At 59.7% G+C, this 56560-nt stretch carries 55 protein-coding genes, 1 tRNA gene, 1 pseudogene and 1 other annotated feature (1 of these 58 cut by a window edge); of the genes and pseudogenes, 29 read left to right on the forward strand and 28 right to left on the reverse strand.

Annotation, left to right across the window (positions count from 1 at the left end; translation table 11 throughout):
• The 5 genes and pseudogenes from WA367_RS15390 to WA367_RS15410 all read right to left on the reverse strand — a co-directional run.
• The coding region (locus WA367_RS15390; RefSeq protein WP_336057663.1) for a PAS domain-containing protein at positions 1 to 448 on the reverse strand (448 nt) is incomplete at its 3' end.
• A 392-nt stretch (positions 449 to 840) separates the two neighbouring features.
• The gene (locus WA367_RS15395; RefSeq protein WP_336057664.1) at positions 841 to 1008 is read right to left on the reverse strand and encodes a hypothetical protein; all 168 of its coding nucleotides are present in this window, start codon (positions 1006 to 1008) and stop codon (positions 841 to 843) included.
• Between the two features lie 77 nt (positions 1009 to 1085).
• Positions 1086 to 2313, reverse strand: a pseudogene (locus WA367_RS15400) (IS3 family transposase).
• Positions 1916 to 2032 (reverse strand) — a sequence feature (AL1L pseudoknot). (Overlaps the previous pseudogene by 117 nt.)
• A gap of 501 nt (positions 2314 to 2814) precedes the next feature.
• Positions 2815 to 3111, reverse strand: a complete 297-nt coding sequence (locus WA367_RS15405; RefSeq protein WP_336057665.1) for a Fis family transcriptional regulator — start codon at positions 3109 to 3111, stop codon at positions 2815 to 2817.
• Between the two features lie 8 nt (positions 3112 to 3119).
• Positions 3120 to 3494: a type II toxin-antitoxin system RelE/ParE family toxin gene (locus WA367_RS15410; protein ID WP_336057666.1), complete on the reverse strand. Its 375-nt coding sequence runs from the start codon at positions 3492 to 3494 to the stop codon at positions 3120 to 3122.
• Positions 3495 to 3995: 501 nt separating this feature from the next.
• Here WA367_RS15410 and WA367_RS15415 point away from each other — a divergent pair.
• The gene (locus WA367_RS15415; RefSeq protein ID WP_336057667.1) at positions 3996 to 5030 is read left to right on the forward strand and encodes an IS1595 family transposase; all 1035 of its coding nucleotides are present in this window, start codon (positions 3996 to 3998) and stop codon (positions 5028 to 5030) included.
• A 21-nt stretch (positions 5031 to 5051) separates the two neighbouring features.
• On the opposite strand, the gene WA367_RS15420 is transcribed toward WA367_RS15415, so the two are convergent.
• The 3 genes from WA367_RS15420 to WA367_RS15430 all read right to left on the reverse strand — a co-directional run bounded on the left by WA367_RS15420 (position 5052) and on the right by WA367_RS15430 (position 8681).
• Complete coding sequence (locus WA367_RS15420) at positions 5052 to 5480, reverse strand: hypothetical protein (RefSeq protein WP_336057668.1); 429 nt, start codon at positions 5478 to 5480, stop codon at positions 5052 to 5054.
• A 740-nt stretch (positions 5481 to 6220) separates the two neighbouring features.
• Positions 6221 to 8491: a DUF6538 domain-containing protein gene (locus tag WA367_RS15425; RefSeq protein ID WP_336057669.1), complete on the reverse strand. Its 2271-nt coding sequence runs from the start codon at positions 8489 to 8491 to the stop codon at positions 6221 to 6223.
• Positions 8492 to 8607: 116 nt separating this feature from the next.
• Positions 8608 to 8681, reverse strand: a tRNA-Gln gene (locus tag WA367_RS15430).
• Positions 8682 to 8949: 268 nt separating this feature from the next.
• Here WA367_RS15430 and WA367_RS15435 point away from each other — a divergent pair.
• Positions 8950 to 10242, forward strand: a complete 1293-nt coding sequence (locus tag WA367_RS15435) for a Ppx/GppA phosphatase family protein (RefSeq protein WP_336057894.1) — start codon at positions 8950 to 8952, stop codon at positions 10240 to 10242.
• Entirely contained in the window at positions 10239 to 10970 is a 732-nt protein-coding gene (locus tag WA367_RS15440) for an RlmE family RNA methyltransferase (RefSeq protein ID WP_336057670.1), read from the forward strand. Before WA367_RS15435 ends, WA367_RS15440 begins: the two co-directional genes overlap by 4 nt.
• Before the next feature lie 199 nt (positions 10971 to 11169).
• Here WA367_RS15440 and WA367_RS15445 read toward each other — a convergent pair whose 3' ends face one another.
• A complete protein-coding gene (locus tag WA367_RS15445; RefSeq protein WP_336057671.1) occupies positions 11170 to 12585 on the reverse strand; it encodes a DHA2 family efflux MFS transporter permease subunit in 1416 nt (471 codons plus the stop codon).
• Positions 12586 to 12831: 246 nt separating this feature from the next.
• On the opposite strand from WA367_RS15445, the gene guaB reads away from it, so the two are divergent.
• Both guaB and WA367_RS15455 read left to right on the forward strand, forming a co-directional pair.
• Entirely contained in the window at positions 12832 to 14334 is a 1503-nt protein-coding gene (gene guaB, locus WA367_RS15450) for an IMP dehydrogenase (RefSeq protein WP_336057672.1), read from the forward strand.
• 65 nt (positions 14335 to 14399) lie between these two features.
• Positions 14400 to 14813 (forward strand): MAPEG family protein, encoded by a 414-nt coding sequence (locus WA367_RS15455; protein ID WP_336057673.1) that lies wholly within the window; start codon positions 14400 to 14402, stop codon positions 14811 to 14813.
• On the opposite strand, the gene WA367_RS15460 is transcribed toward WA367_RS15455, so the two are convergent.
• Complete coding sequence (locus WA367_RS15460) at positions 14814 to 15689, reverse strand: hydrogen peroxide-inducible genes activator (protein WP_336057674.1); 876 nt, start codon at positions 15687 to 15689, stop codon at positions 14814 to 14816.
• Positions 15690 to 15852: 163 nt separating this feature from the next.
• Here WA367_RS15460 and katA point away from each other — a divergent pair, with 163 nt between their 5' ends.
• From katA to guaA, 6 genes are all read left to right on the forward strand, one after another.
• A complete protein-coding gene (katA, locus tag WA367_RS15465; RefSeq protein WP_336057675.1) occupies positions 15853 to 17355 on the forward strand; it encodes a catalase KatA in 1503 nt (500 codons plus the stop codon).
• A 148-nt stretch (positions 17356 to 17503) separates the two neighbouring features.
• Positions 17504 to 18784: an RsmB/NOP family class I SAM-dependent RNA methyltransferase gene (locus WA367_RS15470; RefSeq protein WP_336057676.1), complete on the forward strand. Its 1281-nt coding sequence runs from the start codon at positions 17504 to 17506 to the stop codon at positions 18782 to 18784.
• A gap of 149 nt (positions 18785 to 18933) precedes the next feature.
• A complete protein-coding gene (locus WA367_RS15475; protein ID WP_336057677.1) occupies positions 18934 to 19398 on the forward strand; it encodes a TspO/MBR family protein in 465 nt (154 codons plus the stop codon).
• Positions 19399 to 19465: 67 nt separating this feature from the next.
• Positions 19466 to 19924, forward strand: coding sequence for a PaaI family thioesterase (locus WA367_RS15480; RefSeq protein ID WP_336057678.1), 459 nt, complete (start codon positions 19466 to 19468; stop codon positions 19922 to 19924).
• Positions 19925 to 19928: 4 nt separating this feature from the next.
• Positions 19929 to 20585, forward strand: a complete 657-nt coding sequence (locus WA367_RS15485) for a 5'-methylthioadenosine/S-adenosylhomocysteine nucleosidase (protein WP_336057679.1) — start codon at positions 19929 to 19931, stop codon at positions 20583 to 20585.
• Positions 20586 to 20625: 40 nt separating this feature from the next.
• On the forward strand, positions 20626 to 22188 hold the full coding sequence (guaA, locus tag WA367_RS15490; protein ID WP_336057680.1) for a glutamine-hydrolyzing GMP synthase: 1563 nt from the start codon (positions 20626 to 20628) through the stop codon (positions 22186 to 22188).
• A 159-nt stretch (positions 22189 to 22347) separates the two neighbouring features.
• Here the strand turns inward: guaA and WA367_RS15495 are convergent, their stop codons facing one another.
• The 6 genes from WA367_RS15495 to WA367_RS15520 form a co-directional block, all read right to left on the reverse strand.
• Positions 22348 to 23397, reverse strand: coding sequence for a Gfo/Idh/MocA family protein (locus WA367_RS15495; protein WP_336057895.1), 1050 nt, complete (start codon positions 23395 to 23397; stop codon positions 22348 to 22350).
• A gap of 11 nt (positions 23398 to 23408) precedes the next feature.
• Positions 23409 to 24191, reverse strand: coding sequence for a ThuA domain-containing protein (locus WA367_RS15500; RefSeq protein ID WP_336057681.1), 783 nt, complete (start codon positions 24189 to 24191; stop codon positions 23409 to 23411).
• Between the two features lie 41 nt (positions 24192 to 24232).
• A complete protein-coding gene (locus tag WA367_RS15505; RefSeq protein ID WP_336057682.1) occupies positions 24233 to 25234 on the reverse strand; it encodes an ABC transporter ATP-binding protein in 1002 nt (333 codons plus the stop codon).
• 6 nt (positions 25235 to 25240) lie between these two features.
• Positions 25241 to 26065 (reverse strand): carbohydrate ABC transporter permease, encoded by an 825-nt coding sequence (locus tag WA367_RS15510; RefSeq protein ID WP_336057683.1) that lies wholly within the window; start codon positions 26063 to 26065, stop codon positions 25241 to 25243.
• A complete protein-coding gene (locus WA367_RS15515) occupies positions 26062 to 27039 on the reverse strand; it encodes a carbohydrate ABC transporter permease (protein WP_336057684.1) in 978 nt (325 codons plus the stop codon). Before WA367_RS15515 ends, WA367_RS15510 begins: the two co-directional genes overlap by 4 nt.
• Positions 27040 to 27123: 84 nt before the next feature.
• Positions 27124 to 28380, reverse strand: a complete 1257-nt coding sequence (locus WA367_RS15520) for an ABC transporter substrate-binding protein (protein WP_336057685.1) — start codon at positions 28378 to 28380, stop codon at positions 27124 to 27126.
• Between the two features lie 346 nt (positions 28381 to 28726).
• Here WA367_RS15520 and WA367_RS15525 point away from each other — a divergent pair, with 346 nt between their 5' ends.
• From WA367_RS15525 to WA367_RS15535, 3 genes are all read left to right on the forward strand, one after another.
• Positions 28727 to 29746, forward strand: coding sequence for a LacI family DNA-binding transcriptional regulator (locus WA367_RS15525; protein ID WP_336057686.1), 1020 nt, complete (start codon positions 28727 to 28729; stop codon positions 29744 to 29746).
• A gap of 166 nt (positions 29747 to 29912) precedes the next feature.
• Positions 29913 to 30692, forward strand: a complete 780-nt coding sequence (locus WA367_RS15530) for a crotonase/enoyl-CoA hydratase family protein (RefSeq protein WP_336057687.1) — start codon at positions 29913 to 29915, stop codon at positions 30690 to 30692.
• A 148-nt stretch (positions 30693 to 30840) separates the two neighbouring features.
• Positions 30841 to 31977, forward strand: a complete 1137-nt coding sequence (locus WA367_RS15535) for a PQQ-dependent sugar dehydrogenase (RefSeq protein WP_336057688.1) — start codon at positions 30841 to 30843, stop codon at positions 31975 to 31977.
• Positions 31978 to 31991: 14 nt separating this feature from the next.
• Here WA367_RS15535 and WA367_RS15540 read toward each other — a convergent pair whose 3' ends face one another.
• Both WA367_RS15540 and WA367_RS15545 read right to left on the reverse strand, forming a co-directional pair.
• Entirely contained in the window at positions 31992 to 32363 is a 372-nt protein-coding gene (locus tag WA367_RS15540) for a hypothetical protein (RefSeq protein WP_336057689.1), read from the reverse strand.
• Between the two features lie 72 nt (positions 32364 to 32435).
• Entirely contained in the window at positions 32436 to 33119 is a 684-nt protein-coding gene (locus WA367_RS15545; RefSeq protein WP_336057690.1) for a GntR family transcriptional regulator, read from the reverse strand.
• 259 nt (positions 33120 to 33378) lie between these two features.
• On the opposite strand from WA367_RS15545, the gene WA367_RS15550 reads away from it, so the two are divergent.
• The 4 genes from WA367_RS15550 to WA367_RS15565 all read left to right on the forward strand — a co-directional run bounded on the left by WA367_RS15550 (position 33379) and on the right by WA367_RS15565 (position 37839).
• Positions 33379 to 34359: a sialic acid TRAP transporter substrate-binding protein SiaP gene (locus WA367_RS15550; RefSeq protein WP_442935598.1), complete on the forward strand. Its 981-nt coding sequence runs from the start codon at positions 33379 to 33381 to the stop codon at positions 34357 to 34359.
• 64 nt (positions 34360 to 34423) lie between these two features.
• Positions 34424 to 34972, forward strand: coding sequence for a TRAP transporter small permease (locus WA367_RS15555; protein ID WP_336057691.1), 549 nt, complete (start codon positions 34424 to 34426; stop codon positions 34970 to 34972).
• A gap of 9 nt (positions 34973 to 34981) precedes the next feature.
• Positions 34982 to 36262: a TRAP transporter large permease gene (locus tag WA367_RS15560; protein ID WP_336057692.1), complete on the forward strand. Its 1281-nt coding sequence runs from the start codon at positions 34982 to 34984 to the stop codon at positions 36260 to 36262.
• 44 nt (positions 36263 to 36306) lie between these two features.
• On the forward strand, positions 36307 to 37839 hold the full coding sequence (locus WA367_RS15565) for a UxaA family hydrolase (protein WP_336057693.1): 1533 nt from the start codon (positions 36307 to 36309) through the stop codon (positions 37837 to 37839).
• An 85-nt stretch (positions 37840 to 37924) separates the two neighbouring features.
• Here the strand turns inward: WA367_RS15565 and WA367_RS15570 are convergent, their stop codons facing one another.
• Positions 37925 to 38191 carry a YMGG-like glycine zipper-containing protein gene (locus WA367_RS15570; RefSeq protein WP_336057694.1) on the reverse strand — a complete coding sequence of 89 codons (267 nt, stop codon included), beginning with the start codon at positions 38189 to 38191 and terminating at the stop codon, positions 37925 to 37927.
• Between the two features lie 419 nt (positions 38192 to 38610).
• Between WA367_RS15570 and WA367_RS15575 the strand changes: the two genes are divergently transcribed.
• Positions 38611 to 40191, forward strand: coding sequence for a BCCT family transporter (locus tag WA367_RS15575; protein WP_336057695.1), 1581 nt, complete (start codon positions 38611 to 38613; stop codon positions 40189 to 40191).
• A 171-nt stretch (positions 40192 to 40362) separates the two neighbouring features.
• On the forward strand, positions 40363 to 41634 hold the full coding sequence (bacA, locus tag WA367_RS15580) for a bacteroid development protein BacA (RefSeq protein ID WP_336057897.1): 1272 nt from the start codon (positions 40363 to 40365) through the stop codon (positions 41632 to 41634).
• 13 nt (positions 41635 to 41647) lie between these two features.
• On the opposite strand, the gene WA367_RS15585 is transcribed toward bacA, so the two are convergent.
• Positions 41648 to 42640 carry a polysaccharide deacetylase gene (locus tag WA367_RS15585; protein WP_336057696.1) on the reverse strand — a complete coding sequence of 331 codons (993 nt, stop codon included), beginning with the start codon at positions 42638 to 42640 and terminating at the stop codon, positions 41648 to 41650.
• Between the two features lie 255 nt (positions 42641 to 42895).
• Between WA367_RS15585 and WA367_RS15590 the strand changes: the two genes are divergently transcribed.
• The 8 genes from WA367_RS15590 (at position 42896) to WA367_RS15625 (ending at position 49229) form a co-directional block, all read left to right on the forward strand.
• Complete coding sequence (locus WA367_RS15590; protein WP_336057697.1) at positions 42896 to 43564, forward strand: tetratricopeptide repeat protein; 669 nt, start codon at positions 42896 to 42898, stop codon at positions 43562 to 43564.
• A 1-nt stretch (position 43565) separates the two neighbouring features.
• A complete protein-coding gene (gene der, locus WA367_RS15595) occupies positions 43566 to 44999 on the forward strand; it encodes a ribosome biogenesis GTPase Der (RefSeq protein ID WP_336057698.1) in 1434 nt (477 codons plus the stop codon).
• Positions 45000 to 45171: 172 nt separating this feature from the next.
• Positions 45172 to 46347, forward strand: coding sequence for a cell wall hydrolase (locus WA367_RS15600; RefSeq protein ID WP_336057699.1), 1176 nt, complete (start codon positions 45172 to 45174; stop codon positions 46345 to 46347).
• A gap of 203 nt (positions 46348 to 46550) precedes the next feature.
• Entirely contained in the window at positions 46551 to 46901 is a 351-nt protein-coding gene (locus WA367_RS15605) for an AtpZ/AtpI family protein (protein WP_336057700.1), read from the forward strand.
• 38 nt (positions 46902 to 46939) lie between these two features.
• The gene (locus tag WA367_RS15610) at positions 46940 to 47692 is read left to right on the forward strand and encodes a F0F1 ATP synthase subunit A (protein WP_036482067.1); all 753 of its coding nucleotides are present in this window, start codon (positions 46940 to 46942) and stop codon (positions 47690 to 47692) included.
• Positions 47693 to 47758: 66 nt separating this feature from the next.
• Positions 47759 to 47983, forward strand: a complete 225-nt coding sequence (locus tag WA367_RS15615) for a F0F1 ATP synthase subunit C (protein WP_036482065.1) — start codon at positions 47759 to 47761, stop codon at positions 47981 to 47983.
• Between the two features lie 178 nt (positions 47984 to 48161).
• Entirely contained in the window at positions 48162 to 48740 is a 579-nt protein-coding gene (locus WA367_RS15620) for a F0F1 ATP synthase subunit B (RefSeq protein ID WP_336057701.1), read from the forward strand.
• A 9-nt stretch (positions 48741 to 48749) separates the two neighbouring features.
• Entirely contained in the window at positions 48750 to 49229 is a 480-nt protein-coding gene (locus WA367_RS15625; RefSeq protein ID WP_336057702.1) for a F0F1 ATP synthase subunit B, read from the forward strand.
• A gap of 624 nt (positions 49230 to 49853) precedes the next feature.
• Here WA367_RS15625 and WA367_RS15630 read toward each other — a convergent pair.
• The 8 genes from WA367_RS15630 to WA367_RS15665 form a co-directional block, all read right to left on the reverse strand.
• The gene (locus WA367_RS15630; RefSeq protein WP_336057703.1) at positions 49854 to 50522 is read right to left on the reverse strand and encodes a ribonuclease HII; all 669 of its coding nucleotides are present in this window, start codon (positions 50520 to 50522) and stop codon (positions 49854 to 49856) included.
• A 138-nt stretch (positions 50523 to 50660) separates the two neighbouring features.
• A complete protein-coding gene (locus WA367_RS15635; RefSeq protein ID WP_336057898.1) occupies positions 50661 to 51815 on the reverse strand; it encodes a PA0069 family radical SAM protein in 1155 nt (384 codons plus the stop codon).
• A gap of 117 nt (positions 51816 to 51932) precedes the next feature.
• Entirely contained in the window at positions 51933 to 52472 is a 540-nt protein-coding gene (gene moaB / locus WA367_RS15640) for a molybdenum cofactor biosynthesis protein B (RefSeq protein ID WP_336057704.1), read from the reverse strand.
• Entirely contained in the window at positions 52465 to 53349 is an 885-nt protein-coding gene (locus tag WA367_RS15645; protein WP_336057705.1) for a 4-(cytidine 5'-diphospho)-2-C-methyl-D-erythritol kinase, read from the reverse strand. The genes moaB and WA367_RS15645 overlap by 8 nt, the downstream gene beginning before the upstream one ends.
• 3 nt (positions 53350 to 53352) lie before the next feature.
• Positions 53353 to 53538, reverse strand: a complete 186-nt coding sequence (locus WA367_RS15650) for a hypothetical protein (protein ID WP_336057706.1) — start codon at positions 53536 to 53538, stop codon at positions 53353 to 53355.
• 57 nt (positions 53539 to 53595) lie between these two features.
• A complete protein-coding gene (locus WA367_RS15655) occupies positions 53596 to 54420 on the reverse strand; it encodes a S49 family peptidase (protein WP_336057899.1) in 825 nt (274 codons plus the stop codon).
• Between the two features lie 121 nt (positions 54421 to 54541).
• Positions 54542 to 55324: a tRNA1(Val) (adenine(37)-N6)-methyltransferase gene (locus tag WA367_RS15660; protein ID WP_336057707.1), complete on the reverse strand. Its 783-nt coding sequence runs from the start codon at positions 55322 to 55324 to the stop codon at positions 54542 to 54544.
• 13 nt (positions 55325 to 55337) lie between these two features.
• Positions 55338 to 55556, reverse strand: coding sequence for a putative signal transducing protein (locus WA367_RS15665; protein WP_336057708.1), 219 nt, complete (start codon positions 55554 to 55556; stop codon positions 55338 to 55340).
• Positions 55557 to 55706: 150 nt separating this feature from the next.
• On the opposite strand from WA367_RS15665, the gene WA367_RS15670 reads away from it, so the two are divergent.
• Positions 55707 to 56560, forward strand: the 5' portion of a protein-coding gene (locus WA367_RS15670; RefSeq protein WP_336057709.1) for a polyprenyl synthetase family protein. The gene runs 163 nt beyond the window's last position; only the first 854 of its 1017 coding nucleotides appear in the window; the start codon lies at positions 55707 to 55709; the stop codon falls past the right edge of the window.

The following is a 56560-nucleotide window of genomic DNA, read 5'->3' on the forward strand; positions in this document are numbered from 1 at the left end:
TGGATACAGCGAAGCAGTTGCTTACGCGATGTCGCATTTCCGAAAGAAGCATTTGCTGCTGTTCGGCAAGCTGCCGCTGCACTGTGATGTCCCGAGCGATTTTGGATGCACCTACCACCTCTCCCTGCTCGTTCTTCACGGGCGAGATCGTTAGCGAAACCGGAACCAGCGTGCCGTCCTTCTTCTGGCGTACAGTCTCAAAGTTCTCGATGCGCTCACCCCGGCGCATACGCGAGATAATGTGAAGCTCTTCGTGATGACGGTCTTCTGGTATCAGCAGGTAAATTGATTTGCCGATTGCTTCTTCTGCTCTATAGCCAAAAAGCTGCTCGGCACCGGGATTCCAGCTCGAGATGATACTATTGAGATTCTTAGAAATGATCGCATCGTCGGATCCCTCTACCACCGCCGCCAGGTGGCGGTAATATCTCTCGTCTCGCTGATCCAACGCGCATCTCCATGACAACAACGAATCCAACAAAATTTTTAATGGAGGTTTTGTGTGGCGGAAGCAACCCTAGCGGTCGTAGACTGGCTTGTGAAAAAGCGTTTCGCTCAGCATGCGGCGGCGCTACTCGCTTCCTTCTTCTTCTCATCAACCGATAGCTATTCCCACTTCCTGCGTGGGAACAGATCCGAGAGCAACCTGCCACGCTGACTCTTCATCAAATGGATCGCTCATCCCTCAGACCACTCTGCGTAGTATCTCGGGCGCAACCTTACCGCGTAGCCGTCGCGAAGCAATACCTCTCCGACAGTCTCGCCCTCGGCATCTTGATCTTCACCGATGATCTGCCTCAGCGATCCCTGACGCCCCTGTATTCGATGTGACATTCTACCTCAGCAGCTCCTTCGGGCACTTTGCATGGTTTCCGGTGTGTCGATCCCCTCGACGTTCGGCGCTCCTAGCCCGAGCAGGCGCATGTTCTGGCCATCGCACTTCATTGTGTCGCCATCGACGGCAAGCAGAGCTGCACGGGTGATCGGGGTATAGGTGAGGGCGGTCATGTGCCAAAGGTTCGCTATTGTTCAATGTACAGAAGGTGTGAACCGCGCCGGATTTGCCGGAGGCTGATTTCAGTTAGTTACGCGGCTCGTGCCTCAGTTTCCAGAGCGGCGTAGAAATTGGCCTCTGCTTCTGTCGGCGGAATATTCCCGATAGGCTCGAGCAGACGGCGGTTGTTGAACCAGTCCACCCATTCGAGTGTTGCGTATTCCACCGCTTCGAAGTTTCGCCAAGGACCGCGGCGGTGAATGACCTCGGCCTTGAAGAGACCGTTGATCGTTTCGGCCAGTGCGTTGTCATAGCTGTCCCCAACGCTGCCGACAGAAGGCTCGATACCAGCTTCTCCCAACCGCTCTGTGTACTTGATCGACAGGTATTGGCTGCCGCGGTCGGAGTGGTGAATAAGCCCCATCGCCTTTGTCGGCCGCCGCTCGTGAACAGCCTGCTCCAGCGCATCGAGAACGAACCCGGCATGAGCCGAGGTGCTGACACGCCAACCGACGATCTTGCGGGCATAGGCATCAATAACGAAGGCGACATAGGCAAACCCTTTCCAGGTGGCGACAAAGGTGAAATCGCTCACCCAGAGCATATTTGGAGCAGGCACCCGGATTGCCGGTTCACTTTATCCAGCGGGCATGGGGCCTTCTTGTCGGGCACAGTCGTCCTGTGCGGCTTGCCCCGGATGATACCTTGAATACCCATGCACCTCATCAGCCGGGCGACCGTGCAGCGGGCGACGTCGAAACCTTCCCTTTGCAATTGCCGCCAGACCTTCCGCACGCCATAGACCCGCCAGTTCTCTTCGAAAACACGCAGGATCTCAGGCCGCAATGCCGCGTCACGCCGGGCACGGTCCGACCACCGGGCCGGATCAGCCCGCTTCGCCAGGTGGTCGTAATACGTGGAAGGGGCAATCGGCAGGACAGTGCAGATCGGCTCGACCCCATACTCCGCGCGATGCATGTCGATGAAAGACACCATCACTTCGACCGGCGGTCGAGCTCCGCCATCGCAAAATACGCTGATGCCTTGCGGAGGATCTCGTTCGCCTGGCGCAACTCGCGGTTCTCCCGCTCCAGCGCCTTCAGTTTGTCGGCGACATCGGTTGGAACGCCCGCCCGCTTGCCGCTGTCCACCTCTGCCTTCTTCACCCACTCATTCAGAGTGTGCGCCGAACAGCCGATCTTCGCGGAGATCGACATGATCGCCTGCCAGCGGGAACTGTGCTGGCCCTGGTTGTCCAGCACCAGGCGCACCGCACGCTCGCGAACCTCAGAAGAATACTTGTTTGTTGTCTTGCTCATTGTGGCTTCATCCTACTCAGGAGTTGAAGCCTCCGGCAAACCCGGCGCGGTTCACTGCATCTACCGGTGCGCGTTCGCTAGTATCGGTACAGCACGGGAGGTGAGAACTGCCGGCAAGAACGACATCGTCGGCTTTCGCATAGATTGCTTCCCGACCTCGTTCTGAAGCAGCTTCAACAACTTCAGACCTCATCGAAACATCGCATGGTCCACGGAGCTGTCGCACGCCAACTTGAAGCGTTTCCCACTTCTTCTCGTGGATAATAGGGAAATAAATTGAGATCTTCGGATTCTGAACCACGGACAAGCGATTCAAATCTCCGGCATTAGGTAGCAAAGACCACCAGATCCTATTCAAGCGACTGTTTTCCTTCCTTCTTTTCGCCGTCCAAAATGGTTGGACGCAAGCTATTTGCGTCCGGTAAAATCGCCTGGCAAGCAATTAGCTGAAAAGTCCAGGTGGATTAGAACCTGGACTTGGAGGAAGCGCTAGATCAGTGATTATACGTCGACCAGTTCGATCTTCAATTTCTTCCCTACTGAACGAGCAGCCCTGTCTAGCGTATCCAAAGACACGGCAACGTTGCGAGGATCAAGAACCCTCTTGATCTGAGTCCGGCTTGTCCTCATTCGGGTCGCCATTTCACTTTTGCTCACGGCACGTTGCTTGCGGGCATTCTCGATTTCCCACGCAAGCACTCTTTTTATGGCTGCACCATAGACTTCTTCACGTTCGCCCTGCTCCTCAAGGAAGTCCTCGAGAGTGCCGCCGACAGAAGGATGAATTGTGCTGGTCATGACATCCTCTACTCAGTTTTCTTCTTCTTCCTGTTGCTTTCCCTTTGCCGCCTCTTGTGGTCACGTAGGCGATCAATGGCTAATTTGATCGCATCCTGCTGTCCCTTCTTTCCTTCGTGACCATGGAGAAGTAGCATTGTCTGCCCTTCAATGGAAAAGTATGTTCTCGCTTCGACCTTGCCTCGTTTGATCGTTGAGCGGACTTCCCGCACGCCGTCGCGCAAGTCTCTGCAGGTGGGCATGCCAATCGGCCAACCGAATTCGACGGTGGCTATGTCCTCTCCCACGATCTTCCTGTCTTCTTTGGCCAGTTCCTGAAGCCAATCACGTACGGGTTCGTTTCCAGCTTCTGTAGCGTAAAACGCTGCAATGATCCGCTTCATAGAAACTTCCTGTACCTTATAAGGTTCAATTCCGCTAAAATCAAGACCCAATCACATGCTGACAAGGCGCAAAACGGCACGGAGGATCATCGGCGCATGCACCAAACGCAACCTTTCGATGGCACGCCAATAACGGAGCCACAAGCCGAAGGGGATTGATCCGCTCCGACCAAGCAACTCTGTTGCAGGGACGCAACAGAGGCCCCCGAGCAGCATCTGTTGCCCCTCTTCCCGATCGACTCCCGCATGCACTCCGGCTATGAGCCCGTCCCATGTTCAGGACGATATGCATACAACGCTGACTTCTCGGCGGCCCCCTCGGTCCGCCATTGCCGATGTATGCCTGTGAACGAACCTGGAGCCTGAACATGCTTTCCACTTCCATCGCCATCACCCTCATTGCCGCGCACCTCGCTGTCGCGGCCCTGCACGTCCCAGTCCCGTCCGGAGGTTCGGAAATACCCGGCTCAGTCGCCGTCCGAACCGAGGAGGGGCTGAGCGTTGGCAAAGTCCGTACACGAACAGAAGGGGCAGCATTTCCTGCTGTCGCCAGAGTGCCGTACGCTTACGGTCATGGACCTCGCCAGGACGCGAGAGACAACAGCCTCTGGCTGGTTCAGGAAGCTGCGCTGGCCTGAAACCGACGGCGAGCCGTATTGTCCGAAGTGCGGGACGCTGCGCTGCCACACAATGAGCCGCAGCCGCTTCAAGTGCTCCGAGAAGACCTGCAAGGCCGTTTTTACATGCACCTCAGGCACAGTCTTTCACGCGCGGAAGCTGAGCTTCAAAAAGATGCTTATGGCCATCTGGTTTTCGGTGAACAGCGTCAAGGGCAAGGCTGCGCTGCAGCTCTCCCGCGAGATCGGGGTGCAGTACAAGACGGCTTGGGTGCTGCTAATGAAGCTGCGCGAGGCGATTGCCTGGCGCAGGGAGGACATGGTCCTCAAGGGCGAGGTCGAGATTGACGGCAAGTATGCAGGCGGTCACATCCGTCCCGAGAACAAGGCCGAAGACCGCATTGATCGCCGCCTCAAGAAGTACCAGAACCACAAGAGACTGTGTGCCCTCGCAATTCGGGAACGCGGCCTCGGCCGCGGCGGGAGAACCTTCACCCGCATCATCCGCGACGAGGACGGCGATGCCGCCTGGGCGGCCGTCCGCGACCATGTCTCGCGGTACGCGACGGTGATCGCCGACGAACACGGAAGCTACAACGACCTTGCGGGGCTGAATAAGCTGAAGCGGGTGAACCACTCGAAGGCCTGCCAGAGTGAGGACGGCACCAACACCAACCAGGTCGAGAGCTTCTTCTCGCGCGTCCAGCGCGCCTACGTCGGCATTCACCACCGCTTCTCGCTGAAGTATTTCGACTGGTATGTGGCCGAGCTCGCCTGGCGGGAGGACAGCAGGGACTGGGGCAACCGCCGCCAAACCTTCAACGTGCTGCGGGTCGCCCTAGCGCGGCCCACGTCGCGCTACCTCTGCGGCTACTGGCAGGGCAACAAGCCTCCGGATCTCATCTGGTCCAAGACCTGACTCGCCTCAAGCGTCGATCATCTATGCGTGCCTGTTCCTTCCCGCCGATCCCGCGTGGCGGACACGGCCCAGCTTGACGAGGCCGTTCAATGAAGCCGATACGCGAGTGGTAAAGACCGACAACGCTGCCTCGTCGAGCGAGACCCCCGCTCGCTCCAGGATCAACATGGTGCATTCGGCAGTGGTCTTGGGCGTGCCGGCGTCTCGCAGGATCTCCAAGAGAGCCTCCGTCTTGTTCATCTGTGCCAAACGCTTCGGCATCTGCACGTGCTCCCTGCGCCGGGAGGCTTTCTTCGCCGCATCGGGCACATAGGAGGGGTCATAGACGCGGATCACTCTCTCGATCGCCGCGATATCTGCCGCCAAAACCTTGATGCGGGCTTCAGCATCGTTCACGTCAAGAAGCAGTGCTTCCCGCTTCAACTTCAACTCATCGGCAACTGAACTCAAAATTCCCTCTCCTGACTGGATTGGGAACCTTGCATTTGCTTAGGGCGAGAACTGGTGGTTTTTGCTACCGAATGCCGCAAATCTCTGGGTAGTCGATTCCGAGAAGGTTGCAACCGTTACTCCGGCAAACGGGGTGCGTTCGCAAAAGGGCGGAGATGCTGTCGCTGTTGGTGCAGCAGTCGCCGCCTTGTCCTCCTTCCGCCGGCTTTTGTTCCTTGCATGGGTGTCCGGCATCCTGGTCTCGTAGTGACGGGATAGAGGAGAAAGAGCATGCCCCGAGCAGTGAAGTCAGATGATGCATCTCACAGGAAGCGCCAGCAGCGCTACCGAGAGCGGCTGGCAGCCGCAAGGCGGCCGGAGCCTCGGCGATCGATGTCGCTGTTGCTGCGGCCGTAGCTGCCTTCGCCAGTGCTGTGGCACGTGATCGCGCCCTTCATTCAAAAACGCTGCAGTGGATCCTCTGGTACGCCAGGCGACGGTTGATCGACGATGGCTATGACAGGGAGCAGGTCACGCGGGTGCTTCGCCGCCGGATGGGCCGCTGCGGCTAGTTCTGGCCTTTAGCGGATCACATGGTGATGCACTGCTTTGAACTTATTGCCCCCATTACTCCGTGATTTGGAATCGAAATAACAGAAACTCACATCGTGACGCCATTCCGTCCAAACCGATGCTCCTATGCTACTGAAGTGGCAACGATCTTGTTCATTTCAGCAGCCAACCGGAGAGGAGATAGGAGTTTATGGTCTTCGCTCGCGGCTCTTCACCTTTTTCCTACGTGCGTCTCGAGCCATCTTCAGCTTCTCATTCTCCGTCCGCCCCTCCCAAGGTGCTGCCTCTCGCGCCTCCACCCATGGCAGCAGCCTGGTCGGCTGCGGTTCCAGATGGCTGGTAACGCTCGGATACTTCTCCAGCGCATCCTTGATTACGTTCAGCCCTGCGCGGTTCGTGTAGCGCATGCTGGTTTCATCGCTGCCCAGGCGGCCCGCGATGTCGCTGATGATGCTTGGGTGGACGAGCGCCTGTTTCAGCGTGTCTGCAAATCCGTGCCGCAAAGCGTGCAGCACGCGGTTCCAGCGTTCGGCATCACCGAGATGCTGGTGCAGCTTGGGGACAAAGTCCTTGTAGAAGCGATCGCCGGGATCGGTCTTGCGGCTTTTGGCAAAGAGCTCCGGGAACAGCGCGTCGTAACGCAGCGCCTTGATCGCTTCGACATAGTCGATGAAGTTCAGCCGCAGAACTTCATCGGGCACTGGCAGCATACGCGCCGAGCTTGCGTTCTTGAGGCTGCGAAACTGGTTCGGGCGGATGTCGATCGCCCAGCCTTGGCCCGTCTTCACGATGTCTCTGACGGCTAGCCCGGCGACCTCAGCGCGCCGAGGCCCGAGATAGACCATCAGCATCGGCAAAAAGTAATTCGCCGAGTGAAAGATGTGCGGCCCCGCAAGTTCCTGTTCCGTGGCACTCTTGCAGCCCGTGAAGAGCGGCATGTCGAACATCGGCCGCAGCTGTTCAGGCCCCGGCTTGTCCGTAATGCGCCGCGCATCGCTCAGTTTCGGCTTCCTGGGTCGCAACCCGTCCATGGTCAGGTTCGGCACGTGATAGCCGCGGCCTTTGATGTAGGTGAGGAAGGTACTGATATTCGCCAGGTGCTTGCGAATGGTCGAGGGGCCCAAACCCAGTTTTGGTGGCTCCTTGCCTGCCTCTTTATGCGATCTGACGGCTTCTGCTGAGGCGGCGCGTAGGGCTGCCGTACCGAGTGAACGCAGCCTCGGACTGCGGCCGTAGTTGGTCAGGATGTGATCGAAGTGTTCCCTCAGCTTGCCCAGATGAATCTGCCGCATCTGGCTTGAATGGGTAATGCCCTGTTCCTCCAGCACGCCCACCAGCATCGTGACCGCGACCTTCACATCTTTGGCCGTGGCATCCTCCCAGTGATGCTGGTTGCTCTTCATCAGCGCGTCGCATTCCGTGATGAACTGCGCCAGTGGCAGATCTACGCCTTTCTCGTCGTCGATGAGAGGAGCGGGCGGAGATTGGACAGCGGGCGCGATAACTTCCGGCGCTGGCGCAGGCGCTGGCGCAGGCTGCTGCGGGATGGCGAGGTCCGGCGTGGGTGAGGCAGGCGCGTTGGCGGAAGGCGCGGATAAGGTTGCCTGCGTCTGCGGCGCATGCGTCTGTTCCAGCGGGGGGAGGGTCCTTGCGGGTGCTTCCTGGGTTGGGCTGGCAGGCGCAGGCGCTGGCGATGGAGCGGCTTCCGGGGCAGGTGTTTGCGGCTGCGTCTGTTCGCCAAACAGCGCCGCCACATCACTGCCCGTGCTCTGCGGTCCATAACGATCGGTCGCGCCCAGCAGAACGTCCGCCTTGGCGCGCATGATCTGCTGGGTGGCCCTTTCGCGGTTCAACGGCGTGTCTTTGAGGCCATGTGCGTCTATTTCAGACTTGAGGAAGCCTTCGAAATAGGCCGTGCGGCATTCTTTGCGCTCCTGCTCGAAGGTCGCGGCAATCTCGCGGGTCTGTCCTTCCGCGAATCCCGTCTGTTCGAGAACCCGGCGGGCCGGGCAGCTTGCGTCGAAGCGCATGGGGCGACCCGTGCCGAACAGCTCGATCAGGCGATACGCCCAGCCGACCAGAATATCAGCGCGCAAATTCTCTTCCGCCGCCGAGCCCGTGCGGCGTGCGGCGAAAGCGAGATCCTCCATGCTCTCATTCATGCGCTCGATCTCGGCGCGAAAAATCTCTTCCAGCTGTTCGCGGCTTGTCATGCGCGCCCTGTCACCTTCCGCCAGTTCCGCCAGCAGCGTGTTGAGCCGTCGGACCATGCTTTTGGCCTTTGTATGATCCCCGTGGCGCAGAGACAATGCGAGGTGGCTGCGTTGGTCGATTGAGAGCGCTGAAGGGATCCTTGCGCGCCAGTAAAAAACATTGCCGCGGCGGGTGAGATTGGCGATGCGATGCCTTGCTGCCATGACCGAATCCTTGTGCACTTGGCGCAGGACGTGCACAGCCATGTGCAGCAGTCCTGTGCGACAGTTTTGGGCACAGAGGCAAAATCGGCAAAAACACTGCTTTGGAGGATTCGCACAGAACGAATTCTTCAATGAATCCAAACTGCGGACGTGCGAAATGGCTGGGGAACCTGGATTCGAACCAGGACTAACGGAGTCAGAGTCCGCGGGTCTACCGTTAACCTATTCCCCAGCAGGGCCGGCGGCGCCGGATATGTCCGCCTATTTATTCATCCTCGTGGCTGAGTCAACCCCGGCATGGGGCTTTCGATGAAGAAAGCATTTTCGGGCAGGGGAAATGCAGTGCCTGCACTTGGTGAAAGTGGCTGTGGCTGCTAATCTTCCAACCAACGAAAGAGAAATTGCGCCAGCAGCGGAGCCTGAAGAGTGGCACGCGCGGCGCGGAAGGACAATCGGTGGACAAGCGCGCAGACAGCGATGCGCCACCGGTCGCGAATCCGATTCGCGATCACGCCTTGGCCGGGGGCGGCGTGGCCGACAAGAAGGTGCGGAAGCCGGCCAGAGCTTCCGCTCCGGGGAGTGCATCATGCGCGCCAGACGGCGCTGATGCGCAAAAAACCCCGGGAAAACGAAAACGCAAGCGGCGTCGCAAGCATGGGCGCCGCGTTTTCGTTCGTGGCGATAGATCAACTCCTCAGGCGGAAGTTTTGGTGCCGGCTTCGAACCAAGCGGAGCCAGCGCAACCTGCTTCCGCTCCTGCCGTGCGCGAGGCGCGTCACCGCGACGATCAGCGCCTCTATGCGGCTCTGGATCTCGGCACCAACAATTGCCGTCTGCTGGTTGCCACACCGACGAAACCGGGCCGCTTCCGCGTTGTAGATGCATTTTCGCGCATCGTGCGGCTGGGGGAGGGCTTAAGCTTGGCCGGAGAGCTTTCCGATGCAGCCATGGACCGTGCGATAGAGGCGCTGGGCGTCTGTGCCCAGAAGCTTGAGGGCCGGAAGCTTGCAGGCCTCCGGCTAATCGCGACCGAGGCATGTCGCTCCGCGGGCAATGGAGACACCTTCATCAAGCGGGTCTTGTCCGAGACCGGGTTGAAGCTGGAGGTCATCTCGCGGGAAACCGAAGCACGGCTTGCCGTGTCTGGCTGTTCCTCGCTGGTGACACGTGAGACCGAGGGCGTAGTGCTCTTCGATATCGGCGGCGGCTCCTCGGAAATCGCTCTCATCGACACGTCACGTCGGCGTAGCCCGCGCCTGGCAGAACACATCGTCTCCTGGACATCACTGCCTGTCGGTGTGGTTTCGCTTGCGGAGAAATTCGGTGGTCACGTCGTGACACCTGAAAGCTTCGAAGAGATGGTGGCCCATGTCGCGGCAATGCTGGACAAGTTTGAAGGCCGCGACCGGTTGAGCCATCTGGGCGACCCGTCCCGCTTTCACCTGCTGGGTACATCGGGAACGGTAACCACGCTTGCGGGCGTGCATCTGGATCTGCCGCGCTATGATCGCAGGCGCGTGGACGGTTTGTGGATGGACCGTGAGAGTGTGGACCGCATGATCGTGCGCCTGCTGTCATGGGATTTCGACGCGCGCAAGGCAAACCCCTGCATCGGAGCGGAGCGGGCCGATCTGGTTCTCGCAGGCTGTGCGATTCTGGAGGCGATCCGTCGGCAGTGGCCAAGCGAGCGGCTTCGTGTCGCCGATCGTGGCCTACGCGAAGGCATGCTCAATGAAATGATGGCGCGCGACGGCGTGTGGCGCAGGACGAAACGAAACAGGTCTGCAGCATGAGCGGCACCAAGAAAACCGGAACGGGAGCGCGCGCGCTCAAGACGCGGGTCAAGAAAAAGCGCGGGCTGAAAAACTCCTCCCGCCGTTGGCTGGAGCGTCATCTCAACGACCCCTATGTGCATCGGGCACAAGCCGAAGGCATGCGCTCGCGCGCTGCCTACAAGCTGTCCGAGATCGACGACAAGCACAAGCTCCTAAAGCCGGGGCTGCGGGTTATCGATCTTGGCGCAGCCCCGGGCGGCTGGTGCCAGGTGGCGGCAGAGCGTGTCGGCTCCGATCCGGAAAAGCCGTCCGTTGTGGGTATCGATTATCTGGAGATGGACCCGGTACCAGGTGCAGTCATCCTTCAGATGGATTTTCTAGATGATGAAGCGCCCGCGCGCCTGATGGAGGCATTGGGTGGAGAGCCGGATCTGGTGATCTCCGACATGGCGGCACCCACAACGGGACATCGGCGTACAGACCATATCCGCACCATGCATTTGTGCGAAACGGCCGCCGATTTCGCCATTTCGGTGCTGCGCGAAGGCGGACATTTCCTGGCCAAGACCTTCCAGGGCGGTGCGGAGAACAGCCTGCTCGACCAGCTCAAACGGAACTTCAAGAGCGTGCACCACGTGAAGCCCCAGGCCTCACGCAGTGAATCGGTAGAGCTTTATCTTCTGGCCAAGGGGTTCAAGGGCCGGCGGCAAGATGAAAACGCAGATGAGGCTGACGAAAGCAGCTGAACCTTCAGCGGGGCAGGGGGTGAATATATCCCGACGCTGCGAAAGAGATTGTCGCCAACGCTCAGGAATATGTCTCCCGCTTCTATGGCCATCGGCGCGAGACGCTGATCTCGCTTCTGGTTTTGCAGAAATATTTCGAGTGCACTGGCCAGGTGGAGCCGGCTTCATTCTTGGCAGAATTGTTCGGCTGAGGTATCTGCTACTCTGCAGGCTGCGCCGCTTCTTGCGAGCCTCTTACACCCCGGCGATGGCCGGAGATCGTGCTTCCGGCTTCCGGCGGCAGCGCGAGAAACGGCACTGCCGCAAAGGCGGTGATGAGGCCGACCACGATAAAGGCGTTGGTAAAGGCGTTGGCGCCGATTGTGCCGTCGCCAAGCCATGCGGTTGCCTCCAGCACGGCTCCACCGACTGCAACACCAAGTGCAATGGAAATTTGCTGTGATGCGGCTGCAATGGCGGTGGCTTGTCCTGCTTCCCGGTCGCCGATTTCTGCAAATACGAGGGCATTTGTAGAGGTGAAGAACAGCGAGCGAAGGAAGCCGCCGGCAATGAGGACACCGATGATGACTGCGTGAGGCGTCTCCGCCGTGAAAGCCGCGTTGACCGTGATGAAGACGCTGCCAAGTAGAGCGGAGATAATCAGCACCTGTCTGAACCCGCCCAGCCGCAGAATACGGCTTGCGCCGAACTTCATGGCCAATGCGCCAATGGCACTGGCGAAGGTCAGCATACCCGATTGGAAAGGGTTGAGGCCAAAGACGAGCTGGAACATCAACGGCAACAGAAATGGAGTGGCTCCGACGCCGACGCGGAAGATGAAGCCGCCGAAAATCGCCGAGCGGAATGCGCGGTCGCGGAAGAGCGTCAGGTCCAGTACCGGGCTTTCCATCCCCGCTGCATGCTGGCGGTAGAAGAGGGCGGCAAGCACGCCGATCAATACGGTGATGATGCCAACCATTGGTGGAAGGGCTGGCAGGCTTATGACCGAGAGGCCGAAAACGATCCCTGATGCGGCAATGCCTGAAAGCACAAAGCCGCGCGTGTCCAGCCGCTTCATCTGCTCAGCCTCGATTTCCGGCAATACGCGCCCGGCCATTGCGATGCCCGCAAGACCGATGGGTACATTGATCAGAAAGATCCAGTGCCAGGAAAAATAGGTGGTGATGAAGCCGCCGAGTGGCGGGCCTGCTATCGGGCCGATGAGAGCGGGCACCGCAAGCCAGGCCATGGCATTGACGAGCTGGTGACGTGGGGTTGCACGCACGAGCACCAGGCGTCCCACCGGTGTCATCATCGCGCCGCCCATACCCTGTACGAAACGCGCCAGGACGAAGGCGAGGAGAGAATTGGCGAAGGCGCAGGCGATGGAGCCGAGCACGAACACTGCGATTGCAAGCCGAAAAACTTTCTTCGCGCCGAAGCGATCGGCCATCCAGCCGCTGATGGGAATGAAGATTGCGAGTGCAACAAGATATGTGGTGAGCGCAAGTTTGAGCGTTACCGGGCTCGTGCCGATATCCGCGGCAATGGCCGGCAAGGATGTGGCGATGACGGTCGAATCCATCTGCTCCATAAAGAGCGCGACGGCTAGAACGAGTGGTAATGCGCGGTTCAATCTCAGGCTCCAAGGCGTCCATGACCGCTACCGGCGGTTACGGATGTGCAGGAGTTACGCCTCCTGCAATCTGTGGGCAAGGGCGCACTCGGCTCATAGAGTTGCGCCAGCATGTCAGCCAATGCCTTTTCAACGCGGCTGCAACGTGGTACCAGCCAGCGCCAATCCTGAAAGGGAATCATCTACCGGACAGCCGGTTCCGTTTGTGGAACAGGTGCGTCTGCGTTCATCTGCAAGGGGTCGGCAATGGCACGAATAATCGAGACTGCAACAGGCGCGGAAGCGCTGACTTTCGACGACGTTCTGCTGCAGCCCGGTCATTCCGAGGTCATGCCCGGACAGACCGATGTGCGCACACGCATCGCCGGCGATATCGAGCTGAACATTCCGATCCTTTCAGCCGCGATGGACACCGTCACCGAAGCCCGGCTCGCAATAGCCATGGCGCAGGCCGGCGGCATGGGGGTCATTCACCGCAATCTTTCGCCCGCCGAGCAGGCCGAGGAAGTTCGCCAGGTCAAGAAATTCGAATCCGGCATGGTCGTCAATCCGGTGACAATCGGGCCCGACGCGACCCTGGCCGATGCCCATGCATTGATGAACGCGCACAAGATTTCCGGCATCCCGGTCGTGGAGAATGGCGGAAAAGGCGGACATCTTACTGGTCGCCTGATTGGCATTCTGACCAATCGTGATGTCCGGTTCGCATCTGATCCGAAACAGCCCGTCAAGGAACTGATGACGCATGACAACCTCATCACGGTGCGTGATGGGGTGAGCCAGGAGGAAGCCAAGCGTCTTCTCCATCAGCACCGCATCGAAAAATTGCTTGTGGTCGATGATCAGAACAACTGCGTCGGTCTGATCACCGTAAAAGACATCGAGAAATCCCAGCTCAACCCCAATGCCTGCAAGGATGCAAAGGGGCGCCTTCGCGTGGCAGCGGCAACCAGCGTTGGTGAAGACGGCTTCGAGCGTGCAGAGCGTCTGATCGATGCCGGCGTTGACCTTCTCGTCATCGATACCGCCCACGGCCACTCCCAGCGCGTTCTTGATGCAGTGGCCCGCGCGAAGAAACTGTCCAACTCGGTGCGCATCCTGGCCGGCAATGTAGCGACGGCTGACGGCACAAAGGCGCTGATCGATGCAGGCGCGGATTCGGTAAAGATTGGTATTGGTCCTGGCTCCATCTGCACCACCCGGGTGGTTGCGGGCGTTGGCATGCCGCAGCTTGCCGCAGTCATGACGGCTGCTGAAGTCGCGCAGAAGGAAGGCATCTCCATTATTGCCGATGGTGGCATCAAATATTCCGGCGATCTCGCCAAGGCACTTGCTGCAGGTGCGGCTGCGGCCATGGTCGGTTCGCTTCTGGCTGGTACGGATGAAAGCCCGGGCGAGGTCTATCTATACCAGGGCCGCTCTTTCAAAGCCTATCGCGGCATGGGCTCTGTCGGCGCAATGGCGCGCGGTTCGGCAGATCGTTATTTCCAGGCAGAGGTGCGCGATACGCTGAAGCTGGTGCCAGAGGGCATCGAGGGGCAGGTTCCCTACAAGGGCCCGACAGGAAACGTGCTGCATCAGCTCACCGGCGGCTTGAAGGCTGCGATGGGCTATGTCGGCGCTCCGACGCTGGAGGAATTCCAGAAGCGGGCGACCTTCGTTCGCATCTCCGGCGCTGGCCTGCGCGAAAGCCATCCGCATGATGTGACAATTACCCGCGAAAGTCCGAACTATCCGGGCGCTTCCTGAACTGGCATTGCAAGAAGGGGCTTATCGAAGCCCCTTTTTCTTTATGTGATTGACGGAGATCGAAAATGTCGCAGACCGCAATTATCTGGCCCATGATCGCTCATGTTCTGCTTGTCTACATTGTCTATGTTCTGATGCTTGTTCGACGAGCCGCGGCGGTGAAGGCAGGCAATGCAAAGGTTTCGCAGTTTCGCGAAAACAAGGATGAGCCGTCAGAGAGCATCTTTGTGCGCAACAACCTGGCCAATCAGTTCGAATTGCCGGTGCTCTTTCACGCTGTCTGCCTGGCGCTGGCTGTCACCGGTGCTGCCGGTTCTCTCGCCGTTACCTTGGCGTGGATATTCATCACCACCCGCTATGCGCACGCCTATGTGCATATCACTGGCGGGCGCATTGGCCATCGTCAGAAGCTTTTCGGGCTCGGCTTTCTTGTCTTGGCCATCATGTGGATCACCCTCGCAATCCACATCGCGGCCTGATCAATTCTCGGGCGCGAAATTCTTCATAAGCTCCACAAGAGCGGCATAGTCGCCTTGCCTGCCGCTCGATTTGCGCCAGGCGAGGCTCAGCATGCGGTAGGGTGTAGGCGGGGCGAAGGGCAGAACCGCGATGCCCGCCATCGCCTCCGCTGCGGGCCGGGCAATCGCCGGTATCAGGGTCACGCCCAAGCCGTTGCTGACAAGCTGAAGTAGCGTGGCGAGGCTCGTCGCTCCGAAATCCGTGCTCACGGTGGTCTTCATTCGTCGGCAGATATCGAGAGCCTGGCTGCGCAGGCAATGTCCTTCCTCGAGAAGCATCAGGCGCTCCAGCGCCATCTCCTCTTCCATGATCGGAGGGGACAGGCGTTTGGCCTCACTTTCCGGCACGGCCAACAGAAAGGTGTCTCGAAAGAGATCGGCCTGCACGAGTGACGCCAAAGCCAGGGGTTCGGCAATCACGACAGCATCAAGACTGCCGGCATTCAGTTCTTCGACAAGGGTTTGAGTTACCGCCTCGCGCACTTCCAGATTGAGATGCGGGTACCCGTCCTTCAAGCGCGGCAGGAGGAGGGGGAGGAGATAGGGTGCCACGGTGGGGATCAATCCCAGCCGGAGCCGACCTTCCAGAACGGCCTGTCCCCGCAATGCACTCTGCTCAAGCTCGCGCGCTTCATTCAATATGAGTTCAATGCGCGGGCGGATGCGCTTGGCCTCCTCGGTCAGGATGACGCGTCCCGAACCGCGCTCGAACAGGCGCACGCCGAGCTGCTGTTCCATTTCCGCGATTTGGGCCGAAAGTGCGGGTTGTGTCACGCCTGCGGTTTCCGCGGCGCGACCAAAATGCAGTGTTTCCGCAAGGGCGGCAAAATACTGCATCTGGCGAAGGGTTATTCTCAACATAAGAACAAATTATCGCCACAAGCAGGAAAGACAATTAGAAATTATCGTTGAGTTTCGTATTTTGGAGTTGTTCCGAATTTCAGGACACGAGTTTCACCTCGCGCCTCATGCGTGAGCCATTTTTCACGAGGAAGGTATCATGGCTGATAGACCCACCTTAACCACCACAGCGGGCGCACCGATCCCCGACAATCAGAACTCCATCACGGCTGGTGAGCGCGGTCCTGTCCTGCTGCAGGACTATCAGCTCATCGAAAAGCTGGCGCACCAGAACCGCGAGCGCATTCCCGAGCGCGTGGTTCACGCGAAGGGCTGGGGTGCCTATGGCACGCTGAAGATCACCGGCGACATCTCGAAATACACCAAGGCCAAGGCACTGCAGCCGGGCGCCGAAACCCCGCTTCTCCTGCGCTTTTCCACCGTTGCAGGTGAGCAGGGTGCAGCAGACGCCGAGCGCGACGTTCGCGGTTTCGCGATCAAGTTCTACACGCCGGAAGGCAACTGGGATCTGGTCGGCAACAACACGCCGGTCTTCTTCGTGCGTGATCCCTACAAGTTCCCCGACTTCATCCACACGCAGAAGCGTCATCCAAAGACGAATCTCCGCTCGCCCACCGCAATGTGGGACTTCTGGTCGCTTTCGCCGGAAAGTCTGCATCAGGTGACGATCCTCATGTCGGATCGTGGTCTGCCGGTCGCGCCGATGTTCATGAATGGCTACGGTTCGCACACCTATTCCTTCTGGAATGATGCGGGCGAGCGCTTCTGGGTGAAGTTCCACTTCAAGACCATGCAGGGCCACAAGACCCTGACCAATGAAGAAGCAGAACAGGTCGTGGGCAAGACCCGCGAAAGCTACCAGGAAGCGCTCTTCAACACGATCGAGAATGGCGAATTCCCGAAGTGGAAGGTCCAGGTCCAGATCATGCCCGAGTTGGATGCGGAAAAGACGCCGTACAACCCCTTCGATCTCACCAAGGTCTGGCCGCATTGCGATTACCCGCCGATCGACATTGGCGAGCTTGAGCTGAACCGCAATCCCGAAAACTACTTCGCCGAGATCGAACAGGCAGCCTTCTCGCCGTCCAATGTGGTTCCGGGAATCGGCTTTTCGCCCGACAAGATGCTGCAGGCGCGCGTGTTCTCCTATGCGGACGCACATCGCTACCGCCTTGGTACGCATTATGAGGCCCTGCCGGTCAATGCGCCGCGCTGCCCGTATCACCACTACCACAAGGACGGCCAGATGAACTTCTTCGGCCAGAAGACCGGTAATGTGGACGCCTATTACGAGCCGAATTCCTTTGGCGGTGCCGTCGAGCAGCCGGCTGCAAAGGAGCCGCCGCTGAAGATCTCGGGTGACGCGGATCGCTACAATCACCGTGTCGGCAATGACGATTATTCGCAGCCGCGCGCGCTCTTCAACCTGTTCGACGACGGCCAGAAGAACCGCCTGTTCAACAATATCGCAGCCGCGATGGCAGGTGTTCCGGGCGAAATCATCGAGCGCCAGCTCGCCCATTTCGACAAGGTGCATGAGGACTATGGCGCAGGTGTCCGTCAGGCTCTGAAGGAACAGCATGGCTATGAAGCCAATGCCATTCCTGTCACGGGCAAGACGCCGCAGGAAGCTGCCGAGTAGAAGCAGCGTAACTGCCGGGAAACCAACGGGCGCGGGGCAATCCGCGCCCTTTTTGCATGCGCGTTCACATCCCGCTGCCCCCTTGCGTTGGCCCTCCATGGAGTCTAGGCAGTGCGCCGAGACGGGTTAACCGAAGTAAGGGCTTATCATGCGCCTTGGTGGCAGGCTGTCCGCAGCCATGGAAATCATCCAGGATATCGACACACGCCATCGCCCCGCCGCTGATGCGATGCGGGACTGGGGTCTCTCTCATCGCTTCGCAGGATCCGGCGACAGGGCCGCGATAGGCAATTTCGTCTATGACGCATTGCGTCGCAGGCGTTCGGCAGCCTGGCTGTTCGACAGCGATACACCGCGTGCCCTCGTGCTTGGCGCCTATTTCCTCGAAACCGGTGCTGCGCCGCAAGCGCTCGCGGCGGATCTGGAAGGTGACCACTTCGCTCCCGAACCGATGAGCGATGCCGAGCTCCAGATGGTTGGCGAGCGGTTGGCGCAAGACATGCCCGATACGGAGCAGGCCAATCTGCCTTCCTGGTGCGAAGAGAGCCTGAAATTGGCATTCGGTGAAGCCTGGGTCAGAGAAGGGGCAGCCCTTGCCGCGCGCCCGCCGCTCGACATGAGGGTGAACACGCTGAAGGCACACCGTGAAAAGGTGTTGAAGGCGCTGTCTCAGACAGGTGCGACAGCCTCGCCCCTGGCACCGCATGGCGTGCGTATCGCCCCCATCGAAGCCAATGGCCGTCATCCGAATGTTCAAGCCGAGCCTGCTTATCGCAAGGGTTGGTTCGAGGTGCAGGATGAAGGTTCGCAGATTGTGGCGGAGCTTGCGGGTGCGGCTGCCGGTCAACAGGTTCTGGACTTTTGTGCAGGTGCTGGTGGCAAGACGCTGGCGCTTTCCGCCAGGATGGAAAACAAGGGACAGGTTTTCGCCTTCGACGCCGACAAGCAGCGTCTGGCGCCGATCTTCGACCGCCTGAAACGAGCAGGCAGCCGTAATGTGCAGGTTGTCTCCCGGCTGGAGGGACTGGAGCAGCAGCGCGGGCAGATGGATCTTGTGCTGGTTGATGCTCCATGTACGGGTTCCGGCACCTGGCGCCGCCGCCCCGACGCCAAATGGCGACTGACCCGCCAGCAGCTTGAGGCGCGTATGGCAGAGCAGGCCGCCATCCTCGACGATGCAGCCACATTCGTGCGCCCTGGCGGGCGGCTCGTTTACATCACCTGCTCGGTGTTTCGAGAGGAAAACCAGAATCAGGCAGAAGCCTTCATCAACCGCAATCCTGCGTTCAGGCGGCAGGACCATATCGCGCTCTGGCAGCAGTGTTTTGAGGCGGAAATGCCTGCCCATCTGCACCAGGACGGACTGGTGCTGACACCGGCCAGCACAGGCACTGACGGTTTCCACCTTACCTCATTTCTGCGTGATTAGACGGAACAGCAGTGGCCGGGGCGAGTTCGAAGCAGACTGGGTCAATTTGAGTATAACGCAGGGCCCGAGATTGAAAGGCAGGTCAGGCCAGAATGGTTCGCAGGTCGTGGCGGGCAGAAAACACAACCGGATAATGGGAGTAGGCGCACATGAAGGGACGTTGGGCCACACTCGCACTGTTTATACTAGCTGTGATGGTGGCCGGCCTCTCGATTGGCTATCTCACGCAGCCGGGCGAGTGGTATGCCTCGCTCGACAAGCCGCCATTCACGCCGCCCAACTGGCTTTTTGCGCCCGTTTGGACCCTTCTCTACATCCTGATCGGAGCTGCGGGCTGGTATGTTAGGTTCGTTGAGCCAGATGCCTATGCTTTCAGGCTCTGGATGTTTCAGTTGCTTCTCAACTTCATCTGGTCGCCGCTGTTCTTCTCCGCGCATATGGTGGGCGCTGCCTTGATTGTCATCCTCGCTCTTGTGGCGGCCGTGGCAACCTTCGTCTCGCGGACCTGGAACACTGCACGTCCCGCAGCGCTGCTGTTCATACCCTATCTGCTATGGGTGGCCTACGCCTTGGCTTTGAACACGGGGATCTGGGCGCTCAATCCTTTCGCTTGAGCCAGACCGCCTGATTGTCAGCCAGTCGTGCATCTGCAATAAAACTCGGCAAAACCGGAGGGGTTAAATGTCGGGCCAACCGATTGCGGATGCAGATTTCGAAGCACGGGTTCGCGCCAGCTTCGAGCGTCAAAAAGCGATGAAGACGCTGGGTGCGGAGCTGACGAGCGTCACGCCTGGTACCGTCGAAATCGAGATGCCCCACAACGGGGACTTTACGCAGCAACACGGCTTTCTGCATGCCGGTGCCATCTCCATGGCGTTGGATTCTGCTTGCGGTTATGCGGCCTATTCCCTCATGCCTGCCGATGCAGGTGTTCTCACCATCGAGTTCAAGGTCAATCTTCTCGCGCCGGGGCGCGGGGAACGTTTTCTTTTCCGTGGTAGCGTGACCAAGCCGGGCCGCACGATCATCGTGGCAGACGGTCAAGCCTATGCCTATGACGCCGAAGATAATGCCCGACTGATTGCGACAATGACCGGCACCATGATGACCATCGTGGGACGCCAGGGGATTGAGGGTTAGGGCGATGGATGTGCCGCTGACGCAACTTGCCGGTCACGATGTTCTGTTCGTCATGGCCGCCGAAGCGGAATATGGCCCGAAGCTGCGTGAACGCTTCAGCCCTCTGATGACGGGCGTCGGCCCGGTGGAGGCCGGAATCGTAATGGGGGCGGCGCTTGCGCAATTGAGAAGCGTTGGGCGCCTTCCGCATCTCGTCGTATCGCTGGGATCGGCGGGAAGTCGCGTTCTGGAGCAGACGGAAGTCTATCAGGCCTCCACGGTTTCCTATCGCGACATGGACGCGACAGCGCTTGGTTTCACAAAGGGGATCACACCGTTTCTTGATCTTCCTGCAACGCTCAAGCTGCCAGTCCAGCTTCCCGGAATTCCCACGGCAACGCTCTCAACGGGCGCAAATATCGTGAGCGGAACTGCATATGACGCAGTGGATGCGCAGATGGTGGATATGGAGACTTTTGCGGTTCTGCGGGCCTGTCAGCAGTTTGATGTTCCCCTGATTGCCTTGCGCGGCATCTCCGATGGTGCGGCCGAGTTGCAGCATGTCAGCGACTGGACGGAGTACCTCGACATCATCGATAGCAGGCTTGCAGATTGCGTTGATAGACTTGCAGTACATCTCAAATCCCACAAACTTCGTGAAGAATGCGATTCTGAAGCCTAAGCCCGTTGCGCTTTTGGCCATAAGTTTCTAAAGCCTCGCCATGACGACGCTCAGCCATCCAGATACAGTTCTCATCATCGACTTCGGCAGCCAGGTCACGCAGCTGATCGCGCGCCGCGTGCGTGAAGCCGGGGTCTATTCCGAAATCGCTCCCTTCCAAAATGCGGAAGAAGCCTTCCATAGGCTCAAGCCGAAGGCGGTCATCCTGTCGGGCAGCCCGGCCTCCACGGTGGATATCGGCAGCCCACGAGCGCCCCAGGCAATCTTCGATTCCGGTCTGCCCGTGCTCGGCATCTGCTATGGCGAGCAGACCATGTGCGCCCAGCTCGGCGGCAAGGTGGAAAGCAGCGACCATCGCGAATATGGCCGCGCCTTCCTCGATGTGCAGGAAGATTGCGCATTGTTTGATGGCGTCTGGGCGGCGGGCACACGTCATCAGGTATGGATGAGCCACGGCGACCGTGTCACGGCACTGCCGCCCGGCTTCAAGGTGGTGGCAACCTCGTCCGGCGCGCCATTTGCCGCGATTGCCGACGAGAGCCGCAAATATTACGCCGTGCAGTTCCATCCCGAAGTCGTGCACACGCCAGATGGCGGCAAGCTGCTTGCCAATTTCGTGCACAAGATTGCCGGTCTCAAGGGCGACTGGACCATGGCCGCCTATCGCGATCAGGCGGTGCAGGCGATCCGCGATCAGGTGGGTGACGGGAAGGTCATCTGCGCGCTGTCCGGTGGCGTTGATTCATCCGTTGCCGCACTTCTGACTCATGAAGCCGTTGGCGACCAGTTGACCTGCATCCTCGTCGATCACGGCCTGATGCGCAAAAACGAGGCGGCGGAAGTCGTCCAGATGTTCCGCGAGCACTACAATCTGCCGCTCATCCTTGTTGATGCCTCCGACAAGTTCATCGGTCAGCTTGAGGGCGAGGCGGACCCGGAAAAGAAGCGCAAGACCATTGGCCGTCTTTTCATCGAAGTGTTCGAGGAAGAAGCCAGAAAACTTGGCGGCGCGGATTTCCTCGTTCAGGGCACGCTTTATCCCGACGTGATCGAAAGCGTCTCCTTCACCGGCGGACCATCGGTCACGATCAAGTCGCACCACAATGTGGGCGGTTTGCCGGAGCGCATGAACATGAAGCTTGTCGAGCCGCTACGTGAGCTCTTCAAGGACGAAGTGCGCGTGCTCGGCAAGGAACTGGGCCTTCCCGACAGCTTTGTCGGTCGCCATCCGTTCCCGGGTCCCGGCCTCGCCATCCGCTGCCCGGGTGGTGTGACGCGCGAGAAGCTCGATATCCTGCGCGCTGCCGACGCGATCTATCTCGACGAGATCCGCAAGGCCGGCCTCTATGATGCGATCTGGCAAGCCTTCGCAGTCCTGCTGCCGGTGCAGACGGTTGGCGTCATGGGTGATGGCCGCACCTACGAATTCGTCTGCGCGCTGCGCGCCGTTACCTCGGTCGACGGAATGACCGCGGACTTCTATCATTACGACATGGAATTTCTCGGCCGCGCGGCGACCCGCATCATCAACGAGGTCAAGGGCATCAACCGCGTTGTCTATGACGTGACATCCAAGCCGCCGGGTACCATCGAGTGGGAATAGTCGGATCGCCGTGACGGCATCCGTGCGGCATCTGATCACGTCTCCGGCCCTCCATCGAAGGCTGCGCGATTTGAAACAGCTTCCGATGGCGCGTCGGACTTGCGAAGATGCTTGAATGGCAGGAGCAGCGTGCGCTGGCGCGGCTGCTCCTGCCCTTTCTCAGGCGCTTTGCGCCAGACGCTCAGGCTCCTGCGACAGGAACTTCTGAAGATGGGCAGCATGCCCGAATGACGGCTCGATCGTTCGTCCTTCCCGAATGGCCTGGACAAAGAGCTCGTAATTCGTCGGCACCGGCCCAAGCGGCACTTCGCGCCACTGATGTGTCAGAAGATTGTCTCCTGTGCAGGCGCGCAGACGCGCGATGCGCTGCCCATTGATATCCTTGCCGCCATAGGAGACTTCCAGACCACCCTTGCTGCCAAAGATGCGCAGACTCAAATCGTCGGAATAGCCGCTGGCCCAGCGGCTCGCATGAATGGTGCCCAGCGCGCCGTTTTCGAAGGTCACCGCCATGACGAAGCTGTCATTGGCGTCCAGGTTATATTCACCAATGCGGTCATTCTCCGCCTTCGCAAATGCCTTCATGCGGCAATCCGCATCCGCAATCTCGGAGCCGACGCCGAAGGATGCAAAGTCGAGAATGTGAATGCCAACATCGCCAAGCACTCCATTTGAGCCATGGCGCGTCGAAAGGCGCCAGAGCCAGCGGTCTTCGGTGCGCCAGTCGCCCCAATAGGCGCTGGAAAGCCAGCTCTGCAGATATGACGCTTCCACATGGCGCACTGCGCCAATCTCTCCGCCAAGCACCATTTCACGAGCTTTCTGGACCGCATTCACATTGCGATAGCTCAAATTGACCATGCCAATAAGGCCTGCCTTTTCGGCAGCTGCTGCCATTTCCAGTGCGTCGGCGTGGTTGGTTGCAAGCGGCTTTTCGCAGAAGACATGTTTGCCAGCTGCAAGTGCCTTCAATGTCGTCGAATGGTGCGCCTGATCGGGGGTAACATTCGCGATTGCGTCGAACTGCACCCAGGCAAGCGCTTCGCCAAGGTCGCTGAAGGCCTTGTCGATATTATGCGTCTTGCAGAAGGCGTTCAGCCGGTCTGCATGCAGGTCGATCCCCGCAACCACTTCCACGCCCTCGATACCTTGGAAGGCTCTCGCATGAGCTGCTGCCATGGAGCCGGTGCCAAGAATGGCGATGCGGATCGTATCAGCACTCATCGGGAACCCTCCTCTCCGGCGGCATGCAATCTGGGACCACGCTCCTCGATAGGCTCAAGGGCCTTCTCGACAGGAACGTTCGGTGCCTTTGTCATGTCATGATCGGTGATATTCGGGTTGAAGGCCCACTGAGTGGCGTTGGCAATTACCTTGCGGATATTGGCATCGTAATAGGTCGGATAGGTCTCGTGCCCCGGCCGAAAATAGAACACCCGACCGTTGCCGCGCTGATAGGTCATGCCGGAGCGGAAAACCTCGCCGCCCTGAAACCAGGAAATGAAGACGGTCTCCAGCGGCTCGGGCACGGCGAAGGCCTCGCCATACATCTCCTCGTTTTCAAGTTCGAAATGCGCAGGCAGCCCTCTGGCGATCGGGTGGGCGGGATTAACCGTCCAGAGACGTTCCCGCTCGCCCGCCTCCCGCCAGCTCAAGGCACATGAAGTACCCATCAGGCGCTTGAACGGCTTTGCGAAATGCGAGGAGTGTAGCGCGATGAAACCCATGCCCTGCCAGACCCGCTGCACGACGCGATCGACGATCGCATCATCGACATCGCCATGCGCGGCATGTCCCCACCAGAGCAGCACGTCCGTATTTTCCAGTGCTTCCTTGGTGAGGCCGTGCTCAGGCTCCTGAAGCGTGGCGGTGCGCGCATCAATGCCACCGCTCTCGCGCAGGCCGCGCGCGATGGTTTCATGCATGCCGTCAGGATAGATCTCCCGCACGACCCTGTTTTTCTGTTCGTGGACGTTTTCGCCCCACACGAGCGCGCGTATCATGAAATGCCTCGTTTTCAGTTTGAAGTGTAATGGCCGCTGGATCAGCGCAGGCGCAGGCCGCTTTCATCAAAGCGGTGCAGATGCGCTTCCATCGGCGAAAAGCGGATTGCGGTGTCCGGCGCGACCGGTCGGTTCCCCTGCTGGCGGATGACCACTGGTTCTTCCGCCCCTGCATCGGCATAGACATAGGTGTCGGAGCCCAGATTCTCCGAATGAATCACCCGGCCCTCCCAGCGGCCACTTTCGTCGATCTCCAGATGCTCCGAGCGGATGCCGAGCGTGTGACAGGAATATGCACCTGCCTTCTCGCCGTTGAGCAGGTTCATCTTGGGCGAGCCGATGAAGCCCGCGACGAAAGTGGAGTTGGGCTGCTCATAGAGCTCGAGCGGAGTGCCGATTTGCTCGACCTTCCCGTCGCGCAGAACGCAGATACGATCGGCGAGCGTCATTGCCTCCACCTGGTCATGCGTCACATAGACCATGGTTGTGTCGTTCATCTTCTTGTGCAGGCGGGCAATCTCGATGCGCGTGGACACCCGAAGCGCCGCATCGAGGTTCGACAGCGGTTCGTCAAACAGGAATACCCGCGGATTGCGCGTAATGGCACGGCCGATGGCCACGCGCTGTCTTTGGCCGCCGGAAAGCTGGCGCGGTAGGCGTTCCAGAAGGTGGTCGATCTGCAGCATGCGCGCAGCCTCTGTCACCCGCGCCTTGAGCTGCCCGGCATCAGCGCCTGAGAGCTTCAGGCCAAATGCCATGTTCTCGAACACGGTCATATGCGGATAGAGCGCGTAGGACTGGAAAACCATGGCGATGCCCCGCTTGGAGGGAACGAGGTCGTTGACGCGCTCACCATCAAACAGGAGATCGCCGCCCGTCGCGTCTTCCAGGCCCGAAATCAGCCGAAGAAGCGTGGACTTGCCGCAGCCCGAAGGTCCGACAAAGACCATGAATTCTCCGGGGCGTATTTCCATGTCCACGCCCTTGATGACTTCGAACGCACCGAAGGACTTGCGGATATTTTCAAGCTTGATGTGGGCCATGGTGCCTTAGCCTTTCACACTGCCGGCGGTGAGGCCGGATACGATTTTTCTCTGGAAGATCAGGACAAGCGCGACGATCGGCACTGTCACGATGACGGAAGCGGCCATGATCGTGCCCCACGGGATCTCGAACTCGCTTGCGCCTGAAAGAAGTGCGATGGCCACCGGCACCGTGCGGGTCGTCTCCGAAGCCGTGAAGGTCAGCGCGAAGAGGAACTCGTTCCAGGCGCCGATGAATGCCAGGAGCCCCGTCGTCACGATGGCCGGCCACAGAAGCGGCAGGAAGACCTGCGTGATGATGACCCATGGGCTCGCACCATCGACAATGGCCGCTTCTTCCAGCTCGACTGGAAGTTCGCGCATGAATGTGGTCAGCACCCACACTGTGAAGGGCAGGGTGAAGATCGTGTAGCTCATGATCATCGCCCAAGGTGTGTTGAAGATGCCGAGAAACCGGACCAGCTCGAAAAGACCGGAGAGCACCGCGATCTGCGGAAACATGGAAACGGCCAGGATTCCAAGCAGCACCGCGCCTCTGCCCTTGAAGCGCACCCGCGAGAGGGCGTAGGCGGCAGTTACCGCTAGAACAAGAGCGAACGCTACCGTCAGTGTCGCGATGAAGACCGAGTTCAGGATCGAACGCGGGAAATTGCGTGCGCCCAGAACGCTCCAGTAGTTGGCGAAGTCAAACGATACCGGCAGATAGTTGACCTGGAAGATGGCCGTCCCGGTCTCGAAGCTGGTGAGGACGGCATAGTAGAACGGGAAGACCGAGATCAGGACAATGACGCCGACCAGAAGATAGAACGCGATATTTGAAAGCAGTTTCATCGTCTTGCCTCCCCGCTGAGATCGAGCCGGCCAAGCTTGAGATAGGCGACGACAAAGATCGCGATGATCAGGAACAGCAAGGTTGATTGCGCCGAGCCGTAGCCGAACTTGTCGAAGTCGATGAGATTTTCCCGTGCCAGCGTGGACATGGTGCGCGTCGCGGCGGAATTTGGCGTCAGCACATAGACCAGGTCGAACATGCGTAGCGCATCAAGCGTGCGGAAGATGACCGCAACCAGAATGGCCGGCCGGATCAGGGGCAGTGTCACCCGAAAGAAAACCTTGATCGGATTGATGCCATCAATACGCGTGGCTTCGTAAACCTCGCGGGGCACGGTCTGCAGGGCGGCAAGCGTGAGGAGGGCCACGAAGGGTGTGGTTTTCCAGACATCCACCATGATGACGGCTGCCATTGCAGTGTCCGGATTCGCCGTCCAGGCGATCTTTTGCGAGATCAGGCCAAGTGACAGCGCCATGTCGTTAATGATGCCGAACTGGTCGTTTAGCATCCAGCCCCACATCTTTGCCGACACGATTGTAGGAATGGCCCAGGGAATGAGAACGGCTGCGCGGACCAGCGCGCGGCCCCGGAATTCCGCATTCAGAACCAGTGCGACCACGACACCGAACACTGTCTCGAGCGAGACCGAGATGACGGTGAAGCAGACCGTGTTCCAGACTGCGTTCCACCATTGCGGGTCCGCCAGGACGCCGCGATAGATGACGCGACCGGAGGACAAGGTGCGCCAGTTGAGATAGTTGCCCAGCCCAACCCACTCGCCACCATCGAGGTTGGATAGCGTCGTGTTGGTGAACGAGAAATAGATGGTACGCATGAGCGGCCAGGCGGCCACCACGAGGAGTGCGACGATCATCGGAAGCAGGAAGCGCATGGCGGCGCGTTGCCTCTGCCTGCGAAGTTCCGAGATGCCACGTTCCGGCGCTGCCATCAGGCTTTCAGCCGCAATAGCCATGAAGTCCTCCCTGGTCGGGTTGTTCAGCCCATCAAACCCGCACCGCCCGGCCGAAGCCGAAGCGGTGCGGTACCCCTGGGAGGGTTACCAGCCCGAACCCTTCATCTCTTCGAGATCGAGTTCGAGGATTTCTAGATTTTCCTCGGCCGTGGCCTTGCCGGACAGCGTGTTGTGCACAGCGTTCCAGAACTTGGACGAAACTTCGTTGTAGGCCGACTTGGTTGGAGCCGACGGGCGTGGCACCGCCTGCATGAAGACTTCCTTCCACTGCGGGATGATCGGCTGCTGCTCGGCGATTTCAGCGTCGTCATAGAGCGCCTCCAGCGTCGGAAGATTTGAGGCAAGCAGAGCGCGGCGCTTCTGCGCCTCGGGTCCTGCGAGATAGGTCGCAAGCGAGATCGCGGCTTCCTGACGCTCGCTGTATTTGGAAACAGCCACGTTCCAACCGCCGAGTGTGGCAGCCGATGATCCGCCTTTTTCGCCGCTTGGAAGTGGAGCCACAGAGAACTTGCCAGCAACTTCGCTGTCTTCGCCATTGCCCAGGTGATAGGCATAGGGCCAGTTGCGCATGAAGACGGCCTTGCCTGTCTGCCAGACGCCGCGTGCTTCTTCTTCCTTGTAGGCAAGAACACCTTCGGGCGAGATGTTGCCGGGCCAGGTGGCCGCGAGGTTCAATGCTGCTGCAGCCTTCTCATTGTTGACCGAAATGCTGCCATCCGGTTCCACGATCTGCCCGCCACCATAGGATTTGATGAGTTCCAAGGCGTTGCAGGTCAGGCCTTCATAGGCATTGGCCTGCCAGACATAGCCCCAGAGCTCCTTGTTGCCTTCGGCACGTTCGGCGTCCTGAATGCGCTTGGCGGTCTCCGTCAGCTCTTCCCAGGTCTCGGGAACGTCTTCGCCATGCTTCTCCAACAGGTCCTTGCGGTAGAAGAGGGCAGGCGCATCGGTAAAGAGCGGCAGCGCGACGAGTTTGCCGTCAACAGTCTGCGATTCGATGATCGAGGGGAAATTCTGTTCGGCGATATCGGTTGCAACCTCGCTGAGATCCACGAAGTGGTCTGCGAGCTGGGGCGCCCAGATGACGTCGGTCTGATAAAGGTCGATATCCTTGTTGCCAGCAGCCAGCCACAGCCGGTACTGGCCGAACTGATCGGTGGTCGAGGACGGCATGGGCACGAGAACTGCCTTGTTGCCTGTCTCTTCTTCCCAAGGCTTCACCAGTTCCTGGAAAACCCGAACGCCATCACCCGTGATACCGGAAGCATAGGTCACTTCCACGGCGAGTGCGGTCGAGCACATGAGAGCATTTACGACTGCTGCTGCAAGTATCTTCTTCATGGGTACTCCTCCCGTTTTCCGCGACCTCCTCCAGTCGCGTTTCTCCCGAAAAGCGCCTCGCCACATGAACTATCCGAAGCGCTTCGGATAAAACGATTAGATTGTTTGCGTCGCTGCTGTCAAGCCTATGTCAGGAGATCCTGCCGTCTGACTATCTCCGGAATTGGCGGTTAAACAGCCTATAAAGATAGAAAAACAACGAAAAATCGGAACCTTACGATGGCGCAGCCTGACTTTGCTGCTATTGTGGATGATGCGCGAATATGCTCAATAATGCTGCGGCAAAGGAGGGGTAGTTGAACGATAATCGAATGCGCTTCGGGTGCTCTCCGGCATGAGCAGTCCCATGAATATGAAACGTCTGGCGACCATGCTGGGCCTGTCACAGACGACTGTCAGTCGTGCCTTGAACGGCCATGACGACGTGTCCGTGGCCACGCGCCAACGTGTTGAAGAGGCTGCGCGCAAGCTTGGCTACCGCCCCAATGCGAGTGCGCGGCGGCTTGCGACGGGCCGGGCAGGCGTGATCGGTCTGACCTTCGCGGCTTCCAGCGACTGCCTGATGAACCCTCACTTCTCGGAGTTCCTTGCAGGCTTGGGCGCACGGATGCTGGAAGCGGACATGGATCTCATGCTGGCACCGGTCGAGCGGGGCGAGGAGATGAAGGCCTATCGCCGGTTGATCGCCAGCCGCACCGTTGATGCTCTGGTGGTCTCGCTACCCAAGGAGGATGACGAACGCATTGATGCGCTGAACGCTTTGGCCATGCCATATATCGTTCATGGCCGCACCTTGAGCGCCGACAGGCACGCCTGGCTGGATATCGACAATATGGGTGTGTTCCAGCGTGCGACCCGCCATCTGCTTGATCTGGGGCATCGACGCATTGGCCTTGCAAACGGGTTGCGGGGCTTCAGCTATGCCGAGCAGCGTGAGAAAGGCTTTCGCACGGCTCTCGAGGAGCGCGGGGTGCAGATAGACGAAAACCTCGTGACCAATGGCGAGCATACGGATGTATCGGGGCGCGAGATTGCCACGCATTTCCTCAATGCCGACCAGCCGCCCACGGCAATCGTCGCAAGCTCGATGACCATGGCCATGGGCATTTTGCGCGTCGCCCGTTCCAAGGGGCTGGTCATCGGGCGGGACCTCTCGCTTATCGCCCATGACGATGTGGTCAGCTACCTCAATCCCCACTCGATGCTGCCAAGCCTGACTGTCACGCGCTCCTCCATTCGTGAGGCAGGCCACAGGATCGGCGAACTGGTTCTCGAACTGATCGAAGGTCGGGATCCGACAACCGTCCGGGAAGTGATGCCGGCAGAGCTCATCCTGGGTGATTCCACCGGTCCTGTTCCCCGTTGATGCGGTTGTTTCCGAGCCCGTGCATTCGCGCAAATCGGGGTTCCGCAACCTGTCCCCGCAAATGATTGTGCAACATCTTCCCTATCGCGCCCAAGCCGATAGGTTGGCGCCAATATGATTGTCCACCTGCGCGCGTGATCCGATGCGGCAGGAGAGGGGAGCGGATATGGAATTGAAATATCTGAAAGTGGAGATGGACGGGCCGGTCGCGGTAGTGACCCTCTCACGTCCCGAGCGGCGCAATGCCATCAGCGAGGAAGTGGCGGTAGAGATCGGGCGCTTTTTCTCCGAGCCGCCCGAGGAGGCAAAAACCATCGTGTTGCGTGGTGCAGGCGATCATTTCTGTGCCGGGCTTGATCTGGAAGAGCACGCCCGACTGCGCCGCACCCCCGCGCAATTCATGCGGATGTGTCAGAAGTGGCACTGGGCCTTTGATCAGATCCAATATGGCGGAACGCCCGTCATTGCTGCCATGCAGGGAGCCGTGGTCGGTGGCGGGCTTGAACTTGCTGCCGCCTGTCATTCCCGTGTGGCCGAACCAAACACCTTCTTTGCGCTGCCGGAAGGGCAGCGTGCGATTTTTACCGGGGGCGGTGCCACGGTCCGCGTCGGCCGTATCATCGGTCCCGACCGCATGGTGGATATGATGCTTGCCGCGCGCACCTTCGATGCAAAGCGTGGCTATGAGCTCGGCCTGTGTCATGAGATCGCTGACGAGGGCAAGAGTTTCGACCGCGCGATGGAAATCGCGCAAGGAGCGGCGAAGCACGCGCCCCTGTCAAACTATGCTATCGTCACCGCCATCGGCAGGATCAACGATATGTCCACGACCGATGGACTTTTTGCCGAAAGCCTGATGGCGGGTATCGTGCAAAGCGGGCCGGAGGTGGCGGAAGGGCTCGACAACTTCCTCAAGCGCAAGGCGAAACGGCTGGAGCCGAAATAGGCGACGGGAGTGGTACTTGTTCCAGTCGCTCGCACTTGCCGCTTCTGCGCACGGATGGGAACATGAGGCCTTCGGGGTCGGTTAAGGGTCAGGCGGGAGCGGCTTGGCCGCTTTCGACCATGCTTTCCCCAAGGCACAGGAGCCGCTCATGCTTCCCAGGATCGCGCGCTTGATTGCAACTACAACCGCCCTTGCGGCGATGGCCGGGCTTTCCTTCGCTCAGTCGCTTCCCCGGCAGGTGGAAACCGAGAATTACACGCTTTCCATTGAGACGGTTGCCGACGGCTTGTCCTCACCATGGGGCGCGACCTTTCTGCCCGATGGCGCAATGCTGATTACCGAGCGAACGGGCACGCTTCAGCGCGTCGATATGACGAGTGGAGAAATGTCCGTTATCGAAGGTACCCCGGAGGTCTTTGCACGCGGGCAGGGTGGGCTGCTCGATGTCGAGCTGCATCCGAACTTCACCGAAAACCGCCTTGTCTATCTCACCTTCGCCCAACCACGTGACGAAGGTGCGGCAACGGCTGCTGGGCGCGGGCGGCTGAGTGACGATGGAAGCCGGCTTGAGGACTTCGAAGTCATCTTTCAGCAGCAGCCCGCTGTCTCCGGCAGCAATCATTTCGGCTCGCGGCTGGCCTTTTCGCCTGACGGAAAACTCTTCATCACTCTTGCCGACCGTTTTAACCACATGAATGAGGCGCAGAATCCGCGCAACCATCTGGGCGTGGTGGTCCGGTTGAATGACGACGGCTCGGTGCCTGAGGACAATCCATTTGCAAGCGGCGGCGAAGGCGCACCTGAAGTCTGGTCCTATGGCCACCGAAACGTGCAGGGCGCGGCCATCCATCCCGAGACGGGTGCTTTGTGGATCTCGGAATTCGGCCCTCGGGGCGGTGATGAAGTTAATATCCCTGAAGCCGGAGGCAATTACGGATGGCCGCTGGTCAGCGCCGGCAATCATTATTCAGGGCGCTCGATACCCGACCCGTCGACCAAGCCGGAGCTGAAATCTGCCGTCCAGAGCTGGAACCCGGCGATTTCGCCATCAGGCATAGCCTTCGTGCCGGAAGGGCCGCTTGGCGAATGGAAGGGTGACTTGTTGTTGGCCGGGCTGTCGTCGCAGGCCATCACCCGTCTTGATCTTCAGGGGCAAGAGGTTTTGGGTGACGAGCGCATCGAAATGGCCGCGCGCATCCGCGATGTTATTTTTGATGAGAAGGGAACGCTCTATGCACTGACCGACGGGGAGGGCGGTGCCCTGATCCGCCTCATGCCCCGCTAGGTTGTTGTCGCGGCTCAGCCCTCCTTGATGAGTGCTTCCCGCTCCACATTCAGTTTCACACAGTCGCCGGCAACCGAAGCTACCTGCTCGGCGAGAACATAGCGGTCGGCTGCGAAGAGGCCGTCAGCATCCAGTCTGATAAAGCCTTCGCGTAGCATTCGCTCATGCAGCACTTGCGGGATCTCGTCGGTGCGAAAGGCGTCGAGTATGAGATCAACGAAGCTGGACTTGCGCTCATTGCCAATCGGATCAGCTGTCACGGTTTCAGTCTGCGCCGTGTCGGGGTTCTCGTCGGAAAGATGAACCCACTCCACAGTCCCGATCTCATGGCCGTGCACGTCTTCAACACGCATGCCCTTATGGATGTCGTTCAGCATGTCGCTCATGTCGTTTCTCCTCTGTCTTAAGGAGAAACGGCGCCAGACCATCCTCAGTTCCGGAACCGATCCGGAGCGCGCTCAGACTTCATTGTGATCGGCAAAAACCGTGGGGTTCTGCTGATGGAACCGCTGCAGCTCCTCAAGAACCGCATCGATATGCGCCACCATGGCAGCGCGCGCCCGTGGCCCGTCGCGGGCCTCCAGCGCCTCCAGAATTTGCACATGTTCGTGATAGGTAACTGCATGGCGTCGAGGGGAGGAGAGCAGCCTGCGCACGCGATCCAGTGAAAGGCGAAGGCTTTCGATCGACTGACGCAACCGGGGATAGTCCAATATGCTGACCATCAGGTCGTGAAAGACTATGTCCAGATCGTGGAAGCCGACACGGTCTTCAGCTTCCACGGCGGCTTGCTGATAGCGCATGTTGCGCTTCAGTTCCGCAAGCAGATTTTGGTCTGCGCGTTCGGCAACCGCCTCAGCAATCTCCGCCTCCAGCGCGCGTCGCATGAACAGATTTTCCTGCACATCCTTCAGCCGCACGAGCGAAACGCTCGAACCGGATTGGGGGCGAATATCGACCAGCCCCTCCAGTTTCAGACGATTGAGCGCTTCTGCAACCGGGAAGCGAGACACGCCGAAACGTGCGGTCAGTTCCGCCTTGTCGAGCACCTGGCCCGGGCGCAACTCAAGCGTCACGATCGCCTGCCGCAGTTCCTCGGTGATGCGCTCTGTAGCGCCCCCTCGCTTGGGTGCCGTGGTCATGTCACTTCTCAAAAACTGTGTATTGCCGCTTGATCTCATACTAACATGTTAGTACGGTTTCTTCCGCTAGGGGAAGCCCTGTTCATCAACAGTCATTATCCGTGAGGAGGTCACGGCGATGATCGGGAGAGGGGTGAACCTGGAACAAGAATGGCTGCGCATGCCCTGCCAGAGGCGGACCGGATATGTGCAGCAAATCGGGAAGGTAAGGTGTGGCTGGCAGCCGCGCATGCCTTGATCACATCGGGAGGAAGTACACGTGAAATCATCCCTGCTTTACGCATTTGGTGCGGCTGCGCTCGCAAGCGCCTCGCTTCTGGCAATGCCGGCACAGGCCGAGACGGTTCTGAAATGGGCACATGTCTATGAGTCCAGCGAGCCCTATCACACCTGCGCAGTCGCAGCGTCCGACAAGCTGAAGGAAGCAACCGAAGGGCGCTATTCCATCGAGGTTTTCCCGGCATCATCGCTCGGCAAGGAAGTCGACATCAATGAAGGCCTGGGCCTTGGCACCGTCGACATCATCTACACCGGCCAGCTCTTCGCCGGCCGCGCCTATGGTCCCATCGCCATCGGTGGCGCGCCCTACATGTTCCGCGACTATGATCACTGGGACAAGTTCCGCAACTCCGACCTCTTCGCAGAACTCGCAGCAGGCTACGAGGAAGCGACCGGCAACCACATCACCTCGCTGACCTATTATGGCGAGCGTCATGCCACATCCAACAAGCCGCTCAACGGTCCCGAGGACATGAACGGCCTGAAGATCCGCGTGCCGAATGCACCGCTCTACATGATGTTCCCGAAGGCTGTGGGCGCCAACCCGACCCCGATCGCCTTTGCGGAAGTCTATCTGGCTCTCCAGCAGGGCACCGTGGACGCTCAGGAGAACCCGCTTCCGACCATCCAGGCCAAGAAGTTCTACGAAGTACAGTCGAACATCAACCTGACCGGCCACATCACAGATGCACTTTTGACCATCGTTGGTGGCCCGGCATGGGGCAGCATGGACGAAGCTGACCAGCAGGCGCTTGAAGGTGTGCTCGACGAGACGGCAGAATGCGCCACGAACGAGATCATCAAAGCCGAGAAAGAACTCGTCCAGTGGTTCCGTGATCAGGGCGTGACGGTAAATGAAGTCGACCGCACGCCGTTCCGTGAAGCCACGATGAAGCTTCACATGGGTGAGGACGCAACCTGGGATCAGGAGACCTATGACCGCCTCCAGGCGATCGAATAGGCCTTAGCTCCACAACAGCCGCGTGCCGAAGATTTGGCACGCGGCGCCCAATGGAATGACTTCAATGGACAAAAATTCTGCTGCACCGGGTGAGGATGTCTTGCCCGAGGAAGACCTGTCTGACGTGAAATATGACGACAGCGTGGTGTTCATCCTGTTCTGGAGCCTGGCTTTCGTGGTCTTTCTCCAGTTTTTCACGCGCTACGTGCTGAACAACTCGCTCGGTTGGACCGAGGAGATTGCTCGATTTCTTCTGATCGGCGTTACCTTTTTCGGTGCGGTCATGGCAGTCCGCAAGGAAAGCCATATTGCTGTTGAACTCGCTTACCGCTACCTGCCACGCCGCATGCGCCAGGCGCTGCAGATGATGGTCGACGCGGTTTCGCTGATCTTCTACGCCGTTACCGCGTGGCTGTGCACGGAGATGGCCGGCAAGACACAGCAGAAGATGGTCTCCATCGATCTGCCGAAATCCGTTGTCTACTGGATCGTCGCCTTCTGCTTCCTTGGCATGGCGCTTTATCAGGCGCGCGTCATGTGGCGTCACATGCGCACCGGAACGAGCCGGCTGATCGATCCCGAGAACTACGCCGTCTCCACCGCGAACCTATAGAGACAACCCATGCTGCTTACCCTGCTTTTTGTCCTGCTGTTCGCGATGATCGTGCTCGGCGTACCCGTCGGCATCGCGCTCGCCGCGTCTTCGGCCGTCTTCATCTTTCTTGACGGACGCATTCCTGACGTTGTCGTCATTCACCGTATGGTCAACGGCGTGGATTCCTTCCCGCTTCTGGCCGTGCCCTTCTTCATTCTCGCCGGCAATCTCATGAACACCGCTGGCATCACCGAACGCATCTTCGACTTTGCCAAGGCGCTGGTTGGCTGGATGCGTGGTGGCCTTGGTCATGTGAATATCGGCGCATCCGTGATCTTCGCAGGCATGTCGGGTGCTGCCGTTGCCGATGCCGGTGGTCTTGGCGCCATCGAGATCAAGGCCATGCGCGATGCCAAATATGAACCTGGCTTCGCCGTGGGCATAACGGCTGCTTCCTCGACCATCGGGCCCATTATTCCGCCCTCGCTGCCAATGGTGATCTACGGCGTGGTTGCAGGTGCATCCATCGGTCAGCTATTCGCTGCCGGCCTCGTACCGGGCCTGCTGATGGCAGTCGCGCTCATGGTGATGGTGGCGTGGTACGCACGCAAGCGCAATTATCCGCGTGATCAGGCATTCCGCATCAGCATACTCTACTACACCTTCAAGCGCGCCTTCCTGTCGCTTCTCACGCCGATCATAATCGTGGGCGGTATTCTGACAGGTGCGTTCACACCGACCGAAGCTGCGATCGCCGCCTGTGCATGGGCGATGTTCCTGGGCCTTTTCGTCTACCGTTCACTGCCCTGGAAACGTTTCCTGCGGGTTTCCATGGACACGATCGAGACTACGGCAGTGGTGCTCTTCATCGTGGCCGCTGCGTCGATCTTCGCCTGGATCCTGACGTCCAACCGCGTGCCGGAGCATTTCGCATCGCTGATCCTGACTGTGTCGGAGAACCCGATCATCGTGCTCCTGCTCATCAACCTGATCCTTCTGGTTGTCGGTTGCTTCATGGAAACGGTGGCTGCAATTACCATCCTGGTGCCGGTGCTCTTGCCGATCGCGATGCAGATGGGCGTCGATCCGGTGCATTTTGGTGTGATCCTCGTGCTCAATCTGATGATCGGCCTTCTCACACCGCCTGTCGGCATGGTGCTCTACGTGCTGTCCCGTGTGTCGAAAGTGCCTTTCGAACGCTGCATGTCGGCCACATTGCCATTCCTGGTGCCGCTGTTCCTTGTGCTTCTTGCGGTGACCTTCGTTCCGGCCGTCACCATGTGGCTTCCGACCCTTATCTATCGTTGACCAACCAGTGCGGGGGATCTCTTCCCCCGCCGGAGAATTGAGAAATGACCGAACAGACAGACCGTCCGCCTTTCCTGCGGCTCTCGCAGGAAGACAATGTAGCTGTGGCCAGCCGCAAGCTTGATGCGGGCACGGTGATTTCCGAAGGCGTGAGCACCAATGCGCGCATTCCCTTCGGGCACAAATTTGCAGTCCAGCCGATCGGTGACGGCGAGGCGGTGCGCAAGTTCGGTCAGATCATCGGTTTCGCCAAGGGAGCCATCGCTCCCGGTGAGTGGGTGCATGAGCACAATCTGGCCATGGGCGATTTCGAGCGCGATTACCGCTTCAGCGAAGATGTGCGCCCGATCAACATTCTGCCCGAAGAGGAGCAGGCCACCTTCATGGGCTACCGCCGTGCCAACGGAAAGGTTGGAACGCGCAACTATATCGGCATTCTGACCAGCGTGAACTGCTCCGCCTCCGTCGCGCGCTTCATTGCGCAGGCTGCCAACAATTCCGGCATGCTGGACGACTATCCCGGCATCGACGGGGTCGTCGCCTTCACGCACGGTACGGGCTGCGGTCTTGCAGATCAGGGCGAAGGTTTCGACATGCTGCGGCGTACGCAGTGGGGCTATGCAGGCCATCCCAATCTCGGCGGTGTGCTGCTTGTCGGCCTTGGCTGCGAAGTCTTCCAGATCGGTCGCATGAAGGAGACCTACGGGATCGAGGAAAACGATCTCTTCCGCACCATGACCATCCAGGACACCGGCGGCACGGCGAAGACCATCGAGCAGGGGCTGGACTATATTCGCCAGATGCTGCCGGCAGTCGGGGCGCTGAAACGTGAGGAGCTTCCGGCATCTCACATCACGCTTGCGCTGCAATGTGGCGGTTCGGACGGATATTCCGGCATCACCGCAAATCCGGCGCTGGGTATTGCCGCGGATATTCTCGTGCGAAACGGCGGAACTGCGGTCCTGTCCGAAACGCCCGAAATCTACGGTGCCGAACACCTTCTCACCCGCCGCGCGGTGACTCCGGCAGTGGGCGAAAAGCTTATCGAGCGCATCCGCTGGTGGGAAGATTACACGGCGCGCAATCGCAACGAGATGAACAACAACCCGTCCCCCGGCAACAAGCTCGGTGGCCTGACGACCATTCTGGAAAAATCACTCGGTGCAGCGGCCAAGGGCGGATCGACACCGCTCAATGCAGTGTACGAATATGCCGAACAGGTGACGGAAAAGGGCTTCGTCTTCATGGATACGCCCGGCTACGACCCCGTTTCCATTACCGGTCAGGTCGCGGGCGGCTGCAATGTGGTCTGCTTCACCACCGGCCGTGGTTCGGCCTATGGCAACAAGCCGTCGCCCTCCATCAAGCTTGCGACCAACAGTGCCATGTATGAACGCATGAGCGGTGACATGGACATCAATTGCGGCGACATTCTCGACGGTGTTTCGCTGGAGGAGAAAGGGCAGCAGATATTCGAGGAAGTTCTGGCCGTGGCCTCTGGCAAGCGCACGTGTTCTGAGAAGCTTGGCTATGGCGATGCCGAGTTTGTGCCTTGGCAGATCGGCGCGACCATGTAGCCACTTCTCGCAGCCAGCCAACAAAAAAGCCGGAGCGGTGACGCTCCGGCTTTTTCCATTCATGCCAGTTCAAACTGGCAGAAACTTAGTATCCGCGTGGGCAGGCAGCCGTGTAACGGCGGCCATATTCGTCGCGGTAGATGCACTGGTTGGAACCTTCCTGGCTGCGACCGATCAGGGCGCCAGCGATGGTGCCGACAGCACCGCCAACAATTGCGCCTTCAACCTTGTCGCCAGCCACGAGCGAACCAATGGCCGCACCGCTTGCGCCGCCGATGGCAGCACCCTGCTGGGTCGGCGTGCACGCCCCAAGAGCCAGGGCAAAGGGTACCAGAAGCAATAACTTTTTCATGTGTCTCTCCAAACAAGGCGTTGCAAGCGGGACAATTCGCCACGGGTTCAAAAGTTCCAGAAGCCGCTCAAGACTAGCTTTCGATACCCCTACACGTCCAGTCGAGCAGGGTCGCCCTCCCGAATTCCGCAGCTTGGCAAACTCTGCCGCCCTCCAGATCAGCGGTAATGATGCCGCTGAAGAATTTGCTTGAACGGGAAAAATGGCAGAAATTTTCCTGAAAAATGTTCAAAAAGCGTCATGCCGCACTAATTCAGGGGTTTAATTCCTATCGCTTTTGCGACAGGAAGGGCGCTCAATTTGCAGGATGTTCTCCCGATCAGGGGCTTCAGCCGCAGTTTGGCGGCGATATCCTACAACCGGCATGTCGCATTTCCGTGAGTTTCCGCGCGCCGGGTGAAAAATAAATGGAGTATTTGATGTCTAGTGAATCCGTGCAGGAGGATCATGGACTTGAGCCGGGGCAGGATAATGTCCGCGTCCTCGGTCTTGATGTTCATAATCCGGTCTTTCCCATCTCGGCGATTCTTATCGTCGCTTTCGTGATCCTGACGCTGATCTTCCGCGAGGCTGCAGGCCCCGCACTAGGCGATCTGCGCGTCTGGCTGACCTCGACCTTTGACTGGGTCTTCATGGCCTCTGCCAACCTGTTCGTGATCTTCTGCCTGGTCATCGCGGTTTCTCCGCTCGGCAAGGTTCGGCTGGGTGGCAAGGATGCGGTTGCAGAATTCTCCTATGCCGGCTGGTTCGCGATGCTGTTCGCAGCAGGCATGGGCATTGGTCTCATGTTCTTCGGCGTCCTTGAGCCGATGTATCACTTCAACAACCCGCCGCTGGGCGTTGCACAGCCCGTAGTTGACGGCGCGGTTGTCGAAGGCGCGGTTTCCGAAGCACGCGAAATGGGCATGGCCGCAACGATCTTCCATTGGGGTCTGCACCCCTGGGCGATCTACGCACTTGTTGCGCTTTCGCTCTCGCTGGCAGCCTACAACAAGGGCCTGCCGCTTTCGGTCCGCTCCGCCTTCTACCCGATCTTCGGTGAGCGTGTCCGCGGATGGATCGGCCATGTCATCGACATCATGGCTGTTTTCGCGACGCTTTTCGGCCTGGCCACCTCGCTCGGCTTCGGTGCATCGCAGGCACTTGCCGGCCTTAACGAGCTTTACGGCGTACCGAACACCGACACGATGAAGGTGCTGCTCATTCTTGGCATTACCGGTATCGCCCTGGTCTCGGTGGTCGCTGGTCTGGATGCAGGCGTCAAACGCCTGTCGGAGATCAACATGGTTCTCGCCGTGCTGCTTCTCCTCTTCGTCATCGTGCTGGGGCCGACAATGGCCATCCTCTCCGGCTTTTTCACGAATACCTGGGATTATGTCCGTCATCTGCCCGAGCTGTCCAACTGGATCGGCCGCGAAGACGAAGGCTTCCTGCATGGCTGGACCACCTTCTACTGGGCCTGGTGGATCTCCTGGTCGCCATTTGTCGGCATGTTCATTGCCCGCGTTTCCAAGGGGCGCACGGTCCGCGAATTCATCACCTGCGTGCTGATCATTCCAACGCTCGTCTCCATCCTCTGGATGACGACCTTTGGTGGAACGGCCATGGATCAGTTCCTCGCTCAGGGGTATGAAGGCGTTCAGCAGACGGTTGTGGACTATGTGCCGGAACTCTCGCTCTTCGCGATGCTGGCCGAACTGCCGCTTGCCTCCATCACGTCGCTGATTGGCATCGTGCTCGTGATCGTCTTCTTCGTGACCTCGTCGGACTCCGGCTCGCTTGTCATCGACACGATCACGGCTGGCGGCAAGATCGACGCTCCGGTCGCGCAGCGTGTCTTCTGGGCGATCTTCGAAGGTCTCGTTGCCATCGTCCTGCTGCTCGGCGGCGGGCTGGCAGCCCTGCAGGCCGGCGCAATCGCAACCGGCTTCCCCTTCGCGCTCCTGCTCGTCCTCATGGTCTACGCCGCCTGGAAGGCGCTGATCACCGAGGAGCGCTAGAAGCCAGGCAAGGCTGAACTGATCAAGATGGGCCCTGCCGGCAACGGCGGGGCCCAATTTTTTGCACGGGCACGTGCCTAACCTTTCGAAATGTTCAGTTGTTGTGAACGCTGGAATATGCGACCCGAAAGGGACGTGCAGCATCAACAGGTCACGAGCGACAAGAACCCGATGTTCAGATCCTTCTTTCCTTCGCCCCGCTTCTTCTTTCCCTCGGCCGTTATCTGGAGCCTTCTGGCGGTCTTCGGCTGGTATGCCGGGGGAATGAACTACGGCGAGTATCTGGGCCTGCCGGTTGAAGCGCCGGGCGCAGAACCTGTCATCGGCGTCGGCGTTTTCGTGACGCCGCCATTCCTCTGGTTTTACGTTTACTACACCGTTGCCGTTCTGCTCTTCGCGGCCTTCTGGTTCGTGGTCAGTCCCCATCGCTGGCAAATGTGGTCGGTGTTGGGCTCCGCACTCATCATATTCACCACCTATTTCTCGGTGCAGGTCAGCGTGGCGGTGAATGCCTGGTACGGGCCGTTCTACGACCTGATCCAGCAGGCGCTTGCGGGGACTGCGCCGGTAACCGTGGGAGAACTTTATGCCGGGATGGTCTCCTTCGCTGGCATCGCCTTTGTCGGTGTCACGGTCGGCGTGCTCAGCCTGTTCTTCATCAGCCACTGGATCTTCCGCTGGCGCACGGCGATGAACGAATACTACATGCACTACTGGCCGACGCTGAGGCACATTGAGGGTGCCGCACAGCGTGTGCAGGAAGACACGATGCGCTTTTCCACCATCATGGAAAGCCTGGGCGTAAACCTGGTGCGCGCATTGATGACCCTCATCGCCTTCCTGCCGGTGCTCGTGACACTCTCGGAAAATGTCAGCGAATTGCCGATCATCGGTGAAGTGCCTTATGCGCTGGTCATAGCGGCCATCGTCTGGTCGCTCTTCGGCACGGCATTCCTGGCGCTGGTCGGCATCAAACTGCCGGGTCTGGAATTCAAGAATCAGCGCGTGGAAGCGGCCTACCGCAAGGAGCTGGTCTATGGCGAGGACAATCCCGACCGTGCCCAGCCGCAGACGGTCCGCGAGTTGTTCGACGATGTGCGGCGGAACTATTTCCGCCTCTATTTCCACTACATGTATTTCAACGTCGCGCGCATCTTCTACCTGCAGGCGGACAACATTTTCGGCCTCTTCGTGCTCGCCCCGTCCATCGCCGCTGGCCGCCTGACGCTCGGCGTGATGACGCAGATCCTGAACGTGTTCGAACAGGTGCGCTCATCCTTCCAGTATCTCGTCAATTCCTGGACGACGATCGTGGAGCTTCTGTCCATCTACAAGCGTCTGAAGACCTTCGAGGCGATCATCTCCGGCGAGCCGATGCCCGAAATCGACCGCGACTTCCACAGCCGCAGGCCGGACGGCCAGCCGGTTCGTCAGGAAGGATAGGGCAAGACAGGCGTCAGCCGCCGAGTGCTTCGGCTGGCGCCTGCTCCAGATAATCCGTGTAGCTCACGCAGCGCACATCGTCCCGCTTGCAGACTTCGCGGGCGAAGCGTTCGAGCGCATTCCAATAGGCGCCGTCATTCATCAAGGTGAAATGGTAGCCGATCTGCAGCGGAATGCGCTCGCCCTTCACCTGCGCGTCGAAGGCGGCCTTGAAGGCGGTGTAGGCACGTTCGGCGAAGGCCTCGGCCATTGCCGGCTGCTCCTCACCACCCGAATGGCGAACATAGAGATTGTAGTCCATGGCGATAACAGGCCTCTGCTCCGGGCCCTCGGGGATCATTGGGAGTGAGAACCGCATCAAACCGCTTTCGCGGCCCGGCATTGCTGGCCCGTTGGAAACGGTGCTCGCATCATAGGCAAAGCCGGTACTGGCCAGCGCCTTGAACAAGCCGGGCCCGGTGGACAAATAGGGCGCGCGGAACCCGCGGATCTCCGCGTCGACGAACTGCTTCCACTCGTCCGGCTCACCGTTGATCTTGTTTGCGGACCAGGCATCACGCATCAGCGTCTTATATTGCTCGAATTCCTGTTCCCAGGCCGATGCGCTCCAGGCTCCGCCGTCGAAATGCCCGCAGCCATGGCTGGCGATCTCATGGCCTTCGGCCCGCGCAGTCCACACTTGATCGAGCCGGGCTTCGATCTCCTCGCGGCTCTGTGCAAAGCCCACATTTGATCGTCCAGCAGCCATCTCCGGCGGCTGGTAGCGAGCGCGGTGCTGCTTATCGACCACGAAGACGCAGGATAGAAAATAGGTGAAGCTCGCACCCGTCTCCCGTGCCAGCGCACGGCTTCGTTCCCACTGCTCGATATGCGAGGCTCCGTCGAAAGAGATGATCACATATTGCGGCTTGTCGACCGGTGCGGGCGCATCCTTGGCTGCAAGCGGAGCGGGGAGCGCGGTCAAAGCGAGGGCAGCACAGGCAGTGCGGACAGGCGATTGAAGCATCAGGAGGAATCCCTTGAGGCGAGGTGGGATGATCCGCCTAGAGGGCGATTATGGCGGCCTCTTGTCACGGTGGGGCGGGATGATGCTGCCGCGCCTCGCGCTTTATCCCGCACCCATATCTGTGCTAGGCGGTAACTTTCGTGCGGCCTATTGCTGTGGCGCTCTTCCAAAAGACGCAATTTCCAGTAAAAAGCGCCGGCAAGATAACGTCCGGGCAGCAGTTACCGGCAAGCATTGTTGAACAGTTGAGGCAGGATGTCGGACGACAGTTTCATTCGCGAAGTCAATGAAGAGCTTCGCTCGGATCAGATGAAAGCGCTCTGGGCCCGCTACGGCATGCTCGCGGTGGCCGTGGCAGCGCTCGTGATCGTGGGGACAGCGGCTTATGTCGGCTATGACTACTGGTCGTCCAACCGCGCCAATGAATCCGGCGACCGTTTTGCCGCTGCCCTTCAGCAGATCGAGGACGGTAATCGCCAGGAAGCGCTTGATGCGCTCAAGCTGCTGGAAGAGGAAGGCTATGGCGCCTATCCGCTGCTGGCTCGCCTGCGCCAGGCAACCGTTCTCGCCTCCGGTGGTGAAGCCGATGCGGCGGTCGAGCAGTTCGATGCCGTTGCCGCCGACGATTCCGCACCGCAGGAAATCCGCGAGATCGCGCGCCTGCGTGCAGGGCTCCTGCTTGTGGACCATGGCAGCGCTGCAGATGTGGCCGCACGTGTTGAGACACTCACCGGCGATGCCCACCCGATGCGTCACCTGGCCCGCGAGGCGCTTGGCCTTGCAGCCATGAAGGAAGAGCGGATGGATGAGGCCGTAACCTTGTTCGAACAGATCACGAATGATGCCGCCGCCCCCGCCGGGGTGCGTCAGCGCGCCGAGGTGATGCTTGAGCTGATCACGGCTTCCGGCGAGGCGAACGGTTAAGATGGCATTCAAGGTCGCCATTGTCGGACGGCCGAATGTCGGCAAGTCGACGCTGTTCAATCGGCTGGTCGGTCGCCGCATCGCAATTGTTGACGACACGCCGGGCGTCACGCGCGACCGGCGCGTTCACCCAGGCCGCCTCCAGGACCTGCGCTTCGATGTGGTCGATACGGCCGGTTTCGAGGTTGCTGCTGCCGACACGCTGGAAGGCCGAATGCGCGCCCAGACCGAGGCTGCCATTTCCGAAGCCGATCTCATCGTCTTCATGATGGATGGCCGCGCGGGTCTGATGCCTGACGATCATGCCTTTGCAGATGTCGTGCGGCGCAGCGGCAAGCCCGTAGTGCTTGCCGTCAACAAGACCGACATCAACAGTGCTGAAGCCGGTGTGCTTGAAGCCTGGAATCTGGGTCTCGGCGAGCCGGTAGGCCTGTCGGCCGAACATGGTCGCGGCATGGTCGAACTGCGCGATGCGATCCATGCGGCCATGGAAGAAGCCGGCGCATTGGAGGAAGAGGCGGTCGAAGCCCCTGCAGCGGTCGTTGATGCGGGCGCCATGGTCGGCGACGATATCGATCCCGATGAGGAAGACCCAGGCTACGACATCACCAAGCCGGTGCGAATTGCCGTGGTGGGACGTCCGAATGCGGGCAAATCCACGCTGATCAACCAGATCATCGGCGAAGACCGCCTGCTGACCGGGCCGGAAGCCGGCATTACGCGCGATTCCATTTCCGTCGACTGGTCCTTCAAGGGCCGCGATATCAAGCTGTTCGATACGGCTGGCATGCGCCGAAAGGCAAAGGTTCAGCAAAAGCTCGAAAAGCTTTCCGTGGCCGACACGCTGCGCGCAATCCGTTTCGCGGAAGTGGTGATCGTGGTCTTCGACGCCACAATGCCTTTCGAGAAGCAGGATCTGCAGATCGCCGATCTTATCATGCGCGAGGGCAGGGCGCCCATCATCGCCTTCAACAAGTGGGATCTCATCGAAGATCGTCAGGAAACTCTCACCGAGCTTCACGAGAAGACGGCACGTCTGCTGCCGCAGGTGAAGGGTCTGCAAGCCATTCCGATTTCTGCGGAAACCGGCCGAGGCATCGACAAGCTTTTCGATGCCGCCTTCCGCACGCACGAGACCTGGAACCGTCGCATCCCGACCGGCCCGCTCAACCGCTGGCTGGAACGTGCAACGGCACAGCATCCCCCTCCCGCAGTTGCCGGGCGCCGTCTGAAGGTGAAGTTCATCACCCAGATCAAGACGCGCCCGCCCGGCTTCGTCGTTTCCTGCTCGCGTCCCGAGGCGATGCCCCAATCCTATGTCCGCTATCTGACCAATGGTCTGCGCGAGACATTCAACATCACTGGCGTGCCCATCCGCATGGCGCTGCGCACCTCCGACAACCCCTATGCGCACAAGGCCAAGAAGAAGCGCTGAAGGGGCGGGACAACCCTGAAGTTAAGAAAAGATTGACCGGGTGCTGGAGGCCGCGCCCGGTCTTGTTCTATTCTGACACGAACAAAACCGGCCGTGTTAACAGCTGATCAAGGTTAACCAATTATCTTTCTGCCGTGGTTGCAAGTTGCGTTGCAGAGAGGTTTGGGGTCCAGTGAGTAGTGTGTCAGTTGCGCATGAGTTCGCGCGTCCGCAGAAGTCCCGCCTCGCGCCCCTGCTTTTGGGCCTTGGCATCTGGGCCGGTTTTCCAACCGTGGCGGCCTATCAGGACATGGCAAGCATGATCGGTGGTCAGGAGCGGGCAGGCCCGCGCTGGTCGGCTGTCGTGGAAACTGCCGTTGCAGGTTCGGTGCACAAGGCGGAAATGCCCTTCGTGGATGAAAGCCTGTCGACGGGGGCCATCTCCGGTGCCGGTGTCGAAGCCCCGGGCATCGGCAAGATCGCCTTCAAGACCGCAAAAGCCCTGCCGCCCGAGACGCCGGACGAGGAACGCGTGGTGCGCACCGGTAAACAGGGGCGTCTCGTGCGCGTTGCACCCGTGCAGCCGCCGCGCTTCTTCAATGCCGGTTCGATCCTGGAACAGACCGGATCGCTTCTCGAGCCCGTTGCCCCGCGCGAAGAGCGCATGGCTTTCGTGAAGCCGGAATTCCAGGGCAAGGAGATCGAGATCGCCACGGCCTTCTACATGAAGAAGAAGGAGCCGGAGCTGCCCGACCTCACACCGCAGGTCGCCGCCCTCATCAACAACGACGAGGTGGATGTGCTTGCGGCCGCCTATGCGCCGGCAAAGCCTGATTACGCAAAGGCATCGCCCTTCGCCAGCATTCTGCGCGAGGAGAAGGAAGCAGGGCGCTTCATTCCGCCAAATGCGGAGAACGATTTCTCGTGGATGCGCCGTCCGCTGCCAGAAGATGTCTTTTCTTCCCGCGAACAGCAGTGCCTTGCCGCCGGTATCTATTTCGAAGCACGTGGCGAGCCGGTGAAGGGGCAGGCAGCAGTCGCCCAGGTGATCCTCAACCGTGTTCGCAACCCGACCTATCCTGATTCCATCTGCGGCGTGGTCTATCAGAACGACCACTGGCGCAATCGTTGCCAGTTCTCCTTTGCCTGCGACGGCATCAAGGACCGCGTGGCAAGCCCCGCCCACTACAAGGTGGCGCAGGACGTCGCGGAGGCTGTGACAGCTGGTCGCATCTGGCTGGAAGAGGTCGGCTCCTCGACCCACTACCACGCCAATTACGTGAATCCCCGCTGGGCCCATGCGATGAAACGCATGAAGCAGATCGGTCGCCACATCTTCTATCGCACCAATAATGGTGGCTGGAACTAGCGCAGGAAGGGGCGATTCCGTCCGTTCCCGCTGTGCACAGATTCCACTTCTCTGCGCCCGCATGCGCAAATTATTGATTTCACTGAAAAATTCGCCTTGTGTGTGCAGCGTTACAGTGGCTTGACGGTTTGCAGGCCGGTCACTATGTTGCGCGCGACTTTGCAGCCTGATGCTGCTGAGCGGTAACCGGCAAGGAGGTTGCTGTGGCAAACGGGGAAAAGCCGGACGATCTGGATCGTCGGCGCAAGGACCTGGAAGCCGCATTGGCAGCCAAAAGGCCCAAGCCGCAGGCGGCAGAAAGCGCGAAGACCGGCACGATGAACGGTATGGGAAATGCCTTGCGGCTTTCCAGCGAATTCGTTGCAGGTGTTCTCGTCGGGGCGGCGATCGGTTGGTTCATAGATGAATTCGCCGGTACTTCGCCCTGGGGCTTGATCATTTTCCTGCTTCTTGGTTTTGGAGCAGGAGTTCTCAATGTCCTGCGCTCTGCAGGATTGGTTGCTGAATTCGGGGCGCGAAACGTCGATGACGATTCCGACCGAGGGGCGAATTAGCCGGCCATAGGCCGAAAATCGACGACGAGGGGATTTCAGTGGCGAACGACCCGATCTCACAGTTCCAGATCTCGAAGCTCATTCCAATCGAGATTGGTGGCCTGGATTTCTCCTTCACCAACTCGGCCGCCTTCATGGTGGCAACGGTCGCCGCAGCAGGCGCTTTCCTCTACCTAACCACGTCGAGCCGTGGTCTCGTGCCGGGGCGTCTCCAGTCCATCTCGGAGATGGCATACGAGTTCATCGCCTCGATGCTGCGTGATTCTGCCGGCTCGAAAGGCATGCACTTCTTCCCGCTGGTCTTCTCGCTCTTCATGTTCGTGCTGGTGGCCAACCTGCTCGGTATGGTGCCCTACTTCTTTACCGTGACCAGCCACATCATCGTCACCTTCGCACTGGCCATGCTGGTGATCGGGACGGTGATCATCTACGGTTTTGCCAAGCACGGCCTTGGCTTCCTCAAGCTTTTCGTGCCTTCGGGCGTGCCCGCAGCCGTTTTGCCGCTGGTCGTTCTCATCGAGGTGGTGTCCTTCCTGTCGCGTCCGGTGAGCCTCTCGGTTCGTCTGTTCGCCAACATGCTGGCAGGCCACATCACGCTGAAGGTTTTTGCTGGCTTCGTCGCATCCATGGGTGCGCTTGGTGCAGCCGGTGCTGCTGGCGCGGTTCTTCCGCTTGCCATGGTCATCGCGCTCACCGGTCTCGAATTTCTGGTGGCCTTTCTGCAGGCCTATGTCTTCGCCATCCTGACCTGCATGTATCTCAATGATGCAGTCCATCCGGGCGGCCACTAGGAAAAAGTCATCGGCGCTCGCGCCGCATGTTCAATCACAGGCAATCTGATCCATAAGGAGTTCAAAATGGAAGTAGAAGCAGCAAAGGCAATCGGCGCCGGTATCGCTTGTTTCGGCATGGCTGGTGCAGCCCTCGGCCTCGGCAACATCTTCGGTTCCTACCTGTCGGGCGCTCTGCGCAACCCGTCGGCAGCTGACGGCCAGTTCGGCCGCCTCGTCTTCGGCTTCGCCGTGACGGAAGCTCTGGGCATCTTCTCGCTGCTCATCGCTCTGCTCCTGCTCTTCACCTAATAGAGCTCGAGACTAGCCAGGCCGGCTTCAGGCCGGTCACGTGCTGCAAGGGCAGGGACAAGATGCTCCTGCCCGATGCACGAAAGGCTTATGCAGATCAGTGGCGCCGCATTAGGCGGTGCCGGCCTGCCTTAGCCTTTATGAGAGTTGATTAGGGGCAGCGCCCGAGAGGAAGGCCATGTTCGTGGCATCGGCATATGCACAGTCGGCCGACGCGGTCGACGAAACACATTCAGAGACCGGCGTTGCTGGCGAAGCTGGCCATGAGGCTGGTTTTCCGCCCTTCGACGCGGCAACCTTTCCATCCCAGCTGCTATGGCTGGCGATCACCTTCGGGCTTTTCTACCTTTTCCTGAAAAAGGTCGTCCTGCCACGCATCGGCAGCATTCTGGAAGTGCGGCGCGACCGCATCGCCCAGGATCTCGATCAGGCAGCACGGATGAAGGAAGAGGCTGACGCAGCAGTTGCGGCCTACGAGCAGGAACTGGCCGAAGCACGCAAGCGTGCCGGCGCCATCGCTCAGGAGGCGCGTGACGGGGCCAAAGCCGATGCGGAGGCCGAGCGCCGCCAGGTTGAGAAGAACCTGGAGGAGAAGCTTGCCGCTGCTGAAAGCCGCATCGCAGAGATCAAGAAGACCGCTCTTGGTGACGTCAGCACCATCGCTGCCGAGACTGCCGAAACCATCGTCGCCGAGCTCGTTGGCACGAAGGTGGACAAGGCAACGCTCGACAGCGCCGTGAAGCGCGCAGAAGGCTAGGAGAGGACCATGGACGCCACATTCTGGGCCCTAGTCGGCCTCGTCATCTTCCTCGCGATCATGGCCTATCTCAAGGTGCCGGGCATGATCAACGGCTCCCTGGACAAGCGTGCGGACCGCATCCGCAACGAGATCGAGGAAGCACGCCGTCTGCGCGAAGAGGCACAGCAGCTTCTGGCCGAATACCAACGCAAGCGTCAGGAAGCCGAGCAGGAGGCGCAGGACATGGTGTCCGCCGCCAAGCGCGAAGCCAAGCAGATTGTTGCCGAGGCCAAGGAAAAGACCGAGGAATATGTTGCGCGCCGCACTGCACTGGCAGAGCAGAAGATCGCTCAGGCCGAACGCGATGCCGTGAACGAGGTTCGCTCGCTCGCCGTCGACGTCGCTGTCGCTGCAGCTGGCAACATCCTCGCCGACAAGGTCGACGGTGCCAAAAGCGCCGAACTTTTCAAGGACGCGCTGGGTCAGGTTAAAACCAAGCTCAATTAGACGCGCCTCGCACATCAATCAAAACCGCCGCAAGCACCGCTTCCGGCGGTTTTTTTATGCCTACCGCACACGACCATGGCGGAGAAGCCTGCGCCAGGCACACCCCCTCTGCCTTGCCAGGCATCTCCCCCACAAGGGGGAGGTCCGTTGCGGTAATTGCAGTTCCTTTTATCGAGATGCAGTTGTGAAATAACGGCTAGCCAATCTCCCACCCGTGGGGGAGATGTCCGGCAGGATGGAGGGGCGGCGGTGCGAAAGGGTGAAAACATATGCGCATCACAAACAGGGACAAATCCAACTCCGTCATCCTCGGCCTCGTGCCGAGGATCTGCCGCGTTCAAACGACCCTATGCCGAACAAGATGAGCGATCAGCAGATCCAATGGACAAGCCATAGGATGACGAGCCTGGAGCGCCGCCTTTATTCTCTCGTCATCCCGGAAGCGGCAGGCCAACCGGGAGCCAATGGAAGATCATCGTGGAGAAAAGTCCGGCCCTCGGCGTGCCCGTCCACCGCCGCTCCCGCCTTTTGCGATGTGGGACCATGCCCCCCATTAGGTCCCGGCTCTCGCACTGCTCGGCCGGGTGGACGGGTTGGCAGTGCCAAAGACCCACCCCGGCGTAGTCAGCTGGCCAGTAGATCCAGCGATTTCAGCGGAGCGAAGCTCATGCGGTGGATGCGTTGAACGGGGCCGTGTTGTGTGATGGCGTCGCGGTGGCGTTTGGTGGCATAGCCTGCATGGCTGTCGAAACCATAATGGGGCTGGCAGTGGCCGGTGCGGGTCATCATGCGGTCGCGCGTGACCTTGGCGATGATCGAGGCTGCCGCGATAGACTGGGAGCGTTGGTCGCCCTTCACCACGGCCTTGCAAGGGCAATTGAGGCCGGGCGGGATGTCGCGACCGTCTGCAAGTGCAAAGCGGGCAGGTGTACACAGGCCATGAAGCGCCCTTCTCATCGCTTCAAGCGAGGCCAGGCGGATGTCGGAAGCGTCAATGCTTGCCGCACAGACCGAGGCCACGGAGACCGAAATCGCAGCACCCAGAATGTCCAGAAACAGGGCTTCGCGTGCTTCTGCGGTAAGACGCTTTGAATCATCAAGTCCCTCGGGCAGCCGATTTGCATCGAGGATGACTGCCGCGGCAACCACAGGACCGGCCAGCGGTCCGCGACCGGCTTCGTCCAATCCGGCAACAGGTGCCGTCCCATCGCGCATGATGCCATGCTCAAGGCTGTAGTCCGGCCGGATCGGCAGGTCAAAAAGGAGCGGAGAATCGGAACGCGAGCGAGACATGGTGCGGCGAAACTCGCATCGCTTCCGATTCTCCGCAAGCCCTTCCGGTGGAGTTGTGGGGCATCCGGAAAGGCTCCGTCGGCCCGGGGATGGCAACGACGGGAAGAGGGGGAGGCAGGTATGCTGCCTCGCCAGATTCTACAGAAGGGTGAGCTGCTCTCCTTCACCCGCTGGCGCCTTGAAAAGATCGCTGCGCAGCTTCAGCTTTTCCTGGTTGAGGCCGAGACGCTTTGCCGCCATCTCGAAGCGGCGACCGATCTGCCAGGCATAGGGGCCGGTGCCCTTCATGCGCTTGCCCCATTCCGCGTCATAGTCCTTGCCACCTCGCATGGAGCGCACGAGTGACATGACATGGCGGAAGCGGTCAGGATAATGGCGCAGGAGCCAATCCTTGAAGATCGGGCTGACTTCCAGCGGAAGACGCAGAATGATGTAACCGGCTTCACGCGCACCCGCCGCATGGGCCGATTCCAGGATGCGCTCGACCTCGCTGTCGGTGAGCCCCGGGATAACGGGACCGATCATGACCGACACGGGAATGCCTGCGTCACTCAAGGCGCGGATGGTCTCGAGCCTGCGGGTTGGCGTGGCAGCGCGCGGCTCCATCGTACGGGAGAGCCGCCGGTCGAGCGTCGTCACCGAAAGCGCCACCTTGGCCAAGCCCCTCTCAGCCATACGTGAGAGGATATCGATATCCCGCGTCACCAGTGCAGACTTGGTGACGATGCCCACGGGATGCTGATGCGCTTCAAGCACCTCCAGCACCTCGCGCATGATGCGGTATTTCTTCTCGATGGGCTGATAGGGGTCGGTATTGGTGCCAATCGCGATCGTCCGCGGCTCATAACCCTTCTTGCCAAGCTCTCGCTCCAGAAGCCGGGCGGCATCAGGCTTGGCGAAGAGACGCGCCTCGAAATCTAGCCCGGCAGACAGCCCCATATAGGAGTGGGTGGGTCGTGCGAAACAATAGACACAGCCATGCTCACAGCCCCGATAGGGGTTGATGGACCGGTCGAAGGAAATGTCAGGCGAATTGTTCTTGGTGATGATGCTGCGCGGACGCTCGGTCTGAACCTCCGTCTTGAATGGCGGCAGCTCTTCCAGCGATTCCCAGCCATCATCGAAGACATGGCGCGTCAGCGGCTCGAAGCGCCCCGTGGGATTGATCCCCGCAGAGCGGCCCCGCCTGCGCCCTTCGTGAACGCGAATGCCAGAACCTTCGACGATAGCGTTGGCCGCCATGACGCCTCCATTGCCTGAAGCAGCAATGTCAGCGCGTGCGATCTGTTCCACCATGAGAGCCTCCACCGGAATTGCGGGCCAAGCGCCCCATCCGCCTTGCATGAATCTATTCCTATTTCAGAATAGAGAACAAAGCAAGAACAAAAATGTTCCGGTATCGGGTAAGCGTCAATCGGACTTGCGGCGCAGATGTTCGTCGAGACGCGGCATGATCTCTACGAAGTTGCAGGGCTTGTGGCGAATGTCGAACTGGTCCTTCAGCACCAGATCCCAAGCATCACGGCAAGCGCCGGGTGAGCCGGGGAGGCAGAAAACGAAGGTGCCCCCGATCAGGCCCGCCGTAGCGCGCGACTGGATCGTTGAGGTGCCGATCTTCTCGAACGAGACGCGGTGGAAGACATGGGAGAAGCCGTCCATGCGCTTGTCGAAGAGAGGCTCGACAGCCTCCGGCGTGACGTCCCGGCCGGTAAACCCCGTTCCGCCCGTCGTCAGCACGACATCCACCGCGTCGCACTTGGACCAGTCCGCGACAATTGCACGGATGGCTTCGATGTTGTCCTTCGTGATCCTCCGGTCGGCCACCTGATGGCCCGCATCTCGAATGCGCCTTTCCAAGGTGTCGCCGGAGCGGTCGTCAGACAGGCTGCGCGTGTCCGAAACGGTCAGGATGGCAAAGCGCACCGGCACGAAGTCAGGTGTATCAGACATGGTCGAAAGCTTCCGTTTCGTGCAGCAGGGAAGTGGCGACGACAAACCAGTCGGGATGGCTTGCCGAGATTTCCTCACGCGCCCGTTCGGCAGCCTCTTGCGAAGAAAACAGCCCGAAACAGGTCGCGCCCGAGCCGGTCATCCGCACCAGCTCCGCCCCCGTTGCTAAGAGTGCCGAAAGGCAGTGCGAAATCTCCGGCTGAATGCGCGTGGCTGGCTCCTGCAGATCATTGCGCGTCCGATGGAGCCAATCGAATAGAGCAGGAGCGGTGTCGAGCGCTGTCAGGGGCGGGAGAGGCGGATTTTCCTTGCGCTCGAGCTTGCGGAAGATCTCCGGCGTGCTAACCGGCACTCCGGGATTGACCAGCAGCACGGATAACTCTGCGACTGCGCTTAAAGGCGTGATGTCTTCACCGATGCCACGGGCGATCAGCGGCGTCTCGCTGAGGCACATGGGAACATCGGCCCCGAGCTTGAGCGCTATCCGTGCCAGCCGATCCTGCTTCAGCCCCAGCTTCCACAGCGCGTTCAACAGAATAAGCGTTGAAGCCGCGTCAGACGACCCGCCTCCCATGCCGGAAGCGGCGGGAAGTTTCTTCTCAAGCTTGATGGCAACAGGTTCAACATGCCCCGTCTCCTCACGCAGAAGATCGCGAGCGCGAAGCACAAGGTTCTCCGCCCCCACCGGCAGTCCGAGGGCCTGCGGGCCAGTGATCGTGAATTCGTCCTCGCTTGAAGGTGAAACCGTGAGCCGGTCACCGAATTGCGTGAAGACCACGAGGCTTTCGAGCAGGTGATAACCGTCCGGCCTTTGACCGGTCACATGCAGGCACAGATTGATCTTGGCGGGTGCAACCCGGCTGAGGCTGTGTGCCAATGCTCAGTCCCTGGCCACGCGATATTCGCCGGTCTCAGGGTCTTTCACCAGGGTGCCCATGCTGCCGGTTGCCGCTTCCTTGCGCGCGCGTTTGGCGCGGCTGGTCACCCGCTCGGCCTCGCGCACGAATGCGCGGTAGCCCAGATAGGCGGCCAAGCCTACAGCGCCGAAAAAGAACAATTGTGGCATGCGCACATCCTCCAGCTAACGCCGCGCAAAGACGAGACCGTCCGGTCTTATTCTATCTCACAAGCCGAAGCGTTGCCAAAGGGCCTGTTCCTCCGCGCTGTCCATCATGCCGGATGCGAAGGAAGCGCCAATGGCGCCCATGTCGGGTGAGGAAATGAGGCCGAGGCGGCGGCCAAACAGACCACGCGACTGGCTGATGAGCTTCAGCTTGGTCTTCGTGCCATAGCGCTCTTTCAGGAAGCCGCGCATGTCGCCGATGCCGTCGATCAGGCCGAGCTCCTGCGCCCGCCGACCGGTCCAGAAAAGTCCTGTGAAAAGATCATCATTATCGGCAAGCTTTGCGCCGCGGCGCTGCTTCACCATGTCGATGAAGATCTCGTGGATCTCCAGTTGAAGCGCCTTCAGCCGCTCCACATCCTCCGGCTTTTCCGGCTGGAACGGGTCAAGCACGGCCTTGTTCTGCCCCGCGGTGTGTACGCGCCGCTCCACCCCGATCTTCTTGAGAAGCTCGGGAAAACCGAAGCCCGCGGAAACCACACCGATCGAACCGACGATTGAGGAGGGGTCCGCAATGATCTCATCCCCTGCCAGTGCGATCATGTAGCCGCCGGAAGCCGCAACATCTTCAACGAAGACATATACGTGCTTCTTCTTCTCTTCGGCCAGATCACGGATGCGCTGGAAGATCAGGCGCGACTGAACGGGCGAGCCACCGGGCGAATTGATGGAGATGGCGATGGCGGGTGCTTTCTTGTCCGAGAACGCCTTCTGGATGATGCCGGCCGTTGAGGCGAGCGAAAGGTTCTGCCGCATCGGCGAGTTGTTCGCCATGATCGCGCCCTGCAGCTTTATGACGGGAATGGTTATGGCATCGCTGCGCATGGACTTTGGCAATAGGCGCGAGAAGGGCTTCAAATCCGGTCTCCTTGATCAAATGAAACAAACTTGCCCCAGCATGTAGGCATGATTTGGTTCAAAGCAAAGAGCGGGGAGATCACATGGTTCAGCCGTTGGCAAACAGCGCTTCCTCGCCATTGATGAGGCGGTCCGCGCGCGCGGTGAAGGCACGACCCTCATTATGCAGAGTAAGCGGGGGCAACAGCTTCAGCGCGCCGCGCGCACCCTTGCGCGCCCTGATAATGACACGGATGGCGGCTGCATCGGCGCGCGGGTGAACGGGCAGTATCTCGGCACATCCGAACCTGCGATCGAATGCAGCAAGGATTTCCGCCAGGGAGTCCGGCCGTGCGATCACTGCAATCAGACCATCGGCTATCGAGATCGCGGCAGCGGTCCGTATCCAGGCCTCGAACATGCCCTCCACCATCACATGCGCCAGCCTTTTCGTCTCATGCGGCGTGGCCCGGTCATGACCGTGGTTGAAGGGCGGGTTCATGATGACAAGGCCGAAACGGTTGTCTTCAAGACCCTGTTCAAGCCGCGTGCGCCCGCTCGCCATCACATCGGCTTCAAGCACCGCGGCACGGTCCCGCAACGCCGCATTCTCTGCAAGCCGTAGCGTCCGCCGCGCGCATTCGGCCATCAGCGCATCACGCTCGACAAGCACAGCTTGTGCCCTCGCGCAGCGCGACAGAACGGCCAGTCCCGCCGCACCTGCACCTGCACCAAGATCAGCCACATGGCCGTCAAAGCCGTCAGGCGCGGCTGCGGCCAGAAGCATGGCATCGACGCCTGCGCGATGTGCCTTGGCAGCCGGTTGGATCAGGTGAAACTTGCCGCGGTGAAACGCGTCCTGCGTATGTGCAGGAAACTTGGCATCTGACATCGCGTCCGGGCCTTCAGGACATCTGGTCCTCGAGCCCGGCGTCAACCATCAGGCGTCGCGCGGCCTCGAGCTTTTCCGCTTCAACAAGGATGCGCCGCGGCAGGACGCCCAGCGACCCTTCCATGATGCTCATATTCGTATCAGCAACGAAACAGCCTATGCCTGCATCTTTCAGCAGGCTCTCAACGAAGGATAGGGTAACGGGGTCATTGGTGCGCAGAAGTTCGATCATGAAATGACGGTGGCAGGTCGCGGACCTCTTGTAAATCTTCTCATTGCATTGCAAGTCAATCGCGTTATTTCGCCGCTTGCGGCAGGGGCAGCCGGCCCCATATGTTCTAAGGGCTCATTCGAGCCGGATAACTGGACTGGAGGTAGCCTGATGGGCGTCGTGTTGAACATGGAAGGCAGCAAGGGCGGGCCTGCTTCGGTGGATCGTCTTGTCGGCCTTACCAGATCGGACATGGCGCGCGTGAACGAGCTGATCCTGTCAAAGGCCGGTTCCGATGTCGAGCTGATCCCGGAACTTGCCAAGCACCTCATTTCCTCCGGCGGCAAGCGTCTGCGGCCGATGATCACGATCGCCGCAGCGCAGATGTTCGGCTATGAGGGCGACAACCACGTCAAGCTCGCCACGGCGGTGGAGTTCATGCACACCGCGACGCTACTTCATGATGACGTGGTGGATGAAAGCGATCTGCGCCGCGGGCGGAAAACGGCGCGCATGATCTGGGGCAATCAGGCAAGCGTGCTGGTGGGCGATTTCCTTCTGGGGCAGGCCTTCCGCATGATGGTCGAGGTCGGTTCGCTTGAAGCGCTCGACATCCTGTCTGCCGCCGCGTCCATCATCGCCGAGGGCGAGGTGATGCAGCTTGGCGTCTCCAAGAATCTGGAAACCACGGAAGACGAATATCTCCAGGTCATCAAGGCCAAGACAGCGGCCCTGTTCTCTGCAGCTGCCGAGGTCGGACCTGTCATTGCCGAGGCCAGCAGGAACGATCGTGCGGCCTTGCGCTCCTTCGGCACCAATCTCGGGCTTGCATTCCAGCTTGTGGATGATGCGCTCGACTATGGCGGCAAGGCCAGCGAGCTGGGCAAGAATGTCGGGGACGACTTCCGGGAGGGCAAGGTCACGCTGCCGGTGATTCTCGCCTATCGCCGCGGCACAAGCGATGAGCGGGCTTTCTGGAAAAGCGCCATTGAGGAAAACAATTGCGATGATGCCGCGCTGGAAAA

Origin of the sequence: Nitratireductor sp. CH_MIT9313-5 (assembly GCF_037029545.1) — a bacterium.
GTDB lineage: Bacteria > Pseudomonadota > Alphaproteobacteria > Rhizobiales > Rhizobiaceae > Chelativorans.

What these genes read in the sequence shown, in the direction of transcription:
- der (WP_336057698.1), top strand. Translation starts at nt 43,566, where the DNA reads ATGGCATTCAAGGTCGCCATTGTCGGACGGCCGAATGTCGGCAAGTCG.
- guaB (WP_336057672.1), top strand. Translation starts at nt 12,832, where the DNA reads ATGGCACGAATAATCGAGACTGCAACAGGCGCGGAAGCGCTGACTTTC.
- WA367_RS15475 (WP_336057677.1), top strand. Translation starts at nt 18,934, where the DNA reads ATGAAGGGACGTTGGGCCACACTCGCACTGTTTATACTAGCTGTGATG.
- WA367_RS15500 (WP_336057681.1), bottom strand. Translation starts at nt 24,191, where the DNA reads ATGATACGCGCGCTCGTGTGGGGCGAAAACGTCCACGAACAGAAAAAC.
- WA367_RS15650 (WP_336057706.1), bottom strand. Translation starts at nt 53,538, where the DNA reads ATGCCACAATTGTTCTTTTTCGGCGCTGTAGGCTTGGCCGCCTATCTG.
- WA367_RS15565 (WP_336057693.1), top strand. Translation starts at nt 36,307, where the DNA reads ATGACCGAACAGACAGACCGTCCGCCTTTCCTGCGGCTCTCGCAGGAA.
- WA367_RS15620 (WP_336057701.1), top strand. Translation starts at nt 48,162, where the DNA reads ATGTTCGTGGCATCGGCATATGCACAGTCGGCCGACGCGGTCGACGAA.
- WA367_RS15560 (WP_336057692.1), top strand. Translation starts at nt 34,982, where the DNA reads ATGCTGCTTACCCTGCTTTTTGTCCTGCTGTTCGCGATGATCGTGCTC.
- WA367_RS15520 (WP_336057685.1), bottom strand. Translation starts at nt 28,380, where the DNA reads ATGAAGAAGATACTTGCAGCAGCAGTCGTAAATGCTCTCATGTGCTCG.
- WA367_RS15410 (WP_336057666.1), bottom strand. Translation starts at nt 3,494, where the DNA reads ATGAAGCGGATCATTGCAGCGTTTTACGCTACAGAAGCTGGAAACGAA.
- guaA (WP_336057680.1), top strand. Translation starts at nt 20,626, where the DNA reads ATGACGACGCTCAGCCATCCAGATACAGTTCTCATCATCGACTTCGGC.
- WA367_RS15660 (WP_336057707.1), bottom strand. Translation starts at nt 55,324, where the DNA reads ATGTCAGATGCCAAGTTTCCTGCACATACGCAGGACGCGTTTCACCGC.
- WA367_RS15615 (WP_036482065.1), top strand. Translation starts at nt 47,759, where the DNA reads ATGGAAGTAGAAGCAGCAAAGGCAATCGGCGCCGGTATCGCTTGTTTC.
- WA367_RS15585 (WP_336057696.1), bottom strand. Translation starts at nt 42,640, where the DNA reads ATGCTTCAATCGCCTGTCCGCACTGCCTGTGCTGCCCTCGCTTTGACC.
- WA367_RS15575 (WP_336057695.1), top strand. Translation starts at nt 38,611, where the DNA reads ATGTCTAGTGAATCCGTGCAGGAGGATCATGGACTTGAGCCGGGGCAG.
- WA367_RS15505 (WP_336057682.1), bottom strand. Translation starts at nt 25,234, where the DNA reads ATGGCCCACATCAAGCTTGAAAATATCCGCAAGTCCTTCGGTGCGTTC.
- WA367_RS15470 (WP_336057676.1), top strand. Translation starts at nt 17,504, where the DNA reads ATGCGCCTTGGTGGCAGGCTGTCCGCAGCCATGGAAATCATCCAGGAT.
- WA367_RS15480 (WP_336057678.1), top strand. Translation starts at nt 19,466, where the DNA reads ATGTCGGGCCAACCGATTGCGGATGCAGATTTCGAAGCACGGGTTCGC.
- WA367_RS15455 (WP_336057673.1), top strand. Translation starts at nt 14,400, where the DNA reads ATGTCGCAGACCGCAATTATCTGGCCCATGATCGCTCATGTTCTGCTT.
- WA367_RS15405 (WP_336057665.1), bottom strand. Translation starts at nt 3,111, where the DNA reads ATGACCAGCACAATTCATCCTTCTGTCGGCGGCACTCTCGAGGACTTC.
- moaB (WP_336057704.1), bottom strand. Translation starts at nt 52,472, where the DNA reads ATGTCTGATACACCTGACTTCGTGCCGGTGCGCTTTGCCATCCTGACC.
- WA367_RS15460 (WP_336057674.1), bottom strand. Translation starts at nt 15,689, where the DNA reads ATGCAGTATTTTGCCGCCCTTGCGGAAACACTGCATTTTGGTCGCGCC.
- WA367_RS15590 (WP_336057697.1), top strand. Translation starts at nt 42,896, where the DNA reads ATGTCGGACGACAGTTTCATTCGCGAAGTCAATGAAGAGCTTCGCTCG.
- WA367_RS15665 (WP_336057708.1), bottom strand. Translation starts at nt 55,556, where the DNA reads ATGATCGAACTTCTGCGCACCAATGACCCCGTTACCCTATCCTTCGTT.
- WA367_RS15440 (WP_336057670.1), top strand. Translation starts at nt 10,239, where the DNA reads ATGAGCGGCACCAAGAAAACCGGAACGGGAGCGCGCGCGCTCAAGACG.
- WA367_RS15625 (WP_336057702.1), top strand. Translation starts at nt 48,750, where the DNA reads ATGGACGCCACATTCTGGGCCCTAGTCGGCCTCGTCATCTTCCTCGCG.
- WA367_RS15530 (WP_336057687.1), top strand. Translation starts at nt 29,913, where the DNA reads ATGGAATTGAAATATCTGAAAGTGGAGATGGACGGGCCGGTCGCGGTA.
- WA367_RS15540 (WP_336057689.1), bottom strand. Translation starts at nt 32,363, where the DNA reads ATGAGCGACATGCTGAACGACATCCATAAGGGCATGCGTGTTGAAGAC.
- WA367_RS15425 (WP_336057669.1), bottom strand. Translation starts at nt 8,491, where the DNA reads ATGGCTGTGCACGTCCTGCGCCAAGTGCACAAGGATTCGGTCATGGCA.
- WA367_RS15655 (WP_336057899.1), bottom strand. Translation starts at nt 54,420, where the DNA reads ATGCGCAGCGATGCCATAACCATTCCCGTCATAAAGCTGCAGGGCGCG.
- WA367_RS15515 (WP_336057684.1), bottom strand. Translation starts at nt 27,039, where the DNA reads ATGGCTATTGCGGCTGAAAGCCTGATGGCAGCGCCGGAACGTGGCATC.
- WA367_RS15555 (WP_336057691.1), top strand. Translation starts at nt 34,424, where the DNA reads ATGGACAAAAATTCTGCTGCACCGGGTGAGGATGTCTTGCCCGAGGAA.
- bacA (WP_336057897.1), top strand. Translation starts at nt 40,363, where the DNA reads ATGTTCAGATCCTTCTTTCCTTCGCCCCGCTTCTTCTTTCCCTCGGCC.
- WA367_RS15510 (WP_336057683.1), bottom strand. Translation starts at nt 26,065, where the DNA reads ATGAAACTGCTTTCAAATATCGCGTTCTATCTTCTGGTCGGCGTCATT.
- WA367_RS15525 (WP_336057686.1), top strand. Translation starts at nt 28,727, where the DNA reads ATGAATATGAAACGTCTGGCGACCATGCTGGGCCTGTCACAGACGACT.
- WA367_RS15630 (WP_336057703.1), bottom strand. Translation starts at nt 50,522, where the DNA reads ATGTCTCGCTCGCGTTCCGATTCTCCGCTCCTTTTTGACCTGCCGATC.
- WA367_RS15535 (WP_336057688.1), top strand. Translation starts at nt 30,841, where the DNA reads ATGCTTCCCAGGATCGCGCGCTTGATTGCAACTACAACCGCCCTTGCG.
- WA367_RS15545 (WP_336057690.1), bottom strand. Translation starts at nt 33,119, where the DNA reads ATGACCACGGCACCCAAGCGAGGGGGCGCTACAGAGCGCATCACCGAG.
- WA367_RS15395 (WP_336057664.1), bottom strand. Translation starts at nt 1,008, where the DNA reads ATGACCGCCCTCACCTATACCCCGATCACCCGTGCAGCTCTGCTTGCC.
- WA367_RS15570 (WP_336057694.1), bottom strand. Translation starts at nt 38,191, where the DNA reads ATGAAAAAGTTATTGCTTCTGGTACCCTTTGCCCTGGCTCTTGGGGCG.
- WA367_RS15485 (WP_336057679.1), top strand. Translation starts at nt 19,929, where the DNA reads ATGGATGTGCCGCTGACGCAACTTGCCGGTCACGATGTTCTGTTCGTC.
- katA (WP_336057675.1), top strand. Translation starts at nt 15,853, where the DNA reads ATGGCTGATAGACCCACCTTAACCACCACAGCGGGCGCACCGATCCCC.